Raw genomic sequence first — 56,993 nt, 5'->3', positions numbered from 1 at the left:
GACGCCTACCGCGCGCTGATCGCCGAGCGCTCGGCCGGCACGGTGTGGCTCGACGGCGGCTGCGGCTCCTGGTACCTCGACGAGCACGGCCACAACACCACCCTCTGGCCGGACTTCACCTTCCGGTTCCGCAGGCTCACCAGGACCCTGGACCGCGACAACTACGTGGGGACGACGGCATGACCACCTCGGCACAGCGCACGGTCCTGCGGACCACCCACGCCGTCCCCACCGCGGACGGCGCCCAGCTGCACGCCACCGTCCGCGGCTCGGACGACGCCCCGGTCACGGTCGTGCTGGCCCACGGCTGGACGCTGTCCCAGGGCGCCTGGGACGACGTCGCCGACGCCCTGGCCGACGATGTCGCGGCCGGTGCGGTCCGGCTGGTCCGCTACGACCAGCGCGGGCACGGACGCTCCACCTGGGGCCCGGTCGAGGAGGTCTCCATCGACCTGCTCGGCGAGGACCTGGCGCGGGTGCTGGGCACGCTGGTGCCGACCGGCCCGGTCGTGCTGGGCGGGCACTCGATGGGCGGCATGACGATCATGGCCCTGGCCGCGGCCCACCCCGAGCTGATCGGCGACCGGGTCCGCGGCGTCGCCCTGGTCGACACCTCTGCCGGGGAGCTGAGCAAGCCCCCGCGCACCGCCGCCGAGCGGCTGCAGCAGCGGCTGCTGCCCACCGTCGGTGCCTGGGCGGTGCGGCACGCCCGCCGGGTGGAGGGCTGGCGCCGGCTGGTCCCGCCGTCCTCACCCCGGCACCTGGCCGTCGTCCGGGGGCTGCTCTACGGCTCGGCCGCCACCGACGAGATGGTCCGCCGCGGCGCGGACATCATGTCGGCGTCGTCGGTGCGGTCCTTCGTGGCCTTCTACCCGGCGCTGGGCGCGCACGACAAGGCCGAGGCGCTGGCCGAGCTGGGCACCGTCCCGGTGGAGGTGCTGGTCGGCGACACCGACCAGCTGACCCCCGTGCGGCACTCGGAGAAGCTGGCCGGGGCGATCCCCACGGCCACGCTGCAGGTCGTCCCCGGCTGCGGGCACATGCTGCCCCAGGAGCGACCCGACCTGGTCACCGAGGCGATCCGGCGCCTGGTCGCCGGCGCGCTGTGACCGCCGCCCGGCGGTCGGCCGCCGACCGCCGGGCGCAGCTGGTCGAGATCGGCCTGGAGCTGCTGCCCACCACCCCGGTGCAGGAGCTGACCATCGACGAGGTGGCCCGGCGGGCCGGCATCAGCCGCAGCCTGCTGTTCCACTACTTCGCGACCAAGAAGGACTACTACACCGCGGTGACGACGGCGGCCGCCGAGCTGCTGCTGGACCACGTGCTCGGCGAGGGCGCCCCGGCACCCGGGGCGCACGCCGGGATGCTCGACCGGTTCGTGCAGTGGGTGGAGACCTACCGGGAGTCCTACGTCGCGTTCGTGCGCGGCGCCGGCGGCGGAGACCCCTGGGTGGCCGACGTCTACACCGGCGCCCGGGAGCGGCTGGTCGACGGCACCCTGCGCACCGTCGGCCTGCCCGACGACGCCCGGCACCGTCAGCTGGTCCGGGCCTGGTTCGCCTTCACCGAGGACCTCGTCGTCGGCTGGACCGCCGACCCCTCGACGATGACCCGCGAGGAACTGCTCGCCCTGGCCAGCGACGTCCTGGACCGGTTAACCCGCCAGTGAGCTGGGCAGCCGGTCGGCGCTCTCGTGCGGCGGGGGCTGCAGCCTGCCCACGACCTCCACGGCGGTCGCCCCGGTGGAGTCCATCGACTTCTTCACCTTCGCGCCGTACAGGTCGACGTACTCCTGACCCGACAGCGTCATGATCTCGTACATGATCTCGTCGGTGATCGAACGCTCGACGAACCGGTCGCCGCTCATCCCCTCGTAGCGGGAGAAGTCCAACGGCTCACCGATCCGCACGGTGACCCGCTCGAAGGTCCGCCCGAGGAACCGGAACGACGACGTCGGCACCATCGCCACCGGCACCACCGGGCAACCGGTCTCCAGGGTCATCCGGGCGACCCCGGTCTTGCCGCGGAACAGCCGGCCGTCGGGCGACCGCGTGCCCTCGGGGTAGATGCCCAGCAGCTTGCCCTCGCCCAGGATCCGGATGCCCGTGGACAGCGCGGCCTCGGCGGCGTCGGCGCTGGTCCGGTCGATGGGCACCTGGCCGCTGCCGGCGAAGAACACCCGCTGCAGGAAGCCCTTGACCCCGGGGGCGGTGAAGTACTCGGCCTTGGCCAGGAACGTCACCCGGCGCCGCAGCACCAGCGGCATGAAGACCCAGTCGGAGGCGGAGAGGTGGTTGCTCGCCAGCACCGCCGCCCCGCGCCGCGGCACGTTCGCCGCGCCCGAGACCCGCGGACGGAACACCAGACGCACGATCGGCCCGACGGCCACGAACTTGAGGAACCAGTAGAACAACACGCCTCCCTCAGGGACTGTCAGACTAGGGAGCACGAGGCCCACCCCACAATCGGGGGGACGCCGACCCGCGGGACGCGCGGTCGGCCGGGACGGGCACAGGACAGGGGTGGATGGCGTGAGCGGACGACGGGGCCGGCGCGACAACGGCCTGGACGCCTCGCTGTGGCACCCGCTGCGCGACGTGGACCCGCGGGTCGGTGAGCACCTGCTCGACGTGCTGCGCGAGGAGGGCATCGCCGCCTACCTGGCCCCCTCCACCGACGTCGGCCCCTACACGCGCACCCAGTTCCTGCCCTCCCCGCCCACCGACCGGCTCTTCGTCGACCGGGCCCGCCGGGCCGAGGCCCGCACCGTCGTCGACACCCACGGCGACGACCACCTGCCCACCGAGCCCGAGCCGGCACGCCGCCGTCCCGAGGAGGACAGCGCGGCCACCGACGCCGAGTTCGCCCGCATCGTGGCCGGCTGGGAGGCCGAGTCCGGCCCCGTCCCGCCGGTGACCGACCAGCCCCGCGAGGACCCGCCTCCCCCGCCCGCGGAGCCCGACGTGCTGGACCGGCCCGACGAGCACTTCGAGCCGCCCGCCCCACCCCCGCTGCCGGTGCTGGCCCCGGTGTCGCTCTACGCGCTGCTGCTCATCGCCGCCGGCGCGCTGTGCATCATCGCCCCGGGCGCGGTGCGGCTGAGCTCGGACCTGGGCATCGTGCTGGGCGTGCTGGGCGTCGTCGGCGGGGTCGCGCTGCTGGTCTCCCGGATGCGCGACCGCACCGACGACGACGGGGACGGCGCCGTCGTCTGAAGGAGGACCCCCGTGCCCCCACCGCGCGCTCCGCACGCGGCGGGTCCCTGCACGGGGGCCGTGTCGTGCGTCACCATGGGCCGGTGAGCTCCCAGACGACGACGGTCTCCCTGTCCGGCCACCTCATGGACACCGGCATCCTGGCCCGGGTGCTGGACGACGTCCTGGAGTACGGCGGGGACTACCGGATCCAGAGCCTGGACCTGGGCCGTCAGCACGCCGACGAGTCCCGGGCACTGGTCGAGGTCTCCGCGGACACCGCCGAGCTGCTGGAGCGGATCCTCATGCGGGTGCAGGTGCACGGCGCGAACGCCGTCGACCCGGGCACCGCGACGACCGAGCCCGCGCCCCGCGACGGCGTCTTCCCGCCGGCGTTCTACTCGACCACCAACCTGGAGACCCTGGTCCGGCTGGACGCCACCTGGATGCGGGTCCGCCGTCCGGAGATGGACTGCGGTCTGGTCGTGTCCACCGAGGACGGCCGGACCGTCGTGGACACCGTGCCGGTGAGCGACGTGCGGGCCGGGGACGCCGTGGTCTGCGGCGCGGCCGGGGTCCGGGTGGAGCTGCCGCAGCAGGCCGCCCGGGGCACCGAGGAGGACTTCGGGTTCATGTCCTCCACCGCGTCCTCGGAGAAGCCGCAGGCGGTCCTCGTCCGGCAGATCGCGGCCACGATGCGCGAGGTCAAGGCCGCCGGGCAGAAGGTGCTCTGGGTCGGCGGCCCGGCGGTCGTGCACACCGGGGCCGCCCCGGCGATGGTCCGGCTGGTCGAGGCCGGCTTCGTCGACGTGCTGTTCGCCGGCAACGCGCTGGCCACCCACGACATCGAGTCCTCGCTCTACGGGACGTCGCTGGGCGTCGACCTGGCCAAGGGGTCCGGCGTCCCGCACGGCCACGAGCACCACATCCGGGCGATCAACACCATCCGCGCCGAGGGCTCCATCGCCGCAGCCGTGGCGTCCGGGGTGCTCACCGGCGGCGTCATGCACGCGATGGTGACGGCCGGCAAGCCCTTCGTGCTCGTCGGCTCGGTCCGCGACGACGGCCCGCTGCCCGACGTCGTCACCGACGTCATCGACGGTCAGCGGGCGATGCGCGCCCAGCTGCCCGGGGTGGGCTTCACGATCATGGTGGCCACGATGCTGCACTCGATCGCCACCGGGAACCTGCTGCCGGCCTCGATCCCGCTGGTCTGCGTGGACATCAACCCGGCCACGGTCACCAAGCTCGCGGACCGCGGCTCCGCGCAGGCGATGGGCATCGTCACCGACATCGGCCTGTTCCTGGAACAGCTGGCCCGCGAGCTCTGCTGAGTCCAGCCGTTCAGGCGACGCCCTCGGCGACGGCGCGGCGGACCAGGTCCGCCGCGCCGACCAGGCCGGCCTGGGCGCCCAGCTCGGCGGCGAGCACCTGCGGGCCGGGACGGAAGCCACGGCCGGGCAGCGCCCGCTCCAGCCGGGCCCGGGCCGGGCCCAGCACCATCTCCCCCAGCACGCTCACCCCACCCCCGATGACGACGACGCCCGGGTCGAGCACCGCGGACAGGTCCGCGATGCCCTGCCCCAGCCAGGTGCCGACCTCGGCCAGCAGCTCCAGGGCCAGTGGGTCACCGGCCGCGGCGGCGGTGGCGACGTGCTCCCCGGTCAGCCGGTCGGCCTGCCCCTCGACCCGCTCCAGCAGCGAGGCGGCCGCGGCCGGTGAGCTGTTGGCCACCTCCCGCGCGGTCTGGCCCAGGGCGTTGCCCGAGGCGTACTGCTCCCAGCAGCCGCGGTTGCCGCAGGCGCACAGCCGGCCGTCGGGCACCACGCGCATGTGGCCCCACTCGCCGGCCACGCCGTGTGCGCCGCGCTGCAGCCGGCCGTCGATGACCATGCCGCCGCCGATGCCGGTGCCCAGCGTGATCACCAGCGCCAGGTCGCTCCCCCGGGCCGCGCCGTAGCGGTACTCGGCCCAGGCGGCCGCGTCGGCGTCGTTGCCCACCCACAGCGGGCGCTGCAGCCGGGTCCCGAGGTCCTTGCGCAACGGCTGGTTGCGCCAGGCCAGGTGCGGGCTGAAGAGCACGGTGTCCCCGGTGCGGTCGAACCACCCGGCCGCGCCGACCCCGACGCCGACCAGCGGCCCGCCGTGACGGTCGGCGAGCTCCTCGACGACCGCTGCGATGGCGTCCTCGGTCGCGCTGACCGACTTCCCGGGGGTCGCCCGGCGGGCGGTGTCGGTGATGGTGCCGTCGGGCAGCACGACCCCGCCGGCGACCTTGGTGCCGCCGATGTCGATGCCCAGGGCGGGCAGGTCCAGGGCGGCCGTCTGGTCCACGGACGGGCTCATGCCACCTCGATGCGCTGGACGGGGGCGGGCGGCGGGGTCGGGGACACGTGCTCCTCGGGACTCTGGGGTGCTGGCGCGGTGGTCTCGGTCGGGGTGTGCGCCCGCAGCGCGGCGGCCGCGGTGGCGAGCACGTCGGCGAGGGCCTCGGACAGGTCGGGCCGGCGGCCGCGGAGGACGGCGAGCGCGGTGCACACCGGGCAGCTGCGGCACTCCGCGGAGTGGTCACCCGCAGGGCCCTCGGCCGGTGCGGCGGACACGGTGGCGGTCAGGCCACCGATCAGGCCCGCGGCGGCGTCGGCCAGGCCGCGCAGCTGGGCACCCCAGTCGGGGGTCGGACCGGTCACGCGGGACTCCGTTCGGGGTTCAGCAGCCCGGCCGGCCACTGGGCCGGGTCGGGGGTGGCGCGGACGACGAGGGTGGCTGCCGCGGTGCCCGGGTCCTCGAGCGTGCCGGAGGTGACGGTGCAGCGCCGCAGCAGGGGGTCCAGGGTGGACGACCGGCGCCGCCCGCCGACGTCGAGCACCAGGTCGTCGTCCCATCGGGTGAGCTGCACGGTGCCCCGCTCGGCGAAGGGCAGCGGGACCGCGAGGAGCCACTGCTGCCCCTCCCGCACGGGGGCGGGCCGGGGCAGGGCCGTCCCCCCGGTGGTCGGCACCGCCGCCTCCAGGGCGACCAGGTCGGCGGCGTGCTGCGGGGCGACGGCCGTCTCGGGCACGACGCGGACCGGCAGACCGGTGGCCTCCAGTGCCGTGCGCACCTCCTCCTGCTGCGCGGTCCGGGCGGCTGCCCACTCCCCCGGTCCGGCCGGCTGCACCCGGGACAGCGTCACCGAGGCGACCCGGTGCCCGAGCAGCCCGAGGGCCGTCCCGGCGGTGCGCAGCACGGCGTCGGCACCGGGGACCGGCGGCAGCACCAGGTGGACGGCGGGCTCAGCGGGCACCCGGTCCAGCAGCACCTCCAGGGTGGTGACGGCGGCCAGCGCCGCCTCGGTGGCACCGGGGCGCCCGCGGGAGGCCAGTGCCCTGACCGTGGCCAGCACGCGCAGCCGGGCCGGGGCCAGCTGCCCCAGCCACCAGCGCAGCGCACCCGGCAGGGCCAGCAGCGCCGTCGCCGCGGGCAGCGGGCCGGGGTCCACCACGACCAGGTCGGTCTCCCCCGCCTCGGCCAGCTCACCCAGGGCCAGCAGCAGCGCGACCTCGGTCGTCCCCGGGACCGGCACGACGGAGGTGCCCGGTGGCACGGTCAGCACCGGCACCAGCGCGGCCAGCTCGGTGGCGTGCGCGGACCAGGCGTGCTCCAGCGCGCGCTGGGCGTCGACCACCCGCACCGGGACCCGCCCGACCAGGTCCGCCCTCGGCGGCGCCGTGGTCAGCAGGACGACCCGGTCCCCGCTCGCGACGGCCGCCAGGGCGGTCGCGGCGGCGACCGTCGAGCTGCCGGCTCCACCCGGACCGGTGACGAGGAGGGTGCGCACTGCCGGGTCAGGCCTCGACGCGCTTCTTGAGCTCCTTGAGCGCGGTGTCGAGGATGACCTTCTCGGCCTTGCGCTTGATCATCCCGATCATCGGGATGGAGAGGTCGATGGTGATGGCGTAGGTGACCTCGGTGCGGCCCTCGCGCTCGACGAGGGTGTAGCTGCCGTCCTGCCGCTTCTGCATCTGGCCCTGCACCAGGGTCCAGCTGACCCGGCGGTCGCCCTCCCAGGTGTAGGCGAGCACGTAGTCGTCCTTCACGGCACCGGCGTCGAGCACGAAGTGCACCTGCTCGGCGCGACCACCCGCGCCGGGGGCGACGACGTCGACCTGTTTGGCCGCCGAGACCCACTGCGGGTAGGCCGGGAAGTCGGCGATCACGGCCATGACGTCGGACGCGGGGGCGTCGATGACGATCGACTGGGTGGACTGGTCGGCCATGCGCGGGAGGGTAGTCGCCCGGCGTCGGGGCGGTCCGTCCGAGCCCGGGAGGGGGCCGCACCCACCGGTGGCCGCCGACCACTAGATTGGGTGGTCAGATCCCGCGTCCCACGGGTCGGCAGCGACGGAGCCGCCACACCCCGCGCGGGGAGGAGAGGACCGGCGTGCGCGAGCTGAGCGTTCCCCCCACCCACACCGTGGGCCCCGACGAGGCACTGCCCGACATGGTGGCCCACAACGCCGCCGAGCACGGCGCGGAGGTGGGTCTGCGTCGCCAGGAGGGCGAGCGGTGGGTCGACGTCACGCACGCCGAGTTCGCCGAGCAGGTCCGCGCCGTCGCCAAGGGGCTCGTCGCCGGCGGCGTCCAGGCCGGTGACCGGGTCGGGCTGCTGGCCAAGACCCGCTACGAGTGGACCGTCCTCGACTTCGCCATCTGGACCGCCGGCGCCGTCGTCGTCCCGGTGTACGAGACCTCGTCCTCGGACCAGATCGCCTGGATCCTGGCCGACTCCGGTGCCCGGGCGATCGTCGTGGAGTCCGCCGACCACGCCGCCGCCGTCGACTCGGTGCGCGACCAGGCCCCCGACCTGGGCCCGGTCTGGGTCATCGACGAGGACGCCCTGGGCACGCTGTCCGCCGCCGGCGACGAGGTGCCCGACAGCGAGCTCGCCGCCCGCCGCGCCACCCTGACCCCCGACAGCCTGGCCACGCTGATCTACACCAGCGGCACGACCGGGCGCCCCAAGGGCTGCGAGCTGACGCACGCGAACTTCCTGTTCGAGATCGGCAACGGCATGACCCTGCTGGAGAAGTTCCTCAACCGGGACGGCTCCATGCTGCTGTTCATCCCGCTGGCGCACGTGCTGGCCCGGGTCCTGCAGGTCGGTGCGATCAAGACCCGCACCGTCCTGGGGCACACCCCCGACATCAAGGACCTGGTGGGCGACCTCGGCCGGTTCCAGCCCACCTTCGTCCTGGCCGTCCCCCGGGTGTTCGAGAAGGTCTACAACTCCGCCAAGGCCACCGCCGACGAGGGCGGGAAGGGCAAGGTCTTCGACAAGGCCGCCGCCGTGGCCGTCGCCTGGTCCCGGGCGCAGGACACCGGTGGCCCCTCGCTCGGGCTCAAGCTCCAGCACGCGGTGTTCGACAAGCTCGTCTACGGCAAGCTCCGCGCCGCCCTGGGCGGACGCTGCGTGGCCGCCATCTCCGGCGGAGCCCCGCTCGGCGAGCGGCTGGGCCACTTCTTCCGCGGCATCGGCGTCACCGTCTACGAGGGCTACGGCCTGACCGAGACCACCGCCGCCGCCGCGGTCAACCACGACGCCGCCTTCAAGATGGGCACCGTCGGTCGGCCGCTGCCCGGCACCGACGCCGCCATCGCCGAGGACGGCGAGGTGCTGCTGCGCGGCGGGATCGTCATGCGCGGCTACTGGCAGAACGAGAAGGCCACCGCCGAGGCCATCGACGCCGAGGGCTGGTTCCACACCGGGGACATCGGCGAGCTCGACAGCCAGGGCTTCCTGAAGATCACCGGGCGCAAGAAGGAGATCCTGGTGACCGCCGGCGGCAAGAACGTCGCCCCCGCGGTCCTCGAGGACTCCGTCCGCGCCCACGCCCTGGTCAGCCAGTGCATCGTGGTCGGCGACCAGAAGCCGTTCATCGCCGCCCTCATCACCCTGGACGCCGACGCCCTGCCGGCCTGGCTGAAGTCGCACGGCAAGGACGCCTCGCTCACCGCCGCCCAGCTGCGCGACGACCCCGACGTCCTGGCCGAGCTCGACGCCGCGGTGACCCGGGCCAACAAGGCCGTGTCCCACGCCGAGTCCATCCGCAAGTTCCGGGTGCTCGACGTCGACTTCACCGAGGACAACGGGACGCTGACCCCGAGCCTGAAGCTCAAGCGCAACGTGGTGATGAAGGAGTACGCGGGCGAGGTCGAGGCCCTCTACGCGTCCTCGTCCGCCTCGCGCTGACCCGCCAGCAGGCCCTGGAACCCGGCGGCGATCGTCGTCCAGGACCAGCGCTGCTCGACCCACGCCCGGCCGGCCGCGCCCATCGCGCGCGACCGGACCGGGTCGTCGAGCAGGTCGGCGATCGTGGCGGCCACCTGACCGGGTGAGCGGGGGTCGACCACGTGCCCGGAGACGCCGTCCCGCACGGCCTCGGGCGCTCCCCCGGAGGTGCCGGCGACCACCGGTCGGGCGCAGGCGGCGGCCTCCAGGAACACCATGCCCAGGCCCTCGACGTCCAGGCCGGCCCGGCGGGTGCGGCAGGGCATCGCGAAGACGTCCCCGGCCGCGTAGTGGGCGGGCAGCCGGGACGGGTCCACACCACCGGTGAGCACCACGGACCGCTGCAGGCCGGCGTCGGCGGCGACCCGGCGCCGCAGCTCCCCCTCCAGGGGGCCGCTGCCGACCAGCAGCAGCCGGGCCCCGGGGTGCCGGGCGAGCACCTGCGGCCAGCCGGCCAGCAGGACGTCCTGGCCCTTGCGGGGCACCAGCCGGGACACGCAGACCACCACGGGGGCCTCGCCCAGGCCGTGCTCGGCGCGCACCTCGGAGCCGTCGACGCCGGGGTGGAAGCGGTCGACGTCCACCCCGGGCGACAGCTGGGTCATCGCGGTGCGGGACGCCAGCGCGGGCGCCAGCCGGTCGTGGGTGTAGCGGGAGATGTAGGTGACGACGTCGAGCCCGCTCGCGATCCGCTGCATCAGCTGCCGTCCACCGGGGACGGCGACCCAGCCGGTCTCGTGGCCGTGCGTGATGCCGATGCTGTGCGTGACCCCGGCCCGGCGCAGCCCCGGCGCCAGCAACCCCAGCGGCGCCGCGGCACCGAAGACGACGGTCTGCGCCCCGTGGTCGAGGGCCAGCTCCCGGGCGGCACGGGCTGTACCAGGGGTCGGCAGCAGCATCGAGGTGCGAGCGCGGACCACGCGGTAGGGCAGCGTGGCGTCGTGCTCGGCGGCGCCCGATGACGTGGAGGCCAGCACGGCGAGGTCGGCCGCGGGGACACGGTCCAGCAGGGCCGCCACGAACGTCTGGATCCCGCCCTGCCGGGGCGGGAAGTCGTTGGTGACGACCAGGACCCGGGTCAGCGGTCCCACTCCGCGGCGGCGGCCACCCGCTGGGCGGTGGTGGGGTGCGAGCCGAAGAACCACTGCCAGGCCGCGGGCGGGTCGGGCTGGTTGAGGTTGGCCACGGCCAGCCGGCGCATGACGTCGGCGAAGGCGTCGGGGTCGTCGGTGAGGTCCAGGGCGTGCTGGTCGGCGCGCGCCTCGAGCTGCCGGGACACCCCGTTCTGCACCGGCGTGGACACCAGCGTGCCGACGGCGATGGCGAAGAGCACCAGCGGCACCACCCGGGGGTCGCCGGGGGCGTCGGCCCCGGCACGGCGCAGCAGCGGGGTGGAGCCCAGCACCCAGCCCAGCAGGGCGACCCCGGCGCCCGCGCCGAGCGCGCCCACCAGGGTGCCGGTCAGCACGTCGTCGGTGGCCACGTGGCCGAGCTCGTGGGCGGCGATCGACTCGATCTCGGCGTCGGGCAGCTGGAGCAGGGTGTCGTAGACGACGACCCGGCGGCTGGAGCCGAAGCCGGAGACGTAGGCGTTGAGGGCCGTGGTCCGCCGGCTGGCATCGGCGACCAGCACGTCCTGCACCGGGTCCCCGGACTCCTGCGCCAGTTCCAGCAGGTCGGTGCGCAGCTGTCCCTCGGGGAGGCTGGTGAAGGAGTTGAACGCGGGTTCGATGACCACCGGGTAGAGGAACGACCCGACGACGACCAGCCCGGCGGCGCCGGCCCCGGCCCACGCCCACCAGGTCCGCGGCGCCCGGCGCGCCAGCCAGACCAGCAGCAGCAGGCCCAGCGCGGTCAGCGCGGCCGTGATCGCGGTGTCGACCGCGACGTCCCGGGCCCACAGCGCCCAGCTGCGGGTGGACAGCCCGTACCGGTGCCGGACCACCTCGCCGTACCCGGCCAACGGCAGCGTCACCAGCCGGGCCACGACCGACAGCGCGACCGTGCCCAGCAGCACCTGCCACGCCCAGCCGCCGCCCAGCGGCCGGGCAGCGGCGGTGACCAGCCGGGACCCCGCGCGGGTCAGGCCCAGCACCCCGGCCACCAGCAGTGACAGGGCCGTGTTGGCCAGGGATGCCGGGCGCAGGGCACCGGCGAACGCGTCGGCCCGGGAGACCTGGTCGGCGGTCAACCCGGCCGTGGGGTCCGTGACCGTCGGGGTGGCCTCCCACGGGATGCGCAGCCACAGCACGACGACCAGGGCCGCACCGAGCACGAGCGCCGTTCCCAGCGCGAGGCGACGGGGACTCACGGCCGGGACAGTAGCCGCCGCGGCTGTGCGGCTCAGACGAGCCGGCGCGCGCCCGCGTAGCCGGACATGTCCACGCTGGAGACCTTCACGACGTCACCGGACGTGGGCGCGTGGACCATCATCCCGTTGCCGATGTAGATGCCGATGTGGCTGACCGGGCTGTAGAAGTACACGAGGTCACCGGGCTGCAGGTCCCCGCGGGAGACGGCGTTGCCCATCCGGGCCTGCGACGCACTGGAGTGCGGCAGCGAGACGCCGGCGGCCGCGTAGGCGTATGCGGTGAGCCCGGAGCAGTCGAAGCTGTCCGGCCCGCCGGCTCCCCAGACGTAGGAGTCCCCACGCTGGGCCATCGCGGTGTCCACGATGGCCTGGGCCAGCTCGCTGTCAGCCGCCACCGTGGTGGGGGCGGTGACCTCGGCACCGCTGTGCGCGGTGACGACCTGCTGCTGCTGGCTGGCGGTGAGGGCCTCGTACTGGGCCTGGTAGGTGGCGATCTTCTCCTGGAGCTGGGTCTGCTGCGCGGTGACCGCGTCCAGGCCCTGCTGCGCGGTCGCGGCTGCGGTGTCCGCGGCGGACTGCGCGTCGGCGGCGGTCTGGGCGGCCTGGGCCACCCGGTCGACCAGGTCGTTGGTGTGCCCGGCGATGACGTCCAGGGTGCTGACCTGGGCCAGGAAGTCCTCCGGGGAGGAGCTGGTCATCAGCGCGCTGAAGCTGGAGGGGTTCGTGGTGTACGCGCTGCGGGCGACCTGGTCCATCTGCGCGGACAGGCTCGCCAGCTGCGTGGCGGCGTCGGCGACGGCCTGGTCGGCGGTGGCCGCCGCGGCCTGCTGGTCGGCGAGCTGGACCCGCGCTTCGTTCACCTGCTCGGTCACGACCTCGAGCTGGTGGTTGGCCTCGGTCACCAGCTCGGTGGCCTGCTCCGGCGTGGTGGCCTGGGTGGCCCCGGTCGGGGCCGCATCCGGTGCGGCCGTCGCGGTGCCGGGGAGGGCGGTGAGCACCAGGCTCGCCGCCGCGCCGATCAGCAGCCCGCGGCCGAGGTGGCGGGAGGGGGTGGACCGGTCTCGTCCGAGGGCAGGGCTGGGGGACGCCACGGGCGCGCGAGCTCCTTCTTCCACGTCTGACCGCCTACCGAGTTAGCTGACGGGTTCGGGCGTGGAAGACGACGCCCTATCTCTGCGCTCCGACCGGGATCGGCGCGTGCGGGTCACCGAGGTGGCCCGCGCGAGAACTCACCCCAGGACTGCGGTGGGTCCCCGGTCCGCCCGCCCCGGGGGACGAGCAGTTCGGCGGTGACCGGCCGAGGTCACCCGATGAGGTGACGTGTGCCCGACCGGACGAAGGACACCGTACGGGCGTGACCGGACCGAGACAACGAGTCACATCGGGCCCGATCGGGTCGACCATGTGCCAAGAGGGACACCCGTCGGTCGACAGGTCCTGCCAGATCCGACGCACGCGGCCCCGGCTGGCTCTCAGCCCACCTCGCGGCTCGTCGGGGGTTGGTGCCGCAGCGGCGGGACCAGGCCAACCTCTGCCAACGCCCGGACGGCCCGACGCTCCACGTCGTCCAGCTCGACGACCACCCCGCGAGCCCGGTCACCCTGCACCCCGGGCGTGTCGGGACCGCTCCCGGCGGGACCGGAGACCAGCGCGGCGCCCAGCCCCGCGACCACCTCGTCGGGCGCGGCCCCCACAGCGCCCCGACGGTCGCCCAGGCGGTCTGCCAGCGTGGGCCGCCGCGTCATCGGGACCACGGTCGGGTCGCTCCCCCGCCACCCCGGCGGGGCCCCGAGCAGGACGGTGACGACGCAGTCGTCACACCCCTGGCCGCGGACGGTGCAGGTGTCGCAGTCGATGAGCACGGGAGCCTCCTGGCAACGGTCGCCGGACCGGTCGGTCCGTCGCCGCGGACGCTAGGACGCACCACCGACAATTCCGGTGGCGCGAACGGTCAGGTGGCCGCGTACTCCCAGTGCCACGGCTCCTCGCGCCCGTTGCCCTGGTCTGCCCAGGTCGGGTGCACGAAGCCGAAGCGGCCGGCGTTGGCGGCCATCCACACGTACTGCGTCGTCCCGAAGGACTCCACGCCCCCGCACAGGTCCACCGCCAGGCCCCACCCGTGGTTGCTGGTGCCGGGCACCGCCGCCAGCGCGGGCTTCTGGCCGTAGAGGGTCACCTGGCCGGCGTAGCTGCGGTAGGAGTCGGTGATGCACAGGGGGGCGCCGAACTGCCCGGCGAAGGCTGCCGACAGCGCGCGCCAGGCCGCGGCGGCGTCGCACCGCAGCGTGTGGCCGCCCACCCCGAGCGGGCACATGGCCGAGGGCGGGATCAGCCCGTTGGGGTACCCGCCCCAGGACCGGCTGCCGTCGTAGCTGGCCGGGTACACCGGGTTGCCGCACTCGACCGGGAGCGCACCAGCCGTGGGTCCCGGCACGTCCACGGCGTCCCGGGTGGCCAGGCTGGGCCGCCCGATGCCCAGCACCTGGTCCGCCGGCAGCGTGCGGACGACGACCGCGCCCGCCCGGCCGTCCGCGGCCAGCATCGTCTGGCGGTCCAGGGCCAGGCCCACGTGGCCCAGCCCGGACTCCGGCGTCCCCAGGAAGACCAGGTCACCGGGCAGCACGTCGGCCGGCTCGACCGGGGCAGTGGACGCGAACAGCTCGCCCTGGGTGCCGGGCAGGACCACCCCGGCCGCGCCGTAGGCCGTCTGGACCAGCGATCCGCAGTCGAAGGACTCCGGACCCGCCGTCCCCGGCACGTAGGGCAGCCCCAGGTCGGCCATCGCGGCACTGACCGCGGCCACCGTCTCGGCGGGCAGCACCAGCAGCGAGCTGGGCTGGCGCGGCAACTGGGCCGCCCCGGCCTGGGCGGCCCCGGTGACCCCGCCGACCGGGACCAACCCCGCGGGCAGCCCGGCGACCGGGTCACGCAACGCGGTGGCCGGCGGCAGTGCCACGCCCGCTGCCGCGAGCTGGTCCACGTAGGCGCGCCAGTTCGCGGCGGTGGCGGCGTTGACGTCCAGCTGCTCGGCCTGCAGCTGCGCGAGCTGGCGGTCCACGACCCCCAGCGCCCGGTCCAGCTCCGTGGTCACCGCCGCGGCGGCGGCCTCCAGCCGACCGCTCTCCGCCGCCACCAGGTCCGCCTGTGCCCGACTGCCGGCCAACGCCTGGTCGGCAGCGGCCTGACGGGCCAGCGCCCCCTGCCGCCGGCTCTCGGCACCGGCGAGCACCTCGGCGGTACGGGCGTCCACCACGTCCAGGTAGCCCATCGCGGACACCACGTCGCCCGGGTCGGCCCCGCCGAGGAGCAGCCCGAGCGGCGTGGGGGCACCCCCGTCGCGGTAGACGGCCGAGGCGTACTCCCCCACCGCCAGCCGCTCCCGGCCCAGCGCGTCCGCGGCATCGGCCACCGCCTGCGTGGCGGCGTCCGCCTCGGCCTGCGCGGCGTCGAGCTGCTGCTGTGCGGCGGTGACGGCGGCCTGCCGGTCCTGGAGGTCGGTCTGCACCTGCGCGGCCTGCTCCTGCAGGGCACTCAGCTCAGCGCTGTCCAGCACCCCCGTGGTGCCGCCCGGCTGCGAGCTGGGGGCCGCGACCGCCGGAACGGTCCCTGCGGACAGCGTGCCCACCAGCACGGCGGGGACGACGAGGGCGGCCAGCACCGGGCCCAGCGAGCGCCGTCGCACCGGGTCCACCTCCCGTCCAGCGCCCGACGTCGGTGTCGGGCGCACTGCACAACGAGCAGAGGGTGCCCCGGTGATGCAGCCCACGCCAGCCGGCCCGGGGAGCCCTCACCCGCACGTGTGTTCGAGTGCGCGCGGCGCGTCCTCCGCAGGACTGTCGGACCCCCTGCCTACCTTCCGCGACGTGCCCGCCACCCCTGCGCCCCGCCTCTCGCTGGACCTGCGTGTGCCGCCCACCGCGGGCCGCTACGAGCAGGTCACCATCGACGACCTGGGCACCCCGCTGGCCGACGTCACGTTCGTCGTGGTCGACCTGGAGACCACCGGCGGCTCCCCGACCGACTGCGCGATCACCGAGATCGGCGCGGTCAAGGTGCGGGCCGGCCAGGTCGTCGGGGAGTTCCAGACGCTGGTCGACCCGGGCGTGGAGATCCCGCCCTACATCAGCGTGCTCACCGGGATCACCTCGATGATGGTCGCCGCCGCACCGCGCATCGACTCGGTGCTGCCGCACTTCCTGGAGTTCACCCGCGGCACCGTCCTGGTCGCGCACAACGCGCCCTTCGACCTGGGCTTCCTGACGGCCGCGTGCGCGTCGACCGGGCTGTCCTGGCCCGCCTTCGCCTCGGTGGACACCGCGGTGCTGGCCCGGCGGCTGCTCACCCGCGACGAGGTGCCCAACTGCAAGCTGGGCACGCTGGCGCCCTTCTTCTCCGCCCGGACGACCCCGACCCACCGCGCCCTGGACGACGCCCGGGCCACCGTCGACGTCCTGCACGGCCTCTTCGAACGCCTCGGCCCCCTCGGCGTGACCTCGCTGGAGGAGCTCACCGGGCTGACCCGGCAGGTCGACCCGGCCCGACGCAAGAAGCGGCACCTGGCGGCACACGTGCCGCACGGCCCCGGCGTCTACGTCTTCCGCGGGCCCCGCGACGAGCCCCTCTACGTGGGGACGTCGACGGACCTGCGGTCCCGGGTGCGCAGCTACTTCTCCGCCGGTGAGCAGCGCAGCCGGATGACCGAGATGGTGACGCTTGCCCAGCGGGTGGAGGCGCTGCCCTGCGCGCACGACCTGGAGGCCGCCGTCCGCGAGCTGCGGCTGATCGCCGAGCACAAGCCCCGGTACAACAAGCGCAGCCGGTTCCCCGAGCGGGCGCTGTGGGTGCGGTTGACCCAGGAGCCGTTCCCGCGCCTCTCGGTGGTCCGTCGCGTGCGGCCCGGCGCCGGGGTCTTCCTGGGCCCCTTCCCCGACCGGCGGGCGGCCGACGCCGCGGTGGCCGCGGTGCACGAGTCCCTCCCGCTGCGCCAGTGCAGCGGCCGACTGTCCCCCAGCGGGACCGGCACCGCGTGCGCCCTGGCCGACATGGGCCGGTGCGGGGCCCCGTGCACCGGCGCCCAGTCCCGGGAGGAGTACGCCTCCGTCGCCGCCGTCTTCGCCGCGGCCGTCTCCACCGACCCCCGGGAGCTGTGCGCACCGCTGCTGGCCCGCGTCAACCGGCTGGCCACCGAGGGCCGGTTCGAGGACGCGGCCGTGCTCCGCGACCGGGTCGCGGTCCTGGTCCGCGCCGTCCGCCGCCGGCAGCGGCTGGAGCTGCTGGCCGCGGTGTCCGAGCTGACCCTGGCCCGACCCGACGGGGCCGGCGGCTGGGCCCTGTCGGTGGTCCGCCGGGGCCGCCTCGTCGCCGCCGGGGTCGCGGAGCGGGGCACCTCCGTGCGGGCCCACCTGGAGGGGCTGCGGGCCACCGCGGAGACGCCGACAGGGCCCGAGGACGAGCTGGCCGCCACCGTGGACGAGACGGAGCTGGTGCTGCGCTGGATGGAGAAGCCCGGCACCCGGCTCGTCGACGTCACCGGCACCCTGGCCAGCCCGGTCCCCGGCACGGGGGCGTTCAGCGGCTTCCTGGACCTCGTGGAGGCCGGCCGGGACGCCCGGGACCCCTTCGGGGACTCGCGGTCCCTGCGCACCAGCTCCCAGCCCGACCGCGTCCGCCCGACCCGCGGACGCGCGGACGGCCGACGGACGCGGGCGGCGCTAGCCTCCCGGGTGTGATCACCGCCATCGTCATGATCGACGCCGCGACCGACTCGATCGGCGAGGTCGCCCAGGCCATCGCCGACCTCGACGGGGTCAGCGAGGTCTACTCCGTCGCCGGCGACGTCGACCTGGTCGCCCTGGTCCGGGTCCGCGAGTTTGACCAGATCGCCGACGTCGTCGCCGGGCGGATCAACAAGGTCCCCGGCGTCGTCGACACCGCGACCCACATCGCCTTCCGCGCCTACTCCCAGCACGACCTGGAGTCGGCGTTCTCCCTCGGCCTGGACTGAGGCGCCGCCGGGGGCAGCGCCTCAGGAGCCTGCGCGTACCTGCTGGCTGACCCGGGACCACCGCTCGAGCACCGCCGCGGCCCGCCCGTCGTCCACGGCGGCGGCGGCCCGTCCCAGCCCCTCGGCCAGCTGGTCGTGCAGGCGGCCACCCCGCTCGTCGAAGGCGGTCAACGCCGCCGCTGCGTTGAGCAGGACCGCGTCCCGCACCGGGCCGGTCTCCCCGCCGACCAACCGGCGCACGACGTCGGCGTTGTAGGCCGGGTCGCCACCGCGCAGGGCATTGGGTCCGGGGTCGGCGATGCCCAGGGCGAGCGGGTCGACCCGGTCGGGCACGACCTCGCCGTCCCGGACGACCCAGACCGCCGACGTGGTGGCGGTGGTGAGCTCGTCGAGGCCGTCGTCCCCGCGGAAGACGAGCGCACGGTTGCCCCGACCCGCCAGCACCGCGGCCAGGACCGGGGCCATCCGGGCGTCGGCGCAACCGATCGCCGCGGCCACCGGCCGGGCCGGGTTGGTGAGCGGACCCAGGAAGTTGAAGACGGTGCCGATGCCCAGCTCGCGGCGCGGAGCGGCGGCATGGCGCATCCCCTGGTGGAAGACCGAGGCGAAGAAGAACCCGATGCCGGCCTCGGTGACGCAGCGCGCGACCCCGGCCGCCGGCAGGTCGATCGCGACACCGAGCGCCTCGAGCACGTCGGCCGACCCCGAGGACGACGACGCCGCCCGGTTGCCGTGCTTGGCGACCGGCACGCCCACCGCGGCTGTCACGAGCGCGGCCATCGTCGAGATGTTCACCGTGTGCATGCCGTCGCCACCGGTGCCGACGATGTCGACGCACGCCAGGGGGAGGTCCACCGCCACGGCCTGGTCGAGCATCGTGGCGGCCATCCCGGCGACCTCGTCGGGCGCCTCGCCCTTGGCGCGCAGGGCCACCACGAAGCCGGCCACCTGCGCCGGTGTCGCGGCGCCGGCCATGATCTCGCCCATCGCCCAGGCGGTGTCGGCCTGGGCCAGGTCCTCGCGCCGCAACAGGCGCGTCAGCAGCCCCGACCAGGTCGGGGTGGGTGTGGTCACCGGTTCAGCCGTGGACGGCCGGGCGACGGGCACGCAACAGCCCGGCGACGACGTCGGGAGCCACGAGCGGGTCGACCGGGTGGGCCAACGTGGCCTCGGCCATCGACCAGTGGGCGAGCCACCGGTCGGCCTGACGTGCGATGAGGACGACCACCGGTGGGCACTCGGCGACCTCGTCCTTCAGCTGGCGCGCGATGCCCATGCCACCGGTGGGCTGTGCCTCACCGTCGAGGACGCAGAGGTCCACCCGTCCCGAGTCGACCGCGGCGACGACCTCGGCGCCGGTGGTGCACTCCAGGTACTCGACGGGCCCGACGTCGACGGCCGGGAACCGGCCCACGGCAGTGCGGACGGCGTCACGCACGTCGGCGCGCTGGCTGAAGACCAGCACGGTGGCCGGTGCGGCGGCAGGACTCACGACCGCGACCCTAGTGCCCTCGGCCACACCCACTCCTCACCCGCGCCCCCGTGCGCGTGAGGACCGGTTCCCGGGGCCCCTCGCGCACCACCCGTCCCGACCGGCACCGGCCTGGTCAGCGGCTTCGTCGGCAGCGGACCCACAGGCACCTCCCGGGTTCGCCACGCGGGTGCACCCCCGGTCGTCCACCGGCTGCACCGATGCCATGATGAGCCTGTGACAACGGCCCCCGTGGCGAGCAGCACCTTCGACACCTCGCGGGTGCACTCCCTGACCCGACCGAACATGGTCAGCGTCGGCACGATCATCTGGCTCGCCAGCGAGCTGATGTTCTTCGCCGGACTGTTCGCCATGTACTTCACCGCGCGCGCCCGGGCAGGTGACCCCTGGCCACCGGCGCCGACCGAGCTCGACGTGCCCTACGCGCTGGTCTTCACGCTGATCCTGGTCGCCTCCTCGGTGACCTGCCAGCTGGGCGTCTTCGCCGCGGAGAACGGCAACGTCTACGGGCTCCGCCGCTGGTTCACGGTCACCTTCGTGATGGGCCTGGTCTTCGTCCTGGGCCAGGCCAACGAGTACCGCGTGCTCGTGACCGAGCACGGCACGACGATCTCCTCGTCGACCTACGGCTCGGTCTTCTTCCTGACCACCGGCTTCCACGCCCTGCACGTCATCGGCGGCCTCGTGGCCTTCGTGTTCGTGCTCATCCGGTCCACCATGGGCCGATTCACGCCAGCACAGGCGACCTCGGCGATCGTGGTCTCCTACTACTGGCACTTCGTCGACGTCGTGTGGGTCGGGCTCTTCGCCACGATCTACCTGATCCGCTAGGGAACCGGTGTCCACCACGAACCCCACCCCCGACGTGCCCACCGAGTCGGCTCCCGCCGGCGGGCTGCTGTCCCGCCTGCGCCGCTCCACCGGTGCCCCCGCCGATGCCGCCCGCGCCCGCAAGCGCTCCAAGCAGCGTCGGCGGATGACCAACGTCGCCGGCCTCATGGCCGCTCTGGTGCTGACCGGCGTGGGCTACTCCGCTGTCGCGCCGGCCAACGCCGCCGACGACGCGGTCGCCAGCCAGTCCTCCGCCGAAGAGGCCGGTCAGGCCCTGTACGAGCGTTCCTGCATCACCTGCCACGGCAGCAACCTGCAGGGCGTCGACGACCGCGGCCCCTCCCTGATCGGGGTGGGCGAGGCCTCCGTCTACTTCCAGGTGCACACCGGCCGCATGCCGCTCGTCCGTCAAGAAGCCGACGCGGCCCGCAAGCCCGCTGTCTTCTCCGACGCGGAGATCGACCAGCTGATGGCCTACGTGCAGGCCAACGGCGGCGGTCCCACGCTGCCCTCGGGCGACCTGCGTGAGGGCGACGTCGCCGAGGGCGGCGAGCTGTTCCGGCTCAACTGCGCCTCCTGCCACAACTTCGTCGGCGAGGGCGGGGCGCTGTCCTCGGGCAAGGCCGCCCCCAGCCTCGAGGACGCGAACGACCTCGAGATCTACTCGGCGATGCTGTCCGGGCCGGAGAACATGCCGGTCTTCGGGGACAACCAGCTCACACCCGAGGAGAAGCGCTCGATCATCGACTACGTGCAGACGCTCAAGGAGCAGGCCGACCCGGGTGGCCTGGGCATCGGCCGCGCCGGCCCGGTCGCCGAGGGCCTGGTCATCTGGCTCGTCGGCATCGGCGCCCTGCTGTTCGGGATCTTCTGGATGGGGACCAAGGCGTGAGCACCACCGACCACCGCAGCCCCGGCTCGCACGGCGGCGACGACACCCCCGGCCCACTGCACGGCGGCCCGGACGACGACTACACCCCCCAGCAGCTCGCGGGGATGGACGCGGAAGAGCTCAACCGGCTCGGGGCGCGCTACGACGGCGTGGAGATCCTCCACGTCGACCCGCCGCCGGCCCCGGGCTCCGGCCTGGAGAAGCAGGCCGAGCGCCAGGTCTCCCTGGCCTTCGGCGCTGCCGGCCTGTTCGCGGTCCTCTTCGCGGTCGTGTACTTCGGCTCCGACTGGTTCCTGCCGAACTGGCAGTGGGCGTCCACCGACAACGGCTGGAGCGCGCTCTACACGCCGCTGCTGGGCCTGACGATGGGCGGCGCGCTGGTCTTCATCGGCGTGGGCCTGGTGCTCTTCGTCAAGAAGCTCCTCCCCCACGAGACGGCCGTGCAGGACAAGCACGACGGCTCGCAGTTCGACCGTTCGACCACGGCGGCGACTCTGATGGGCGGGCTGGACAAGACCGGCTTCCCCCGCCGCAAGATGATCGGGCGCAGCCTGGGCTTCGCCGGCGGCGCCATGGGCCTCATGCTCATCGCCCCGCTGGGCGGTCTGATCAAGAACCCGAACAAGGGCAACCCGCTGGGCACCACCCCGTGGGCCGAGGGCATCCGCCTGGTCCGCGACGACGGCACCCCGATCCGGCCCGGCGACCAGGAGCCCGGCTCCCTGGAGACGGTCTTCCCGGCCGTCGAGGGGGGCAACTTCGCCGCCGACGCCGCCACCATGCTGATCCGCCTGCGCCCCGAGCAGATGGCCGACCTGCAGCCCCGCGAGGGCCAGGCCGACTTCGGCTACGGCGACTACGTCGCCTACTCCAAGATCTGCACGCACGCCGGTTGCCCGGTGTCGCTGTACGAACAGGAGACCAGCCGCATCCTCTGCCCGTGCCACCAGTCGCAGTTCGACGTCACGCAGGGCGCCAAGCCGGTCTTCGGTCCCGCGTCCCGCTCTCTGCCGGAACTGCCGATTACGCTGGATGACGAGGGGTACTTCGTCGCGCGGAGCGACTACATTGAAGCGGTCGGCCCCACCTACTGGAACCGAGAGCGGATCTGATGGCAACAACCGCGGTCGCGCCGGGACAACCCACCACGAAGATCGGCAAGGCAGCCAGCGAGATCGACGAGCGACTCATCGTCGCCGGTCCACTGCGCCGCACCCTCAACAAGGTCTTCCCCGACCACTGGTCCTTCCTGCTCGGGGAGATCGCCCTCTACTCCTTCGTCATCCTGCTGCTCTCGGGCACGTACCTGACGTTCTTCTTCGACGCCTCGATGGCGGAGACCGTCTACGAGGGCGCTTACGCCCCGCTGCGCGGCGTCGAGATGTCCCAGGCGTACGAGTCGACCCTGGCGCTGAGCTTCGACGTCCGGGGCGGTCTGCTGATCCGGCAGATCCACCACTGGGCGGCCCTGCTGTTCGTGGCCTCGATCGTCGTCCACCTGCTGCGCATCTTCTTCACCGGCGCGTTCCGCAAGCCGCGTGAGACGAACTGGATCATCGGTGTCGTCCTGCTGGTGCTGGCGCTGCTCATGGGCGTCACGGGCTACTCGATGCCCGACGACCTGCTGTCGGGCACCGGCCTGCGTATCATCTCGGCGATCCTGCTGTCCATCCCGGTCATCGGCACCTGGGCGCACTGGGCGGTCTTCGACGGTGACTACGTCGGCGACGCGATCATCGGACGCTTCTACATCGTCCACGTGCTGATCCTGCCGGCGATCATCCTGGCGCTGATCGCCGTCCACCTGCTCCTGCTGATCAAGCAGAAGCACACCCAGTTCCCCGGCCCGGGCCGGACCGAGCACAACGTGGTCGGCAACCGTCTCTTCCCGGCCTTCGCGGGCAAGGCGACGGCGCTGTTCTTCATCGTCTTCGGCCTGACCGCCGCCCTCGGTGGCCTCGTCCAGATCAACCCGATCTGGCTGTGGGGTCCGTACAACCCGGCGCAGGTGTCGGCCGGTTCGCAGCCGGACTGGTACATCGGCTTCCTGGACGGCTCGACGCGTCTGTTCCCGGCCTGGGACATCAACCTCCCCGGCGACTACACGATCCCGGCGCTGTTCTGGCCCACGGTCGTCGTCGCCGGTGCGATGTTCACCGTGCTGGCGCTCTACCCGAACATCGAGCGCAAGCTCACCAAGGACACCGCGTCGCACCACCTGCTGCAGCGTCCCCGCGACGTCCCGGTGCGCACCTCGGTCGGCGTCATGGCACTCACCTTCTACGGCGTGCTCATGATGTCCGGTGGCAACGACCTGATCGCCGACAAGTTCGACATCAGCCTCAACGCCATGACCTGGGTCGGGCGGATCGGGATGATCGTCCTGCCCCCGATCGCCTACATGGCGACCTACCGGATCTGCCTGGGTCTGCAGCGCCACGACCGTGAGGTCCTGGAGCACGGCATCGAGACCGGTGTCATCCGCCGGCTGCCCAGCGGTGAGTTCATCGAGGTGCACCAGCCCCTCGGCCCGGTCGACGAGCACGGCCACGGCCAGCTGACCTACGGCGGAGCTCCGGTGCCGAAGCGGATGAACCAGGTCGGCGGTGCGCGGCGGGCGGTCAAGGGCTTCTTCAAGCCCGTCGAGCGGATCTCCGACGTGCACATCGGCAGTCGCCAGGAGCAGCGTGGCCTGGAGGCCGCCGAGGCCGAGCGGCAGCAGCTCACCGGCTCGGGTCGTCCCTCCGAGGGCGGCCGCCCGTCCGACGGCGGTCGACCGCAGGACCCGCGCGACTGATCGAGCACGACCCGCACCACCAGCAGGGCCCCGACGGTCTGACCGTCGGGGCCCTGCTCGCGTCGGGGCCCAGCTCGCGTCCGGCCAGGCTCGCATCGAGGCCCAGCTCGCGTCCGGCCCTGCTCGGGTTGGACCTTGCTCGCGCTGAGCCCCCTTGCTCGCGCTGAGCCCCCTTGCTCGCACTGAGACCCCTGCTCGCAACGGGCTGGCTCGCGTCGGGTCCTGCTCGCGTGAGGCTCGCACGCGTCGGGCCATGCCCACATCGGGCCTGGCTCGCGTCGCGCCCTGCTCACGTCGGGGGTCCCGGTCGCCTCGGGGTCCAGATCGCGTCATCGCCCTGGCCCATGCCGCGCCTCTGCTCACGCCCGTGCGAGCTCACGCTCCAGCCTCTCGCCCGTGACCGGACTCCGCTCACACCACAGCCTCTGCGCGAGCCGCAGCTCCGCCTCACGCCTGCTCTGCTCACGCCGCTGCCGTTGCTCGCGCCCTCCCTCTGCCAGCACCGAGCCTGACCAGGCACGGCTGCCCTGTCCGCGGGGGCGCCGGCCCACCCCACGTCAGATCCCCCCACCGCCGTGGCCCTGTGGGCACGCAGCTGTGTTCCCGCCGTGGTCCTGCTCGCGCTGGCCGACTCACTCCCCCGCGATTCGACGCCACGTCGCGTCGTTCCGTGTCAGTCGAGCCGCCACAGCCACCAGCGGCCGTCTCCGGTGACCGACTGACCGTCCCCCCGGGCGATGCGGGCATCGACGTGCAAGGCGGGCAGGCGCACCACCGCGCCGTGCGCCCCTCGCGAGGTACCGGCCTGTCAGCCCTCAGGGAGCTGGTCGGCGCCACCAGAGGTGCACTGGCCAGGACTCGTGGCGTGCCTGGGACGCATTCCGCAGGCTGACTGCGTCCTCAGCACTCCCTGAGGACGCCCCGTCCAGACGACGAGGGCGACGTCGACGGTCGCGGTCGGAGCCGCGAGGTCCAGGCCCGTCCAGTCGCTGGGGGAGTCCGTCTGGGCATGGGGCTCCGCACGTGGCGGTCCTCCATGGCCCGAGCGGCCCACCCCGTCCGTCTGCGGGCGCCCGTCCGGCCACCCGGCCCCGCCGCTCGCTGCTGTCACCCGACCGAGCGGCCGAGGACGGGGCGAGGTCAGTCCGGGAACCGCTGACGTCCATCGCGTCGGGGCAGTGGGCCGAGCTCGGTGCAGCGTCCACCCGACGAGCGGCGCCGAGCAGCGCGAAGCGAGAGCCTGACGCAACACGTCCGGCGATCAGGCGCGATCAGCCTCGCCCACCCCGACGCGCGGAGGGGCCCACAGATGCTGGCGACGCGTCCACGACCACCAACTGGCCCAGGAACGCACGAAGGCCCCTCCCACAGCGGGAGGGGCCTTCGGTAGAGCGCGGAGCTCGAGCTCAGCTGTGCGCGTTCTGCCCGGTGTAGTACTCGAAGAGCAGGCCACCGATGGTGATCAACAGGAAGACACCCGCCGTGACGATCAACCAGGGGTAGAAGAACGCCAGGGCCAGACCCATCAGCGCGGCCGAGAGGGCCAGGCCGAACGGCCAGTAGCTGCCCGGGGAGAAGAAGCCCAGCTCGCCGGCGCCGTCGGCGATCTCGGCGTCCTTGCGGTCCTCGGGGCGGGCGTCGATGCGCCGCGCCACGAACCAGAAGAAACCGCCGATGAGGCCCATGAGGCCGGCGGACAGGGCCAGCGCCGTGGTGCCGATCGGCTCACGCGACCACACGCCGTAGACGACGGCGGCCACGACGCAGAACGCGGCGATGACGTTGAAGATGAGCGCTTCGACCTTCACGGCCGGTCCTCCTGCTGGTGGGTCGTCACGTCAGTTGCCGGCAGCGTCGAGCTGCTGCTGCTCGCTGATGTTGAAGGGACGCGTCGTGGTGGCCGAGCCGGGCTGGCCGATGCTCTCCAGCGCGTCGAAGGTCGACAGACCGTCTTCCCGCGCGGCGAGGTAGGCGTCGTAGTCCTCGCCGGAGACGGCGCGGACCTCGAAGTTCATGTTCGCGTGGTAGGTCCCGCACAGCTCGGCGCAGCGGCCCACGAAGGCACCCTCCTCGCGGACGGTCACCTCGAAGACGTTGTCGCGCCCGTTCTCGTTGCCCGGGATGACGTCGAGCTTGAAGAGGAACTCCGGCACCCAGAACGAGTGGATGACGTCGGCGGAGGCGACCTCGAAGCGGACGGTCTGGTCGGTCGGGACCACCAGGATCGGGATCTCGGTGCTCGACCCGACGGTGCTCACCGGCGTCCCGCCGTTGGAGTCGGTCGTCTCGGGGTAGACGAACTGCCAGTTCCACTTGAACGCGTTGACCGCGATCGTCACGTCCGGGTTGTCACTGCGCTCCTGGACCCGGTTCTGCACGACCACGGTGTAGAAGAAGAGCACCGCGATGATGACGAACGGGATGATCGTGTAGACGATCTCCAGCGGCAGGTTGTAGGCGGTCTGCTTGGGCAGTTCCTCGCCACGCTTCTTGTGCCGCACGACCGACCAGAAGATCAGCGCCCACACGGCGATGCCGACGACCAGGGCCGCGATGACCGACCCGGTCCACAACTGCCGCATGTCCTGCGCCTGGTCCGTGATGCCCTCAGGCCACCCGAACCGCCAGAACTCGTTGTTCAGGTCGCACCCCGTGAGGGTGAGCACGGCCAGGACGCCGAGCGCGGCGACCCGCGCGAGCTTGCTCCGTCGAGCCACTGCCCGCTGCCTCCTTGTTCCTCCGCGCGACGTGTGTCGCGCGGTCTGGCTCGTGGGTGCCCTCTCGGTGTCCCGACAGGTCCTGCCCACTCCGACCACAGTCTGGTTGGAGCGTAGCCGAGTGCACCGACGCGGCGACCCCTGGCCGGGTGGCCGGGGCACCGGGTGTCGGGACCACCCGCGGCCCGGCCGAGGAGACCCCGACGGGGTGCGACGGGGCTCACCACCGCGACACCGGGGACGGGGCAGCCCACCGCGGTCGGGCAACCGCGCACACGACACGGCCGCTCCCCCACCGGCCCGTCCCGCGGGTGTGACGTCGGTCGGCCCTGCCGCCGCGCCCCACCCGGCGGTTACAGTCGAGGGGTGCTCCCCCGGCTGCTGACCCCCAGGTGGGTGCTGCTCCACCTGCTGGTGGCGGCCCTCTTCGTGGCCACGTTCTTCCTCGGTTACTGGCAGTTGACCAAGGCCGAGGACGGCGGCGGCGCCGTCAACTGGAGCTACGCGCTGCAGTGGCCGCTCTACGGCTTCATGGGCCTGTGGTTCTACTCCAAGATGGTCCGGGACGAGCTGGCCCGGGACCCCGACGCCGACGAGCCCGGCCACGAGGTCGTGCTGTACCAGCGTCCGCGGATCGACACCACGGGCGACCCGGAGATGGCTGCCTACAACGCCTACCTGGCCGAGCTCAACGAGAAGGCACTGCGAGGCCGAGATGTCCGCTGAGACCACCGCCCCCCGCGCGCCCCGCCGGGACGAGGCGAAGATCCCCGGCAGCCTGCGGCGCTACTCGGTCATGGCCTACGTGGTCGGCGTGATGCTGGCGGTCCTGGTCTTCGTGGGCGTGCCGCTGAACTACGGGTTCGGCGTCCCGGAGGTCTCCGCTGTGGTCTCCCCGATCCACGGCTTCCTCTTCATCGTCTACCTCGTCGCCGCCTTCGACCTCGCCCTCAAGGCCAGGTTCACCGGCAAGGGCACCGCTCTGGTCCTGCTGGCCGGCGTCGTCCCCCTGCTGTCCTTCTGGGTCGAGCGCCGGGTCAGCCGCCGCGTGCGCGCGGGCCTGCCCGTCTGATCCCGCACCACCCGCTCGTCCCGTCCGGGGCCGAGCCGCCGACACCCCCGGAGACCTGCGCCTGATGTGTGGCCTGCTGGCCTACCTGTCCACCGACGCCGAGCGGGTCGACGACCCCCGGGTGAGCGGGGTGCAGCACGCGCTGCACTGCCTGCACCACCGCGGCCCCGACGACACCGCGGTGTGGTCGGACGGCAACGTCGTCCTCGGGTTCAACCGGCTGTCGATCATCGACGTCGACGGGAGTCCCCAGCCGCTGCCCTACGCCGGTGGCCGCTACCGGATCCTGTTCAACGGCGAGATCTACAACTACCTGGAGCTTCGGGCCGAGCTCGCGGGGCTGGGGGCGGAGTTCGCCACCGAGGGCGACACCGAGGCGATCGTGGCCGGCTTCCACCACTGGGGTCCCGACGTCGTCACCCGGTTGCGCGGGATGTTCGCCTTCGTCATCTGGGACACCGAGACCCGGACGGCGTTCGGCGCCCGGGACCACTTCGGCATCAAGCCGCTGTTCACCGCGCGTCTCGCCGACGGCGGACTGGTCTTCAGCAGCGAGAAGAAGGCCGTGCTCGAGCTGCTGGGCGGGTCCGAGGCCGCCGGCGGCGTGGACCCGGCGTCGCTGCAGCAGTACCTGACGCTGCAGTACGTGCCCGAGCCCGCGACCCTGCACCGCGGCATCCGCCGGATCGAGAGCGGGACCCGGTTCACCGTCGCCGGCGGCGAGCTCACCACCGAGCGCTGGTTCCACCCCACGTTCACCCCGCAGCCGGTGCCCGCCGGCCGGGAGCAACAGCTCTACGACCGGATCGCCGCAGCACTGGACGAGTCCGTCGCCAAGCACATGCGCGCCGACGTCACCGTCGGGTCCTTCCTGTCCAGCGGCATCGACTCCACGGCGATCGCCGCCCTGGCGCACCGGTACAACCCGGACCTGATGACCTTCACCGTCGGCTTCGAGCGGGAGTCGACCTCCGAGGTGGACATCGCGGCGCAGTCGGCCGCGGAGCTGGGTGTCGCCCACGTCCCCGTCGTCATCACCGCCGAGCAGTTCGCCGCCGCCATCCCCGAGGTCGTCTGGTACCTCGACGACCCGGTCGCCGACCCGGCGCTCGTGCCGCTGTACTTCGTGGCCCGCGAGGCCCGCGAGCACGTCAAGGTGGTGCTCTCCGGGGAGGGCGCCGACGAGCTCTTCGGCGGCTACACGATCTACCGCGAACCGATCAGCCTGGCCTGGGCCCAGCGCGTGCCCGCCGTCGGCAAGAGGGTGATGGCCGCACTGTCGAGCCGCCTGCCCGACGGCGTACGCGGCAAGGACCTGCTCCGCCGGGCCTCGATCCCGTTGGAGGAGCGCTACTACGGCAACGCGCGCAACTTCTCCGGCGCCGAGCTCGCGGCCCTGCTGCGCGGGCACGACGCCGACGTCTCGCACGTCCAGGTCACCGAGGACCTCTACCGACAGGCCCGCACCGCCGGCTACGACGACGTGACCGCGATGCAGTACGTCGACCTGTTCACCTGGCTGCGCGGGGACATCCTGGTCAAGGCCGACAAGATGACGATGGCCAACTCCCTGGAGCTGCGGGTCCCGTTCCTGGACGCCGAGGTGTTCGAGGTGGCCCGCACCATCCCGCTGGACCAGCGGGTCCCCCGCGGCGGCGACGCGACCAAGTACGCGCTGCGCCGGGCGATGGAGCAGATCGTGCCGCCGGCCATCCTGCACCGCCGCAAGCTGGGCTTCCCGGTGCCGACGGCCGAGTTCCTCGCCGGCCCGCTGCACGAGTGGGCCCACCAGGTGATCGCGGACAGCCAGACCGACGAGTGGCTGGACCGCGCTAGGGTCGCGGCCATGCTCACCTCGCTGAGGACGGCGGAGGTCCCGAGCAAGCGGATCGCCCGTCAGTTGTGGGAGGTGCTCGTCTTCATGGTCTGGCACGGCATCTTCGTCGAGGAGCGGATCGTGGTCGACGTCCCGGAGACGGTGTACCCGGTCCGCCTGTAGGCAGCCCGGACAGACGACGAGGCCCGGTCCCCCCACGTGGGGAGACCGGGCCTCGTCGGTCGTTCAGGCGATCAGGAGAACGAGTCCCCGCAGGCGCAGGAGCTGCCCGCGTTCGGGTTGTCGATCGTGAAGCCCTGCTTCTCGATGGTGTCGACGAAGTCGATCGTCGCGCCGCCGAGGTACGGGCCGCTCATCCTGTCCACGATGACCTCGACGCCACCGAACTCGTGGGTCTGGTCGCCGTCGAGGTAGCGCTCGTCGAAGAAGAGCTGGTACCGCAGGCCCGAGCAGCCACCGGGCTGGACGGCGATGCGCAGGCGCAGGTCGTCCCGACCCTCCTGGTCCAGCAGCGTCTTGACCTTGAGGGCGGCGGTGTCGCTGAGGAGCACGCCGGTGGCGGCGGGGGCCGCGGGGGCCGTCGTGTCGACAGTGGTGTCCTGCACGGTCATGGTCTGTCCTCCCACATTCGAGGGTGTCCGGTACGCGGGTGTCGCAGCCGTTGCCACGACCAACACCGCCGTGGCGGAGCTGCTTCCCACTGTACGGCGCGGAACGGGCCGGACCGTGTCAGCCGCGTCTCCTCGTGCACGGGGACACCCCCTGGGGGCACGTAGACTCCCCCACGTGAAGCTCCGCCTGCCCGGCCGCCGCCGCGACGACGAGACGACGTCGGACACCGCCACCGACCTGACCGCCCAGCAGCTGGCCGCGGTCGGCAAGGGCCGCCCCACGCCGCGCCGCGCCGAGGCACAGGGTCGGCGTCCGGGCCCGCCCCCGCCGCCGCCGACCACGCGCAAGGAGGCCTACAAGCGGCAGCGCGAGCAGCAGGCCGCCAACCGCGGGTCGGCCCGCGAGGCCGCCGCCCGAGGTGACGACAGCGCCCTCCCGGCCCGCGACCGGGGCCCGGAGAAGCGCCTGGTGCGCGACCTCGTCGACGCCCGCCGCAACGCCGGCAGCCTCTTCCTGATCGTCGCCGCCCTGGTGCTGGTGGGCTACTTCATCCCCAACGCCGCCGTGCAGCAGTACACGGTCTTCATCTGGTTCGCCTTCTTCCTGCTGATCATCGCCGACTCCGTCGTCCTGGGTCGCAAGATCAAGAAGAAGATCGCGGAGCGCTTCCCCGCCGTCACCAAGACGCGTGGGCTCATCTGGTACGGCGTCAGCCGAGCGACGATGATCCGCAAGTGGCGGTTCCCCAAGCCGCAGGTGGAGCTCGGCGCCGACGTGTAGACCGGCCGCGACCGGCCTAGGTTCGTGGCGTGGACACACGTCGCCTGGGCCGCTCCGGCCTGAACATCACCCAGCTCGCGTACGGCAACTGGCTCACCCACGGCAGCCAGGTCGAGGAGGACGCGGCGCACGCCTGCGTGCACGCCGCCCTCGACGCCGGCATCACCACCTTCGACACCGCCGACGTCTACGCCGGCACCAAGGCCGAGTCCGTGCTCGGCCGCGCACTCAAGGGCCAACGCCGTGAGGGCCTCGAGGTCTTCACCAAGGTGTACTGGCCCACCGGGCCCGGTGCCAACGACCGCGGCCTCTCCCGCAAGCACATCATCGAGAGCTGCCACGCCTCCCTCGACCGGCTGCAGACCGACCACATCGACCTCTACCAGGCGCACCGGTACGACTCCACGGTGCCGCTGGAGGAGACGATGACCGCCTTCGCCGACCTGGTGCGTGCGGGCAAGGTCCTCTACATCGGTGTCAGCGAGTGGCGCGCGGAGGAGATCGCCGCCGGTGCGGCGCTGGCCCGCGAGCTGGGCATCCAGCTGATCAGCAACCAGCCGCAGTACTCGATGCTGTGGCGGGTCATCGAGAGCGAGGTCGTCCCGACGTCGGAGCAGGAGGGCCTCTCCCAGATCGTCTGGTCCCCGCTGGCCCAGGGGGTGCTGACCGGCAAGTACCTGCCCGGTCAGGCCCCGCCGGCAGACAGCCGCGGCGGCCACGAGCAGGCCGGGGCGTCGATGAAGGGCTACCTCACCGACGACATCCTGACCCGCGTGCAGCAGCTGCGGCCCATCGCCGACGAGCTCGGTCTGTCCATGGCCCAGTTCTCGTTGGCCTGGGTGCTGCAGAACCAGAACGTCGCGGCCGCGATCATCGGCGCGACACGTCCCGAGCAGGTGCACGACAACGTCAAGGCCGCCGGCGTCGAGCTGCCGGCCGAGGTCATGACCCGGATCGACGAGGTGCTCGGCGACGTCGTCGAGCGCGACCCGGCGAAGACCAGCCGCGGCTGACCGGGAGGCCTGGCCGCCGGCGGTCCGTCCCCGGACGGGTCAGCCGGCGGCCAGGCCCATCGGGCCGTAGACCACGGCGTCGCCGCGGAGCAGGCTCACCGTGGCGACGCCGCGCTCGAGCAGGTCGCGCCAGTGCTCGCCCAACCAGGACTCCGCCTCGGCCTGGGCGTCCTCCACGGGGACGACGACCCCCACCGCCGCAGGGTCCAGGGTCTCCCCCGCCGGGTCGTGCAGCCGCCAGGTCCAGGACGAGGGCGAGGTCATGCCGGGGAGCGTAGTGACTGCCCGACCGCCCGGCCCGCCGCGCACGGGCGCGCAGGCGGCGCGCCCGACCGGGGGTTGCACCTGGCCTGCAACGGGCATGGGACGGACTCGTCTGCATCCCACGCCCCGAACCACCGTGCCCCACCACCGTGCCCCGGAGGAACCATGAGCCAGCCCCCCGCGGCTGACGGCGCACACCGCGCCTCCACCCCGCCCCTCGACCCCGCCAAGGCCTCCACCGGCCAGTTGATCGGCGAGCTCCCCGAGCTGGTCACCCGCCTCGTCCGCGACGAGGTCCGCCTCGCGCAGGCGGAGGTCAAGGGCAAGGCCAAGAAGCTCGGCGTCGGTGCCGGGCTCTTCGGCGGCGCCGGACTGGTCGCCCTGCTGGCCCTCAACGCGCTGATCACAGCCGCCGTCCTCGGCCTGGCGAACGTGCTGCCCGGCTACCTGGCCGCGATCATCATCGCCGTGGTCCTGCTGCTGATCGCCGGCGTGCTCGCGCTGATCGGCAAGAAGGACGTCGAGAAGGCGAAGCCGCCGCTGCCCACCGACACCCTCGAGAGCGTCAAGGCCGACGTCGCCGCCGTCAAGGAAGGTGCCGCCCGATGAGCGAGCCCACGTACCGCCCGCACGACGCCGACGGCCCCGGCGCGCCCGACGTCTCCGGCCCCACCGAGCCCGACGAGATCAAGGCCGACATCGAGGCGACCCGTGAGCAGCTCGCCGCGACCGTCGACGAGCTCAGCCACCGCCTGGACGTGCCCACCCGGGCGAAGGAGGGTGCCGCCCAGGCCAAGGACACCGCTGTGGAGACCTACCGGGAGAACCCGCCGGTGGTCATCGGTGTCGGGATCGCCCTGGTCGCCGGCATCGTCGCCCTCGTCGTCTGGCGGCGGAAGCGGTGAGCGCCGGTGCGAAGATGGCCTACCGGCCCATCGGGCTGCTGGGCAGCCTCGCCGCCGGTGCCGTGTCCAGCGCCGTCTTCGGGCAGGTGTGGAAGCGGGTCGCGAAGGAGGACGACGCCCCCAGCGCCATGCAGAGCGAGTACCCGATGAAGCAGGTGCTGCTCGCCGCGGCGATCCAGGGCGCGATCTTCGCCGTCACCAAGGCCGCGATCAACCGGGCGGGGGCGCGTGGCTTCACCAAGCTGACCGGCTCCTGGCCCGGCGACTGACCCGCTCCCGCACACACCACCCACTTGAGCAGCACCTCGAGGAGCCACACATGGTCGACACCGGACGGCCGGACAGCGCCGTGGACCGCATCCGTGAACGGGTGGCTGAGAAGGCCGCCCGTCGTGCCGCGGCCCGGGAGGCCGAGGACCGGGCCGGGACGCACGGCTCCACCCCCGCCGCGACGGAGCCGCCCGAGGCGCGCGGTCAGGCGGCCCGGCTCCCGGGGGTGGACGCCGAGAAGCCCACCGAGATCCCGGCGCGTGGGTGGGTGCAGATCCTCAAGCGGGCGTGGGCGGAGAACAAGGCCGACAACATGCCGATCATCGGCGGCGGGGTCGCGTTCTTCGGCTTCCTGGCGATCTTCCCGACGCTGATCGCCGCCATCTCCCTCTACGGCCTGGTCGCGTCACCGGCCACGGTCCAGGAGCAGGTCGACGGCCTGACGGGCACAGTGCCCGACGAGGTGCTGTCGATCATCCAGGAGCAGTTGACCAGCGTCGCCGACGCCGGGAGCGGGGCGCTGTCGGTCAGCCTGGTGATCTCGATCCTGGCCGCCCTCTTCTCCGCCTCGGGCGGGGTGAACAACCTCATCACCGCGGTCAACCTGGCCTACGACGAGGTGGAGACACGCGGCGCGATCAAGCTGCGCGCCCTGGCGCTGCTGCTCACCTTCGGTGCGATCGTCTTCGTGCTGCTGACGCTGACCCTGGTCGCCGTCACCCCGATCGTCCTCGACGCGCTCCCGTTGGGCATCGTCGGCACGATCCTGGCCCAGGTGCTCCGCTGGGTCCTGCTGCTCGGGCTGATGGCCGGCGCGCTGTCGGTCCTCTACCGCCTCGCCCCCGATCGCGACGCCCCGAAGTTCCGTTGGGTCAGCCTCGGGTCCGGCGTCGTGACGGTGGCCTGGGTGCTCGTCTCGGTGGTCTTCAGCTTCTACGTGAGCAACTTCGGCAACTACTCGGCCACCTACGGGGCCATCGCCGGCGTCGTCGTGCTGATGCTGTGGTTGCAGCTGACCTGCTTCCTGGTGCTGCTGGGCGCCGAGATCAACAGCGAGGCCGAGCACCAGACCGCGCAGGACACCACCGAGGGGCCGCCGGTCCCGATGGGCCAGCGCGACGCCACGATGGCCGACGAGCTCCCCGACCCGCCGACCCCGAGCAAGGCGCAGAAGACCAGCGCCTGACCCCGCGACGCGGACGGCCCGACCACCCCCGGTGGTCGGGCCGTCGTCGTCTCAGCGGACGTGGGACTCCACGAACGGCGGCTTCACGACCTCCACGGCCTGCGGGCGCCCCCGGACGTCGACCGCCAGCTCCTGGCCCGGCTCGGGCTGCGCCGCGGTGTCCAGCAGGGCCAGCGCGATCCCGGTGCGCAGGGACGGCGAGAAGGTCCCGCTGGTGACCTCCCCGACCCGGTCGCCGGCGGCGTCCAGCACGGCCATGCCCGGCCGCGGGATGCCGCGGCCGGGTGCGCGCAGGCCCCACAGCTGCCGGTCCGGGCCAGCAGCACGCTCCGCGGTGAGCGCCTCACGACCCCAGAAGGCCTCCTTGCGCCAACCCACCGCCCAGCCGGACCGGGCCTGCACCGGGGTGATCTCCACCGACAGCTCGTGGCCGTGCAGCGGGTAGCCCATCTCGGTGCGCAGCGTGTCCCGGGAACCCAGACCGCAGGGCCTGATCTGCTCCAGCTCACCGGCGGCCAGCAGCGCGTCCCAGAGGTCCCCGGCGCGCTCGGCGGCCACCAGCAGCTCGTACCCGTGCTCACCGGTGTAACCGGTGCGGCAGACGGTCACCTCGGCCCCGTCGTGCCCCGGCGTCTCGGCGAAGGCCATGTAGTCCAGCGCGCCGGGGAGCCCGACCGCGGCCAGCACCTCCGCCGAGCGGGGGCCCTGCAGGGCGAGCACCGCGACCTCGGTGTGCCGGTCGGTGACGGTCACCCCCGCGGGGGCTGCGTCGGCGAGCCGGGCCAGCACCTCGGCGGCGTTGGCGGCGTTCGGGACCAGCAGCACGTCGTCGGGGCCGTGCAGGTAGACGATGAGGTCGTCGACCACCCCGCCGGCGTGCTCCTCGCCGTCAGGGCGGCAGCACAGCGTGTACTGCGCCTGCCCCGGCCCGATGCGCGACAGGTCGTTGGTGAGGCAGCTGTCGACGAAGGCCACCGCGCCCGGTCCGCGGACCGTGCCGGTGCCCAGGTGGGAGACGTCGAAGAGACCCACGCCCTCCCGGACGGCGGTGTGCTCGGCGATGACCCCGCCACCGGCGTACTCGATGGGCATCGACCACCCACCGAAGTCGGCGAGCTTGGCGCCGGCAGCCAGGTGGCGGTCGTGCAGGGGCGAGGTCAGCGGGGTCGGCAGGCTCACGGTCTGCAGACGCTAGCGCCCGCGGCCCGGCCGTCTCCTGTGCCGCCCTCACGACCTGCTCCTAGGATCGCCTGGTGCCGCCGACGATCTCCGCCACCGACCGCCCCCTCGAGAAGCTCTCCGCCGACGCCGTCGTCGTGGGGGTCGGCAGGGGCCCCGACGGGCTGCTGACCACCCCCGGTGCCGACGCGGTCGACCGGCTGCTGGGCGGGCGCCTGCTCGCCGCGCTGGCCGACCTGGGTGCCCGCGGTGGCGAGGACGAGGTCACCCGCCTGGCCACGTTCGGCCAGGGCCCGTTCCCGGTCGTCGCCGTGGCCGGTCTGGGCAGCCCGCTGCCAGAGGGCGGCTACCCCGCCGAGGCCGTGCGCCGGGCCTCCGGTGCCGCCAGCCGGGCGCTGACCGGGCGGGCCTCGGTCGTGACGCTGCTGGCCGCCGTGGGCGGGGCGCCGGACGCCGAGCGCCTGCACGCCGTGGGCGAGGGTGCCCTGCTGGGCGCCTACGAGTTCACCGCCTACAAGTCCTCCCTGCCCGCCGACCGACCGGCCCCGCCGACGTCGGTCGAGCTCGTCGTCCCCGACGCGGGCGAGGCCAGGGCGGCCCTGGCCCGGGTCCGCGCGGTCGCCGACGCCGTGGCGCTGACCCGCGACCTGGTCAACACCCCGCCCAACGACCTGTACCCGGCCGAGCTCGCCGCCCGCGGCGCTGCCGCCGGCAAGAAGGCCGGTCTGTCGGTGGAGGTGCTCGACGAGGCCGGGCTGACCGCCGGCGGTTACGGCGGCATCCTGGCCGTCGGCGGCGGGTCCACCCGTGGCCCGCGGCTGCTGCGTCTCACCTACCGCGGCAAGAAGGCCAGCCGCTCCATCGCCCTGGTCGGCAAGGGCATCACCTTCGACTCCGGCGGCATCTCGATCAAGCCGGCCGCGAAGATGGAGGACATGAAGAGCGACATGGCCGGCGCCGCCGCCGTGATCGCCACCGTGTGCCTGGTCGCCGAGCTCGGCCTGCCCGTGGACGTGACCGCGACCGTCCCGATCGCGGAGAACATGCCCTCGGGCTCGGCCTACCGACCCGCCGACGTGGTGACCTTCCGCAACGGCAAGAAGGCCGAGATCACCAACACCGACGCCGAGGGCCGGGTCGTGCTCGCCGACGCCATCGCCCGGGCCGCCGAGGACTCCCCCGACTTCCTCCTGGAGACCTCGACGCTGACCGGCGCGCAGACCGTCGCCCTGGGTGACCGGACCGCCGGGGTCATGGGCTCCGACGAGCTGCGTGACCTCGTCGTCGCCGCCAGTCTGCGCAGCGGGGAGCCCATGTGGGCCATGCCGCTGCCGCCCGAGCTGCGCCGCGGCCTGGACTCCCCGGTCGCCGACATGGTGAACGCCAACGCCGACCGCCTGGGCGGGATGCTCGTGGGCGGCCACTTTCTCGCCGAGTTCGTGCCCGCGGGCCTGCCGTGGGCGCACATCGACGTCGCCGGACCGGCCTACAACACCCGCGCCCCCTGGGGCTACACGCCCAGGGGCGGGACCGGGGTCCCGGTCCGCACGCTGCTGGCCACCATCGAGGAGCTCATGCGCTCGTGAGCAGACGTCCCGCCCCGGCGACCGGGGCGGGACGGCTCACTGCAGCTTGCGCTTCTGCGCCGCACTCCAGTCCCGCATCCGCTGCGGGTAGCCGGTGATCTGCGCGTCGTACACCGGGACGGCGAGCTCCTTGGACAGCCGCCGGGCCACGTCGGGCCCGTCGATGCGACGACGCGTCCACTCCCCGTCGGCGGCGACCAGCAGGATGGTGGTCTCGGTGACCGCGGTCCTGGGCTCCACGTAGCCCTCGACCCCGCGCCGGGTGGCCACGAACTCCTCCAGGTGCGCCAGGTCGCCCTTGCCCGACGCCCGGTCCAGCGTGCCCGGGCGACCGCCGCGCGCACCGGCCGCGCCACCGCGGCCCCGACCCCGGAACCTGTCCAGCAGACCCATGTCCGGCTCCCTCCCTCCACCGCCGGCACGGCGTCCGCAGTGCTGGCGGGGGTGACCGACACGGCACCCAGCGAGCCAACGGAGCAGCCCGGTCGCCCGTTCCCCGCTAGTGGCAGGATGGGGAGGCACAGGCCCCAGACCGGTCGCGGCGAGCACGACCTGCCCGCCGACCGGGACGTCAGCACCGAGGAGATCCCGTGAGCGCACCGACCCAGCCCGCCGACCTGGTCATCCTCGGTGGTGGATCGGGTGGCTACGCCGCCGCTCTGCGCGGCGCCGAGCTCGGCCTGTCCGTCGTCCTGATCGAGAAGGACAAGGTCGGCGGCACCTGCCTGCACCGCGGCTGCATCCCCACCAAGGCGCTGCTGCACGCCGCCGAGGTCGCCGACTCCGCCCGCGAGGGCGAGCAGTTCGGCGTCAAGACCTCGCTGGCCGGCATCGACATGGCCGGGGTCAACGACTACAAGGGCGGCGTCACCGCCAAGCTGTACAAGGGCCTGCAGGGCCTGATCAAGAGCCGCAAGATCACCTACGTGGAGGGCGAGGGCAAGCTCGTCTCCCCCACCGCCGTGGCCGTCGGTGACACCACCTACGAGGGCAAGCACGTCCTGCTCGCCACCGGCTCCTACGCCCGCAGCCTGCCCGGCATCGAGATCAACGGGACCTCGGTCATCACCAGCGACCAGGCCCTCGAGCTCGAGCGGGTGCCCAGCTCGGTGATCATCCTGGGTGGCGGCGTCATCGGCTGCGAGTTCGCCAGCGTCTGGAAGTCCTTCGGCGCCGACGTGACCATCATCGAGGGTCTGCCGCACCTGGTGCCGCTGGAGGACGAGTCCTCGTCCAAGCTGCTCGAGCGCGCCTACCGCCGTCGCAAGATCGACTTCTCCCTCGGCAGCCGGGTCTCCAAGGTCACGACGACCGAGGACGGGGTCTCCGTCGAGCTGGAGAACGGCAAGTCCTTCGAGGCCGAGATCGTGCTCGTCGCGGTCGGCCGCGGGCCGGTCAGCCAGGGCCTGGGCTACGAGGAGGCCGGTCTCACGATGGAGCGTGGCTTCGTCATGGTCGACGAGTACATGCAGACCAACGTCCCGACGATCAGCGCGGTCGGGGACCTGGTGCCCACCCTGCAGCTGGCCCACGTGGGCTTCGGCGAGGGCATCCTGGTGGCCGAGCGGCTGGCGGGTCTCCCGGTCGTCCCGATCGACTACGCCGGCGTCCCCCGGGTCACCTACTCCGAGCCCGAGGTGGCCTCGGTCGGCCTCACCGAGGCCCAGGCCAAGGAGAAGCACGGTGAGGTCGAGGTGCTGACCTACGACCTGGGCGGCAACGGCAAGAGCCAGATCCTCAAGACCCAGGGTGCGGTGAAGCTGGTCCGCGCCAAGGACGGCCCGGTCGTCGGCGTGCACATGGTCGGCTCCCGCGTCGGTGAGCTCGTGGCCGAGGCCCAGCTCATCTACAACTGGGAGGCCCTGCCCGACGAGGTCGCCTCCCTCATCCACCCGCACCCGACGCAGAGCGAGGCTCTCGGCGAGGCGCACATGGCCTTGGCCGGCAAGCCGCTGCACTCGCACAGCTGACCCGCTCGACCACCCACCGCACGCCACCCAGCACCCCCCAGACCTGAGGAGAACTGCACTCGATGCCGACGTCCGTCACCATGCCCGCCCTGGGCGAGAGCGTCACCGAGGGCACCGTCACCCGCTGGCTCAAGCAGGAGGGTGACACCGTCGAGGTCGACGAGCCCCTCCTCGAGGTCTCGACCGACAAGGTCGACACCGAGATCCCCTCGCCGGCAGCCGGTGTGCTGACCAAGATCATCGTCGCCGAGGACGAGACGGTGGACGTCGGTGCCGAGCTCGCCGTCATCGGCGGCGAGGGCGAGGGCGGTGGCGAGTCCGCCCCGGCCGAGGCGCCCGCGCAGGCCGAGGCCCCCGCCCAGGAGCCGACCCCCGAGCCCGAGCCGACCCCGGAGCCGGAGGCTGCCCCCGCGCCCTCCGCGGGCTCCTCCGACGACGGCGGCGAGGGCACCCCGGTGACCATGCCGGCGCTCGGCGAGTCCGTCACCGAGGGCACCGTCACCCGCTGGCTCAAGGCCGAGGGCGACACCGTCGAGGTCGACGAGCCGCTGCTGGAGGTCTCGACCGACAAGGTCGACACCGAGATCCCCTCCCCGGTCGCGGGGACGCTCACCAAGATCCTCGTGGGCGAGGACGAGACCGTCGACGTCGGCGCCCAGCTGGCCGTCATCGGCGGCGGCTCCGGTGGCCAGTCGGCACCGGCCGAGTCGGCCCCGGCCGCTCCGGCCCAGGAGCAGACCCCCGACGAGGCCCCCGAGCCCGAGCAGGCCTCCGGCGCCCAGGCCCAGCCGACCCCGGTCGAGGCCGAGCCCGCCAGCTCGACCCCGGGCGCCGACTACGGCTCCAGCGGCTCGCTGCCGGCCGGGTCCCCGACGTCCCAGCCGGCCCCGCAGGTCGCCCCCACCGCCAAGCCCGCGGCGGCCCCGGCTGCGCCCAGCGGTGACGGCGGGGGTGCCTACGTGACGCCCCTGGTGCGCCGCCTGGCTGCCGAGCACGGTGTCGACCTGTCGACGCTGTCGGGCACCGGTGTCGGTGGCCGCATCCGCAAGCAGGACGTGCTCGCGGCCGCCGAGTCCGCCTCCCCCGCCGCGGAGGCCCCGGCCGCCGCTGCTGCGGCCACTCCGGCAGCCGCCGCGCCGGCCAAGGCCGCTCCTGCGCCGAAGCCGGACTCGGCCCTGCGCGGGCGCACCGAGAAGATGTCGCGGCTGCGCAGCGTGATCGCCAAGCGGATGGTCGAGTCGCTGCAGGTCAGCGCCCAGCTGACCACCGTGGTCGAGGTCGACGTCACCCGGATCGCGAACCTCCGCACCCAGGTGAAGAACGACTTCGCCGCCCGCGAGGGCGTCAAGCTGTCGTTCCTGCCCTTCTTCGCCAAGGCCGCGGTCGAGGCACTGAAGGCGCACCCGACGGTGAACTCCTCGCTGGACATGGAGGCCGGCACGGTCACCTACCACGACGCCGAGAACCTGGGCATCGCAGTGGACACCGAGCGCGGCCTGCTGGTGCCGGTCATCCAGGGTGCCGGCGACCTGAGCATCGCCGGGATCGCCCGCAAGATCGCCGACCTGGCCGAGCGCACCCGGACCAACAAGGTCACCCCGGACGAGCTGGGCGGCGGCACCTTCACGCTGACCAACACCGGCAGCCGCGGTGCCCTGTTCGACACACCGATCATCAACCAGCCCCAGGTCGCCATCCTGGGCACCGGTTCGGTCGTGAAGCGTCCGGTCGTCGTGCAGGACGCCGAGCTGGGCGAGGTCGTGGCGGTCCGCTCGATGGTCTACCTGGCCCTGTCCTACGACCACCGGATCGTCGACGGCGCCGACGCCGCCCGCTTCCTCACCACGGTGAAGGAGCGGCTGGAGGCCGGCCAGTTCCACGGAGAGCTCGGCCTCAGCTGAGCTGACACACCGCTCCACCACCTCGGGCCCCGGCGATCGCCGGGGCCCGAGGTGTCGGTGGGGCCGGACCCGGGCACCGCACGGCTGACCGCCCGGACCGACCCGCCCTCTCCTGTCCGTACGACCCGCACGCACGACCGACCCGGAGGTCATCGAGACCATGAAGATCGCGGTGACCGGCTCGTCCGGTCTGGTGGGCACCGAACTGCTGCGGACCCTGCGCGCCGAAGGGCACGAGGTGCTCCGGCTGGTCCGCCGCACCCCCCGCACGGCCGACGAGCACCGCTGGGACCCCTCCCACGGCGAGCTCGCCCCGGGGGTGCTGGCCGACGTCGACGCCGTGGTGAACCTGGCCGGTGTGGGCATCGGCGACAAGCGCTGGACCGACTCCTACAAGCGGGAGGTCGTGCAGAGCCGGGTCGACAGCACCCGCACGGTGGCCCAGGCCCTGGCCGACGCCGCCGCGGCCGACCCCTCCCGCCCGCGGGTGCTGCTGTCCGCCTCGGCCGTCGGGTACTACGGCGACGGCGGGGACACCGTGCTGGACGAGCAGAGCCCTCGCGGCACGGACTTCCTGGCCGACGTGTGCGTGCAGTGGGAGGCGGCCACCGCACCCGCCGAGCGGGACGGCATCCGGGTCGCGCACCTGCGGACCGGGCTGGTCCTCGGCAAGGGCGGCATGATGGCCAAGCTCAAGCCGTTGTTCGCCCTGGGTGTGGGCGGCAAGCTCGGGTCCGGGGACCAGTGGTGGCCCTGGATCAGCCTGCGCGACGAGGTGGACGCGATCCGCTTCCTGCTCACCGCAGACGTCGCCGGACCGGTCGATCTGACCGGTCCCGAGCCGGTCACCAACGCGGCCTTCACCGAGGCGCTGGGCCGGGTGCTGCACCGGCCCACCCTGGTCCCGGTCCCCGGCTTCGCGCTCTCCCTGGTGCTCGGTGAGTTCGCGGGCGCCGGGGTGCTGGCCGGCCAGCGGGCCCTCCCCCGCGTCCTCATGGAGTCCGGGTACCGCTTCACCCACGGCGACGTGGAGTCCGCGCTGCGCTGGGCCGTCGCCCAGGACTGACGGACCGACCCCGGTCGCCCCGGGCAACGGGCGCACCCGGCCCGGTCCTCACGGGCCGCGACGGGCGTCCAGCACCCGCCAGCCCGCCGGCGTCCGGACCAGGGTCATCGTGACCTCGGCGGGCTCCCGGCCGGCCAGCTCGGTGCGTCTGCCCTCCCGGTCCTCGACCGCGTAGGCCGGCACCCGGTCGACCAGGGTGAGGACCACCTGGTCGGAGTCGCCCTGCGGTGCTGGCGCGGTGGTCGCGGTGACCTCCTCGACCACCGGGGCGAACCCGGACCAGCGTCCGCCGGCTGCGGTCACCGCGGTCAGCCCGGCCGTGTCCGCGGCCAGCAGCGGGCTGTCAGCTGCGTAGACCCCGCTCAGCTGACCGGCGGCCCCCGCTGCGTAGGCGTCGGCGCGGGCCTCGTACAGGCTGCTGACCAGGGCCTGCCAGCCGGCGGCGTCGGCGGGGGCCGTCGGCGCCCCCGGGGCGGCGGTCGGCACGGGGCCGGGCCCGGGCGCCGTGTTCGATCCCGGCGTCGTCCTGGGTCCTGCCGTCGTGCTGGGTCCCGCTGTCGTGCTGGGTCCCGCGGTCGTGCTGGGTCCAGGCGACGACGTGCCTGGGGACGTCGTCGCCGGGGACGTGGACTCCGGCGGCCTCGGCTCTCCCGCGTCCGGCCCGGTCGCCAGCTCCGCCGACCCGGCAGCGGGGACGGCGGCGTCGGGGACCGCACCGGTCCCGCCCCACTGCACCCCCACCCACACCGCCGCGGCCAGGGCGGCGAGGACGGCAACGGCAGCCGCCGTCCGGCGGGCGGCGGCGACCACTCCCCTGGACCCGAGTGGCACCCGTGACCGCAGCGTGGCCCACCGGCCCCGGTCCTCCGGAGCGGAGTGCGCCCCCGGCGGGCGGCGCACCTGGTGGGTCAGCTCGGTGCGGGACACCTGACCGGTGCGGGCCAGCAGCGCGTCCTCCACCCCGGAGCGGGGCATCGCGATCCGCTCGGGGCGGCAGGCGTGCCGCAGGTCCAGGGCGAAGGCCGCGGCGGTGCCGCGCAGGTGCGGGTGCGGGGACAACCCGCGCTCGACCACGGCCACCAGCTCCTCGGGGGCCTCGGGGGCGAGCAGCCCGAGGTCGGGCACCTGCCCCTCGGCGGCGACCCGCAGCGTGGCGGCCGCACCGGCGGCGTTCCACGGCGGGACGCCGGTGAGGGCGTGGAACGCCGCCGCCGCCACGCCGAAGACGTCGGAGGCCGGCCCCGGCGCACCGCCCCGCGCCACCACCGGGTCGACGTAGGCCGGGGTGACCTCGACGTCGGAGGTCTGCCCGAGCACCCGGCCCACGCCCAGGTCGGTGAGCACCGGACGGCCCTCGGCGGTGAAGACCACGTTGCCCGGGGAGAGGTCGCCGTGCACGATGCCGCGCTCGTGCGCGTGGGCCAGCGCGGCAGCGACCGGCGCGATCGCGGTGACCACCTCGCCCGGGCGCAGTCGCCCCCGGCGGGCGAGCAGCCGGGCCAGGCTGCCGCCGGGCAGCAGGTCCAGCACCAGGGCCACCTGGGTGCCCCCGCCGCGCAGCCCCCGGTGCACGACCTCGACGAGCCGGACCAGGTGCGGGTGGTCGAGCTCCGCCAGCAGCGCGGCCTCCCGGTCCTGACGGGCGGGGTCGCCGACGTGCAGCACCTTCACCGCGACCCCGACACCGCCTCCGCGAGGACGCGCCCGCCACACCTCACCGGAGCCACCGCGTCCCAGCAGCTCCTCCAGCACGTACCCCGGGACGACGGGTGGGGCCGCGGGGGTGGACGGCGGGGGCTCGGACATGGCCGGGGACGGTAGGCGGGTGCGGCGCCGCACGCGCGGCGCTGTCCACAGGCGGGGCCGCGTCCACAGCCCGTGGCACCCGAGGGGTCGGCCGGCGTGCACCCGCCTAGGTTCAGGGCATGTCGCTGCCGGACCGGGTCGAGGTCGTCGTCGTGGGTGCCGGGCTGGCGGGGCTGTCGGTGGCCACCCGGTTGGCCGCGGCCGGCCGCGACGTCCACCTCGTCGACGCCGCCGACCACGTCGGCGGCCGGTTGACCACCGAGCGGCTCGACGGCTTCACCGTCGACCGGGGCTTCCAGGTGCTGAACACCGGCTACCCACGGGCGGCGGCCGACCTCGACCTCGAGGCCCTGGACCTGGGCTGGTTCTGGACCGGCGCCGTCCTCTGGGTGGACGGGCGGGCACACCGGGTGGTCGACCCCCGGGAGCACCCCACGGCCCTGCTGGACACCGTCCGGGCGCCCATCGGGAACCTGCTGCGGGAGGCGGCGATCGGCCTGTTCTCCGCCCGCGCCGGCTACCTGCCCGTCGACCGGCTGCTCGCCGCCCCCGAGCGCACGGCAGAGCAGGCCCTGCGGGCCGCACGGGTCGGCGACGTGGCCCTGGAGCGGTTCTTCCGCCCCTTCCTGTCCGGCGTGCTGCTGGAGTCCGAGCTCGCCACCTCCAGCCGCTACCTGGACCTGCTGTGGCGCAGCTTCGTCCGCGGCCGGATCGGCCTGCCCGCGCGGGGCATGCAGTCAGTCGGCGAGCAGCTGGCCGACCGGCTGCCCGCGGCCTCCCGGCACCTGGGCACCGAGGTCACCGCCGTCGAGGGCACCGGCGTGCGGACGGCGGAGGGCACCACCCGCGCCGATGCGGTCGTCGTCGCCACCGACCCCGGGACGGCGTCCCGGCTGCTGCCCACCGTCCAGGCCGCTGCCCCGCGGCAGGTCACCACCCACCTGCACGTGCTGCCCACCTCGCCCTGGGACGCACCGCTCATCGTGCTGGGCAGCCCGGGCGGCCGGCTGGTCAACTCCGTCGTCGTCAGCGACGCCCAGCCGGCCTACAGCCCCGACGGCCGGGCCCTGGTGGCCAGCTCGACCCTGCAGCCGACCACGGAGGCCGGGGTACGGGAGGAGGTCGCGCGGGCGCAGGGCGTGGCCACCACCGACCTGGAGCACCTGACCAGCGTCACGGTCACCGGCGCCCAGCCGGCCGCCACCGTCCCGCTGCAGCACCGTCGGCCCGTGGACCTGGGCGGCGGGCTCTTCGTGTGCGGCGACCACCGGGACACCCCCTCGATCCAGGGCGCGATGGCCAGCGGGGCCCGGACGGCGCGGGCCGTGCTGGCCCGGCTGCAGGTCGCCCGGTGACCGCTTCCGCCCCGACCGTCCTGGCCACCAGCATCGGGTTCGACTCCCGCGCCCGGGGCCCGTACGACTGGTCCCCGGGTCCGGTGTTCGACCTGGCCTTCGACCTGGCCGGGGCGCCGGGGCGGCCCCGCATCTGCCACCTCGCCACGGCCACGGGAGACGACCCAGCCCGGGTCGGGGCCTTCTACGCCGCCTTCGCCGGCCGCCCGGTGGACGTCTCGCACCTGAGCCTGTTCACGATGCCGACGGTGGCCGACGTGCGGGCGCACCTGCTGGCCCAGGACGTCGTCTGGGTGGGCGGCGGCAGCGTCGCCAACCTGCTCGCCGTCTGGCGGGTGCACGGCCTGGACGAGGTCCTCGCCGAGGCCTGGCGCGCCGGGGTGGTGCTGGGGGGTGTCTCGGCCGGGTCGCTGTGCTGGCACGTCGGCGGCACCACCGACAGCTTCGGCCCGCACCTGCGGCCGGTGACGAACGGGCTGGCGCTGCTGCCGCACTCGAACTCGGTGCACCACGACTCCGAGCCCGGACGCCGGCCGCTGTACCGCCGGCTGGTCGGGGACGGCACGCTCCCCGCCGGCTACGCCTCCGAGGACGGCGTCGGCCTGGTCTACCGGGGCACCGAGCTGGTCGAGGCCGTCGCGGACCGGCCGGGCACCTCCGCCTGGCACGTCCGTCGACTGCCCGGGCAGGCCCCGGACGGGACCGAGGCCGAGGAGACCCGCATCGCCCCCCGGCGGCTGCGGTGACGGCCGGCACCGGTCGGCCGGCGGGGCCTAGGCTGGGCCGGTGACCGATCTGGTGGTGGTGCGGGCGGGGACCGTCGACTACGAGGAGGCCTGGGCGCGCCAGCGCGAGCTGCACGCGGCCCGCGTCGCCGGGACGGGTCGCGACACGATGTTGCTGCTGGAGCACCCGTCGGTCTACACCGCCGGCCGCCGCACCCTGGACCACGAGAAGCCGCAGGACGGCACGCCCGTGGTCGACGTCGACCGTGGCGGCAAGATCACCTGGCACGGTCCCGGCCAGCTCGTCGGCTACCCGATCGTGGCGCTGCCCGACCCGGTCGACGTCGTGGCGCACGTCCGCCGGCTCGAGGTCGCGCTGATGGCCGTCTGCGGTGACCTCGGCGTCGTCACCGAGCAGGTGGAGGGCCGCAGCGGCGTCTGGGTCCGGGCCGACGACCGAGGGCCCGACCGCAAGATCGCCGCGATCGGCGTGCGGGTGGCCAAGGGCGTCACCATGCACGGCTTCGCCCTCAACGGCGACCCCGACCTCTCCGCGGGCTTCGCCGGCATCATCCCGTGCGGGATCGTCGACGCCGGGGTCACCTCGCTGACCGCCGAGCTGGGTCGCGACGTCACCGTGGCCGAGCTGCTGGACCCGGTCGAGTCCGCGATGCGGTCGGTGCTGACTCCCACCCTGGTCGGATGAGCGGTCTGCCGGCGGGCCGCTACGTCGCGCTGACCACCTACCGGCGCAACGGCACCCCGGTCACCACACCCGTCTGGTGCGCCCCGGACGGCGACGTCCGGCTGGTGTGGACCAACCCCGACGCCGGCAAGGTCAAGCGCCTGCGGCACACCTCGGACGTGCTGCTGGCCGACTGCGACGCCCGAGGCCGGGTCCGCGGACCGCACGTCGCGGGCACCGCGACCCTGCTGCCCGGGGACTCCTGGCCACGCCTGGACGCGGCGCTCTCGGCCCGGTACGGCTGGCAGTACCGGCTGTCCCGGCTCGGGTCGTCACTGGCCGCCCGCCGGGCGGGACGGCAGGGCCCACTCGGCATCGGCATCGAGATCGCCCCGCGCCGGCCGGACCCCACCCCGGCCGACCGACCCGGTCCCCACTGACCGCAGCGGGGACGGGGTCGGTCAGCTGGCGACGACGTTGACCAGTCGCCCGGGGACCGCGATGACCTTGCGGACCGTCTTGCCCGCCAGCAGCTCGGTGATCCGCGGGTCGGCCAGGGCCACCGCCTCCAGGGCCGCGGCGTCGGCGTCGGCCGGCACGTCGAGCTGGGCCCGCACCTTGCCGTTGACCTGGACCACGATCTGCACGACGTCGTCGACCAGCAGCGCCGGGTCCGCGACCGGGAACGGCGCCCACGCCGAGGACCCGGTGTGCCCCAGCCGGGACCACAGCTCCTCGGCCAGGTGCGGGGCCAGGGGTGCGACCAGCAGGGTCAGCCACTCACACACCTGACGGGGCACCGGACCGGACTGGCCGTAGGCCTGGGTCAGGTGGTTGGTCAGCTCGGCGACCCGGGCGATGGCCACGTTGAACCGCAGCGTGCCCATGCCGTCGCGGACGCCGTCGACCGCGCGGTGCAGGGCCTTGGCGGTGTCCCCGGTGACCTCGTCGTCGCCGGCCCGGACGTCACCGGTCGTCTCGTCGACGACGACCCGCCAGACCCGCTGCAGCAGCCGCTGCGACCCGACGACGGCCTTGGTGTCCCAGGGGCGGGACTGCTCCAGCGGCCCGGTGGACATCTCGTACACCCGGAAGGTGTCGGCGCCGTAGGCCCCGATCATGTCGTCGGGGGTGACCATGTTCTTCAGGCTCTTGCCGATCTTCCCGTACTCGCGGTCGACCGGCTCCCCCTCGTAGAAGAAGCCGCCGTCCCGCTCGACGACGTCGGCCGCCGGCACGTAGAAGCCGCGCGCGTCGGTGTATGCGTACGCGGAGATGTAGCCCTGGTTGACCAGCCGCCGGAAGGGCTCCTCGGAGCTGACGTGCCCCAGGTCGAAGAGCACCTTGTGCCAGAAGCGGGCGTACAGCAGGTGCAGCACGGCGTGCTCGACACCGCCGACGTAGAGGTCCACTCCCCCGACGTCGCCCTCGGAGCGCGGACCCATCCAGTAGGCCTCCAGCGACGGGTCGACGAAGCGCTCGTCGTCGGAGGGGTCCAGGTAGCGCAGGTAGTACCAGCACGACCCGGCCCAGTTGGGCATCGTGTTGGTCTCCCGGCGGTACTGCCGCGGACCGTCGCCCAGGTCCAGGGTCGCCGTCGTCCACTCGGTGGCCCGGGACAGCGGCGGCTCGGGCGCGGAGGTGGCGTCGTCGTCGGCGAAGGTCTTCGGGGAGTAGTCGTCGACGTCGGGGAGCAGCACCGGCAGCTGGTCGGCGGGCACGGCGACCGGCAGGCCGGCGTCCGGACCGTCGACGGCGTAGACGATCGGGAACGGCTCGCCCCAGTAGCGCTGCCGGCTGAACAGCCAGTCGCGCAGCTTGTAGGTCGTCGTCGCCTCGCCGTGCCCGTGCGCGACCAGCCAGTCGGTCACGGTGGCGATCGCGGTGGCCTTGTCCAGGCCGTCCAGCGACAGCTGGTCGTTGGAGCTGTTGATCATCGGGCCGGCGCCGGTGTACGCGCCGCCCTCGAAGCCCTCCGGGGGCTGCACGGTGCGCACCACGGGCAGGCCGAACACCTGCGCGAACTCGAAGTCGCGGGTGTCCTCACCGGGGACGGCCATGATCGCGCCGGTGCCGTAGCCGGTGAGCACGTAGTCGGCGATGAACACGGGCAGGTCGGCCCCGGTCAGCGGGTTGACTGCCGTCGTCCCCAGCCAGACGCCGGTCTTCTCCCGGCCCTCGGCCTGCCGGTCCAGCTCGGAGCGGCGGGAGGCCTGCAGCTGGTAGGCCGCGACCGCCTCGGCCGGCGTCGGCGCACCGGCGGTCCAGCGCGTGTCGGCGCCCTCGGGCCAGGTGTCGGCGGTGAGCGAGGAGACCAGTGGGTGCTCGGGGGCCAGCACCAGGTAGGTGGCGCCGAAGAGGGTGTCCGGGCGGGTGGTGAAGACCTCGACGTCGCCGAAGCGGACCCGGGCGCCGGTGGAGCGGCCGATCCAGTTGCGCTGCATCTGCTTGAGCGAGTCCGACCAGTCCAACCGGTCCAGGTCTGCCAGCAGTCGCTCGGAGTAGGCGGTGATCCGCATCATCCACTGGGTCAGCGGACGCCGGAAGACCGGGAAGTTGCCCCGCTCGGAGCGGCCGTCGGCGGTGACCTCCTCGTTGGACAGCACCGTGCCCAGCCCCGGGCACCAGTTCACCGGCGCCTGGTTCAGGTAGGCCAGCCGGTGCAGGTCGACGACCTGGCGGCGCTGGACCTCGTCCAGCTCGGCCCACGGACGGTCGAAGGGGTTGGTGTCGGGCTGCCGGGTCCCGGCGTCCAGCTCGGCGACCAGCTCGGCGATCGGCCGGGCCTTGTCGGCGGTCGTGTCGAACCAGGCCCCGAAGACCTGGGTGAAGATCCACTGGGTCCACTTGTAGTAGCCCGGGTCGATCGTGGCGAAGGTGCGGCGGGTGTCGTGGTCGACGCCCAGGCGGCGCAGCTGCGCGGAGATCGCGGCGATGTTGGCCTCGGTGGTGACCCGGGGGTGCTGCCCGGTCTGGACGGCGAACTGCTCCGCCGGCAGGCCGAAGGCGTCGTAGCCCATCGGGTGCAGCACGTTGTGCCCGTCCATGCGCAGGAAGCGGCTGGTGACGTCGGTGCCCAGGTAGCCCAGCGGGTGCCCGACGTGCAGCCCGGCACCGGAGGGGTACGGGAACATGTCCATCAGGAAGGCCTTGGGCCGGTCGGCGACGCGCTCGAACCCCTCGGCCAGCCGGCCGGTCGGGTTGGGCGTGTGGAAGGTGCCCTCGGCCTCCCAGCGGTCCTGCCAGGACAGCTCGATCTGCTGCGCCAGCGCCGGGGTGTAGCGGTGCGGCGGGACGGCGTCGGTGCTGGGCTGGCTCATCGCGGGCTCCTGGGGAGGTCGTGCCGGTGGGTGGGCAGAAAAAAACCCCTCACGCAGGAGGGGCAGCCGTGGTGACCTGGGGTGGTGCGGTCAGCACGGCCTGAGGAGGAGCGGTCCACCGGACACGACCGCGAGGTTACCCCGCCCCCCGGGGCCGCCGTACGACGTGGCCGGTCGCCGTGGGTGCCCGGGTGGGCCACTCACCCGGGAGGGGCACGCCGGCGTCCGCCCGCTGAACGCGCGCCCCGGCGAGACCGATGGGGTCCGTATGGCGGCGAGTGGATGGACGGACACTCGGGGACGCACCCGGCTGGCCCTGGTGCTCGGCGCCGGGTACGCCTTGGGTCGCTGCGCGGTGCCCGCCGACACCTGGGCCCCGGTCGGCCTGGCGCTCGTCGCCGCGTTGCACCTGCTGGCCATCGGCTCGTGCCTGGTGGCCGCCCGGCGGGAACCCGGCGAGCGACTGGTCTGGTGGGCGGTCGCCGCGACCTTCGCCGTCAACGTGGTCGGTTCGGGCTGGTCGGCCGCCCTCTCGCTGCAGACGGGCAGGGACCCCTTCCCCTCGGTCGCCGACGCCTGGTGGCTGGCCGCCTACCCCTTCCTGGTCGTCGGCATCCTGGGTCTCTACCGCTCCCGGGTGGCGGCCGGTGAGCTGACCACCTGGCTGGACGCGGCGACCGCCGGTCTGGGGGTCACCGCGGTGGGGGTGGCCCTCTACTCCCTGGCCCCCCAGCACGGCGACCGGCTCTCCGACGCCGCGACCGCGGTGGCGCTCGCCTACCCGATCGCCGACGTCGTCGTCCTGGGCCTGGCGGTCGGGCTGGTCGCGGTCGCCGGCCGACGGGCCGACCACGTCGTGGTGCTGATGACGTCGGTGCTGCTGACCAAGTCCGCCGGCGACCTGGCCCTGGCCACCTCGCAGTCCGGGGGCCCGGCCGGGGCCGGGGTGCTGGCCGAGCTGTGCTTCGTCCTCGCCACGGTGCTGGGCGTGGTCACCGCGGAGCACGCCGGCTCCCGCCCCACCCCGGTCGGCGTCGTCCCGTCCACCCGGGCGGCGCTCACGCCGCTGCTGGGCACCGCGGCCGGGCTGGGGGTGCTGGGCACCCTGTGGGGCGACGGACGGGCCAGCGTCGCCGAGGCCCTGGCCCTGGGGTGCCTGCTCGCCGCCCTGGGCCGCTCGGCCCTGGGCGTGCGGGAGGTCGACCGGCTGCGCGAGGTGCACCGGCAGGCGCACACCGACGAGCTCACCGGCCTGGCCAACCGGCGCGTCCTGGTCTCCCGGCTCCAGGCACTGCTCGACCGGGGCCGTCCCCTGGGACTGCTGCTGCTGGACCTGGACGGGTTCAAGGCGGTCAACGACGAGCTCGGCCACGCCGCCGGGGACGACGTGCTCCGGCACGTCGCCCGGGTGCTCGCCGAGCGGACCGGGACGGGCTCCACGGCGGCCCGGCTCGGCGGTGACGAGTTCGCCGTCCTGGTGCCCGGCGGCACCGCCGCGGGACTGGTCGACCTGGTGGCCGACCTCGAGCAGCAGGTGTCGGCGCCGGTCGCCACGGCGGGCCGGGTGGTCCACGTGGGGGTGTCCATCGGCGTGGCCGAGGCGGGTCCGGACGACACCGGTCGGCTCCCCGCCGCCGTCGACGTGCTGCGACGGGCCGACGAGGCGATGTACGGCCGCAAGCGCCGACGGCACGGGGACGTCGTCCGCGCCCCGCTCGCGCCGCCGGGCTGAGCGGGGACCGGGCGAGCGCCGCAGGTCACACCTGGTGCTCCGGGGTGTGGGAGGGCCCCGGTCCGGGCAGGATGACCCCCGAGACGATCAACTCGGAGGTGCGTCAGTGTTCCGCAAGAAGAGCCATGCCCAGGTCATCGGGGCCGAACTGCAGGAGGGCCTCGCCCACATCGGTTCGGCGGTCACCGAGGCCGGACGGGCCACGGCGGAACAGCTCGGCCCGCGCGTGGAGGCCGCTGCCAAGTCCGCGCAGAAGACCCTGGAGAAGGACGTCGCCCCGCGCTTCGAGGCCGCCGTCGCCGCCGTGGGCCCGCAGCTCGACGCTGCGCGCGAGGTCATCGTGCCCCGCCTGGAGGCCGCTCAGAAGACGCTGGCCCCCCAGCTGGCGAACGCGCAGAAGGTCTACGAGAAGGACGTCGTCCCGCGCCTGGAGGCCGCCCGCACCCAGGCTGCCGCCGGCATCGCGACCGCCGTCGCCGCGGCCGGCCCCAAGCTGATCGAGGCGCGCGAGGCAGCCGCCCCCAAGCTCGAGCAGGCCGCCAAGTCCGCGCAGAAGACGCTGGAGAAGGACGTCACCCCGCGCGTCCAGGCCGCCGTCGCCGCGGCCCAGCCCCGGCTCGAGGCCGCCCGGGAGACCGCGGTCGGCTACGCGGCCCCCCGCGCCGCCGCCGTCCGGGACGCAGCCGCTCCGGCGCTGCACAACGCCCGCGGCACGTTGAGCGCCGGCCTGGAGACCGCCCGCGGCGAGCTCGAGGCCCGTCGCGCCGAGCTCACCGCCGCCGCCAGCTCCGCCGGTGGTGCCGTGGCCGCCGCCACGCACGACACCGGCAAGAAGGCGACCAAGGCCCGCAAGCAGGCCGCGAAGGACGCTGCGTCGCTGAAGAAGACCGCGGGCAAGCGGGCGTCCTCGGCCCGCTCGGACGCCGCTGCGGCCGCTGAGGCCGCCCGCGACCAGGCCGCGGCCCGGGTCGCCGAGCTGCGCTCGGCAGCCGAGGCCAACCGCAAGGCCGTGGGCAAGAAGGCCGACAAGCTGTCCAAGAAGGCCGAGAAGCGCCGCAAGGAGCTGGCCAAGGCCGCGAAGAAGGCCGGCAAGGACGTCTCCGCGCAGACGACCGAGCTGAAGTACCGCGTCGGCATCGAGCGCAGGCCGCGCCGCTGGCCGTGGGTGCTGGTGGCCCTCGCCGTCGGCGGGGTCGTGTTCTCCCTGGTGCGCCGGCAGAAGGCCGACGACCCGTGGACCCCCGCCCCCACCGGCGACGGTCCCGTCCCCACCTACCGGGAGGACCCCGTGCCCAGCAGCCCCAGCACCCCCGCCGACGACCCGGCCGACACCTCGACCGAGCCCACCGACGGCGGCACGGCGGTCTCGACCGCCGAGGACGCCCCCGGCGACGCCACCCCGGCCGACACCGACCTGGGCTGGCGGGACGGCGTGCACCACGAGGCCGCCACCGACAAGCAGAACGACCCGAACACCGCGGTGAACACGGTCCCCTCGGCGGAGACCCTGGACAAGCCGGCGCTCGGCCGCGAGGCCGACGACACCGAGGGCGGCAAGCACCAGGCCTGAGCGACGCCCGAGCAGGGCCTGAGCACGACCCTGTCAGGGGGCGCACCGGAGCACGGTGCGCCCCCTGACGCGTCTGCGGGCCACGACCGCCCGCCCCGCCCCGGGAGTACCGTGACGGGCATGAGCGACGCGCCGACGACAGCCACCCCGGCGAGCACGGCGAGCATCGACCCGGCCGGACGCAAGCTGCTGCGCCTCGAGGTCCGCAACGCCCAGACCCCGATCGAGCGCAAGCCCGACTGGATCAAGACCAAGCTGCGCACCGGCCCCGAGTACACCGAGCTCAAGTCCCTGGTGAAGCGCGAGGGTCTGCACACGGTGTGCGAGGAGGCCGGCTGCCCGAACATCTACGAGTGCTGGGAAGACCGCGAGGCCACCTTCCTCATCGGCGGTGACCAGTGCACCCGGCGCTGCGACTTCTGCCAGATCGACACCGGCAAGCCCGCGGACTACGACCGGGACGAGCCCCGCCGGGTCGCCGAGAGCGTCGCCACGATGAACCTGAAGTACGCCACCATCACCGGTGTCGCGCGCGACGACCTGCCCGACGGTGGTGCATGGCTGTACGCCGAGACCGTCCGGCAGATCCACGCCTCCATCGAGGGCTGCGGTGTCGAGCTGCTGATCCCCGACTTCAACGCCGACCCCGACCAGCTGGCCGAGGTCTTCTCCTCCCGCCCCGAGGTGCTCGCGCACAACGTCGAGACGGTGCCGCGCATCTTCAAGCGGATCCGACCCGGCTTCCGCTTCGAGCGATCGCTCGCCGTCATCACGGCCGCCCGCGAGGCCGGCCTGGTCACCAAGTCCAACCTGATCCTGGGCATGGGCGAGGAGCCGCACGAGGTCACCGAGACCATGCAGGCCCTGCACGACGCCGGCTGCGACCTGCTGACCATCACCCAGTACCTGCGCCCCAGCCCCCGGCACCACCCCGTGGTCCGTTGGGTCAAGCCGCAGGAGTTCGTCGACTTCGCGGCCCAGGCCGAGGAGATCGGCTTCCCCGGCGTGCTGGCCGGGCCGCTGGTCCGCAGCTCTTACCGGGCGGGCCGGCTGTACCAGCAGGCCGTCGAGGCACGCGGGCTCACCCCCGCCGTCTGAGGCAGGTGCCCCCGGGGTCCGACCCCGGGGGCCTATCCTCAGCCCATGGCACGCAGCAAGCCCACAGACGCCCCCGCCCCGCCGACGAAGGCCGGGAAGGGCGCCTCGGGGTCCACCAAGGTCGACGCCAAGGGCGTCAAGGCCGGCAAGGGCGCCCAGGGCGCCAAGGCCTCCAAGGCCCCCAAGCTCGGCAAGGACGGCAAGCCCAAGGTCGGCCGCTGGTCGAAGATGAAGACCCAGGGCGGCCAGATCAAGCAGGCCTACAAGCTCACGTACAAGAACGACCCCAAGCTCCCCTGGATCATGCTGATCGCCTTCGTGGTGGTCGCCGCCGTGGTCGAGCTGATCGCGGTCCTCTTCGGCGCCCCGCTGCTCTTCATCCCGATCGCCGTGCTGCTGGGCCTGCTCGCCGCGCTCGTCGTCTTCGGGCGCCGCGCCCAGGGTTCGGCCTACCGGCAGGTCGAGGGCCAGCCCGGCGCCGCCGCGTGGGTGCTGGAGGGCATGCGCGGTGACTGGCGGGTCAGCTCCGGTGTCGCCGGCACCCCGCAGCTGGACGCCGTGCACCGCGTCCTGGGTCGCCCCGGGATCATCCTGGTGGCCGAGGGCGTGCCCCAGCGGGTCCGCCCGCTCATCGCCCAGGAGAAGCGCCGGATCGCCAAGGTCGTCGGTGACACCCCGATCTACGACATCGTCGTCGGTGACGCCGAGGGCCAGGTCCCGCTGAAGAAGCTCAGCTCGCACGTGATGAAGCTGCCGCGCAACCTGGACGGCGCGGAGGTCAACAGCCTGGGCAAGCGGATGAACGCCCTCGGTGGTGCCCGGATGCCGATCCCCGGTGGGCCGATGCCGGGCGGCAAGCAGATGTCGGTCAGCCAGCGACAGATGCGCCGCCGCTGACCCGGCTCCTCCCCCGCACCGTCGACGGGCCCCGCTCCTGCTGGAGCGGGGCCCGTCGTCGTCCGTGCCGGTGTCAGCGGGTGCGGATCACCGCGGTCGAGGTCAGCCGGTCGTGCAGCCCGCGCGCGTCACCGTCGACGACGAGGGCGGGCACCAGCAGCATCAGCAGCGCCGTCCGGACGACGGCCCGCCACACGGCGACCCGTTCCCCCTGCCGGGGGTGGGCCAGCTGCAGGCCCAGCGCCGCCATGCCCGGCGTCCGGCCGACCAGCACCAGCGAGACCACGGTGATCAGACCGAAGGCCAGCAGGCTCCAGTTCTCCGGGATGCCCTGTACGACCAGGGCCGCCACCAGGGCGGCCACGACAGCGTCGACGACGAAGGCGACGGCGCGGGTGCTGAAGGAGGCGACGGACCCCGGGCCCTGTGCGGGCAGCCCCAGCGAGGCTCCCCGGATGCGCCCCTGAGAGGGTGGTGTCTCGTCCCTGACCATGCGGCCAGCGTAGGCACCGGACCCCCTGCCCCCCGCCACGAGCACCTCCGCGGCGGGACCCTGCAGGAGTCCGGCGACACGCCGGGGCGCTTGTAACGGCTCGGAAACACGCGAGACACCGGGGGGCAACCCCCCGCTCGTAGCTTCCGGGTCGGCCGTCCGCCCACTCTCGGAGGATCGATGTTCAACAGTCCCGACGAGGTCACCAAGTACATCCAGGACAACGACGTGAAGTTCGTCGACGTCCGGTTCTGTGACCTCCCCGGCGTCATGCAGCACTTCACCATCCCCGCGGAGACCTTCGGCGAGGACACCTTCACCGACGGGCTGGGCTTTGACGGCTCGTCCATCCGTGGTTTCCAGACCATCAACGAGTCGGACATGCTGCTGCTGCCCGACCCGAACAGCGCCTTCGTGGACCCGTTCCGCACGTACAAGACGCTGAACGTCAACTTCTTCATCCACGACCCGATCACGCGTGAGGCCTACTCCCGTGACCCGCGGAACGTGGCCAAGAAGGCCGAGGCCTACCTCGCCAGCTCGGGCATCGCCGACACCGCCTACTTCGGCCCCGAGGCCGAGTTCTACGTCTTCGACTCGGTGCGGCACGACACCTCGATCAACGAGTCGTACTACCACATCGACGCCGTCGAGGGCGTCTGGAACTCCGGCTCGCGCAACGGCGAGAACGGCATGGGCCCGAACTTGGGGTACAAGACCCGCCAGAAGGGCGGCTACTTCCCCGTCGAGCCGACCGACCACCAGAGCGACCTGCGCTCGGCGATGATGGTCAACCTCGCGAACGCCGGCCTCGAGCTCGAGCGCGGCCACCACGAGGTGGGCACCGGCGGGCAGGCCGAGATCAACTACAAGTTCGACACCCTGCTGCGCTCGGCCGACAGCCTGATGCTGTTCAAGTACATCATCAAGAACACCGCCTGGGCCGCCGGCAAGACCGCCACGTTCATGCCCAAGCCGCTCTTCGGGGACAACGGCTCGGGCATGCACTGCCACCAGTCGCTGTGGAAGGACGGCGTCCCGCTGTTCGCCGCCGAGACCGGCTACGCGGGGCTGTCGGACATGGCCCGCCACTACATCGGCGGTCTGCTCAAGCACGCCCCGTCGCTGCTGGCCTTCACCAACCCCACGGTGAACAGCTACC

55 protein-coding genes and 1 riboswitch (2 of these 56 only partly in view) are annotated in these 56,993 nt (G+C 73.7%); of the genes, 34 read left to right on the top strand and 21 right to left on the bottom strand.

The annotated features are described in order from the left end of the window. The 3 genes in view from ASG41_RS17870 to ASG41_RS17860 are tightly spaced (each overlapping or abutting the next) and all read left to right on the top strand, a layout consistent with a single transcriptional unit that may run on beyond the window. On the top strand, positions 1-183 hold the end of the coding sequence (locus ASG41_RS17870; RefSeq protein WP_056298045.1) for an NAD(P)/FAD-dependent oxidoreductase. The gene continues 1,317 nt to the left of window position 1, outside the view; 183 of the gene's 1,500 nt are visible here — the last part of the coding sequence; its start codon lies off the left edge, out of view; the stop codon is at positions 181-183. Next, positions 180-1,109 carry an alpha/beta fold hydrolase gene (locus tag ASG41_RS17865; protein ID WP_056298043.1) on the top strand — a complete coding sequence of 310 codons (930 nt, stop codon included), beginning with the start codon at positions 180-182 and terminating at the stop codon, positions 1,107-1,109. The genes ASG41_RS17870 and ASG41_RS17865 overlap by 4 nt, the downstream gene beginning before the upstream one ends. After that, on the top strand, positions 1,106-1,669 hold the full coding sequence (locus tag ASG41_RS17860) for a TetR/AcrR family transcriptional regulator (RefSeq protein WP_056298040.1): 564 nt from the start codon (positions 1,106-1,108) through the stop codon (positions 1,667-1,669). The genes ASG41_RS17865 and ASG41_RS17860 overlap by 4 nt, the downstream gene beginning before the upstream one ends. Here ASG41_RS17860 and ASG41_RS17855 read toward each other — a convergent pair. Continuing rightward, positions 1,655-2,416 (bottom strand): 1-acyl-sn-glycerol-3-phosphate acyltransferase, encoded by a 762-nt coding sequence (locus ASG41_RS17855; protein WP_235564884.1) that lies wholly within the window; start codon positions 2,414-2,416, stop codon positions 1,655-1,657. The genes ASG41_RS17860 and ASG41_RS17855 overlap by 15 nt on opposite strands. 115 nt (positions 2,417-2,531) lie before the next feature. Between ASG41_RS17855 and ASG41_RS17850 the strand changes: the two genes are divergently transcribed. After that, positions 2,532-3,215 (top strand): hypothetical protein, encoded by a 684-nt coding sequence (locus ASG41_RS17850; protein ID WP_056298037.1) that lies wholly within the window; start codon positions 2,532-2,534, stop codon positions 3,213-3,215. A gap of 83 nt (positions 3,216-3,298) precedes the next feature. Further along, complete coding sequence (locus ASG41_RS17845) at positions 3,299-4,528, top strand: TIGR00300 family protein (protein WP_082557056.1); 1,230 nt, start codon at positions 3,299-3,301, stop codon at positions 4,526-4,528. Positions 4,529-4,538: 10 nt separating this feature from the next. Here ASG41_RS17845 and ASG41_RS17840 read toward each other — a convergent pair whose 3' ends face one another. From ASG41_RS17840 to ASG41_RS17825, 4 genes are read right to left on the bottom strand one after another with little or no spacing between them, the layout of a single operon-like run. Next, on the bottom strand, positions 4,539-5,540 hold the full coding sequence (locus ASG41_RS17840; RefSeq protein ID WP_056298034.1) for an ROK family glucokinase: 1,002 nt from the start codon (positions 5,538-5,540) through the stop codon (positions 4,539-4,541). Then, positions 5,537-5,884 carry a hypothetical protein gene (locus ASG41_RS17835; protein ID WP_056298031.1) on the bottom strand — a complete coding sequence of 116 codons (348 nt, stop codon included), beginning with the start codon at positions 5,882-5,884 and terminating at the stop codon, positions 5,537-5,539. The genes ASG41_RS17840 and ASG41_RS17835 overlap by 4 nt, the downstream gene beginning before the upstream one ends. Next, positions 5,881-7,014, bottom strand: a complete 1,134-nt coding sequence (locus ASG41_RS17830) for a hypothetical protein (protein WP_056298029.1) — start codon at positions 7,012-7,014, stop codon at positions 5,881-5,883. The genes ASG41_RS17835 and ASG41_RS17830 overlap by 4 nt, the downstream gene beginning before the upstream one ends. A gap of 7 nt (positions 7,015-7,021) precedes the next feature. Further along, positions 7,022-7,453 (bottom strand): SRPBCC family protein, encoded by a 432-nt coding sequence (locus ASG41_RS17825; RefSeq protein ID WP_056298026.1) that lies wholly within the window; start codon positions 7,451-7,453, stop codon positions 7,022-7,024. A gap of 164 nt (positions 7,454-7,617) precedes the next feature. On the opposite strand from ASG41_RS17825, the gene ASG41_RS17820 reads away from it, so the two are divergent. Further along, on the top strand, positions 7,618-9,426 hold the full coding sequence (locus ASG41_RS17820) for a long-chain fatty acid--CoA ligase (protein WP_056298023.1): 1,809 nt from the start codon (positions 7,618-7,620) through the stop codon (positions 9,424-9,426). Here the strand turns inward: ASG41_RS17820 and ASG41_RS17815 are convergent. The 5 genes from ASG41_RS17815 to ASG41_RS17795 form a co-directional block, all read right to left on the bottom strand. Beyond that, positions 9,399-10,556, bottom strand: coding sequence for a glycosyltransferase family 4 protein (locus tag ASG41_RS17815; RefSeq protein WP_304438033.1), 1,158 nt, complete (start codon positions 10,554-10,556; stop codon positions 9,399-9,401). The genes ASG41_RS17820 and ASG41_RS17815 overlap by 28 nt on opposite strands. After that, positions 10,544-11,776, bottom strand: a complete 1,233-nt coding sequence (locus ASG41_RS17810) for a M48 family metallopeptidase (protein ID WP_056298020.1) — start codon at positions 11,774-11,776, stop codon at positions 10,544-10,546. Before ASG41_RS17810 ends, ASG41_RS17815 begins: the two co-directional genes overlap by 13 nt. Before the next feature lie 32 nt (positions 11,777-11,808). Further along, complete coding sequence (locus tag ASG41_RS17805) at positions 11,809-12,867, bottom strand: C40 family peptidase (RefSeq protein ID WP_235564883.1); 1,059 nt, start codon at positions 12,865-12,867, stop codon at positions 11,809-11,811. A gap of 16 nt (positions 12,868-12,883) precedes the next feature. Beyond that, a riboswitch (cyclic di-AMP (ydaO/yuaA leader) is annotated at positions 12,884-13,075 on the bottom strand. Between the two features lie 173 nt (positions 13,076-13,248). Continuing rightward, complete coding sequence (locus ASG41_RS17800; RefSeq protein WP_056298017.1) at positions 13,249-13,638, bottom strand: hypothetical protein; 390 nt, start codon at positions 13,636-13,638, stop codon at positions 13,249-13,251. Positions 13,639-13,727: 89 nt separating this feature from the next. Then, positions 13,728-15,458 carry a D-alanyl-D-alanine carboxypeptidase family protein gene (locus tag ASG41_RS17795; protein ID WP_157519498.1) on the bottom strand — a complete coding sequence of 577 codons (1,731 nt, stop codon included), beginning with the start codon at positions 15,456-15,458 and terminating at the stop codon, positions 13,728-13,730. A gap of 181 nt (positions 15,459-15,639) precedes the next feature. Between ASG41_RS17795 and ASG41_RS17790 the strand changes: the two genes are divergently transcribed. Continuing rightward, complete coding sequence (locus ASG41_RS17790) at positions 15,640-17,505, top strand: DEDD exonuclease domain-containing protein (protein WP_056298011.1); 1,866 nt, start codon at positions 15,640-15,642, stop codon at positions 17,503-17,505. Next, positions 17,502-17,780, top strand: coding sequence for an Lrp/AsnC family transcriptional regulator (locus ASG41_RS17785; protein ID WP_056298006.1), 279 nt, complete (start codon positions 17,502-17,504; stop codon positions 17,778-17,780). Before ASG41_RS17790 ends, ASG41_RS17785 begins: the two co-directional genes overlap by 4 nt. Positions 17,781-17,801: 21 nt before the next feature. On the opposite strand, the gene trpD is transcribed toward ASG41_RS17785, so the two are convergent. Further along, positions 17,802-18,854, bottom strand: a complete 1,053-nt coding sequence (gene trpD, locus ASG41_RS17780) for an anthranilate phosphoribosyltransferase (protein ID WP_056298314.1) — start codon at positions 18,852-18,854, stop codon at positions 17,802-17,804. Between the two features lie 4 nt (positions 18,855-18,858). Next, entirely contained in the window at positions 18,859-19,272 is a 414-nt protein-coding gene (locus ASG41_RS17775) for a hypothetical protein (RefSeq protein ID WP_082557054.1), read from the bottom strand. 231 nt (positions 19,273-19,503) lie between these two features. Between ASG41_RS17775 and ASG41_RS17770 the strand changes: the two genes are divergently transcribed. From ASG41_RS17770 to ASG41_RS17755, 4 genes are read left to right on the top strand one after another with little or no spacing between them, the layout of a single operon-like run. Then, a complete protein-coding gene (locus tag ASG41_RS17770; protein ID WP_369800055.1) occupies positions 19,504-20,103 on the top strand; it encodes a heme-copper oxidase subunit III in 600 nt (199 codons plus the stop codon). Positions 20,104-20,110: 7 nt separating this feature from the next. Further along, positions 20,111-20,995 (top strand): cytochrome c, encoded by an 885-nt coding sequence (locus ASG41_RS17765; RefSeq protein WP_235564882.1) that lies wholly within the window; start codon positions 20,111-20,113, stop codon positions 20,993-20,995. After that, positions 20,992-22,107, top strand: a complete 1,116-nt coding sequence (locus ASG41_RS17760) for a ubiquinol-cytochrome c reductase iron-sulfur subunit (protein WP_056298000.1) — start codon at positions 20,992-20,994, stop codon at positions 22,105-22,107. The genes ASG41_RS17765 and ASG41_RS17760 overlap by 4 nt, the downstream gene beginning before the upstream one ends. Beyond that, entirely contained in the window at positions 22,107-23,792 is a 1,686-nt protein-coding gene (locus ASG41_RS17755) for a cytochrome bc complex cytochrome b subunit (RefSeq protein WP_056297997.1), read from the top strand. The genes ASG41_RS17760 and ASG41_RS17755 overlap by 1 nt, the downstream gene beginning before the upstream one ends. A gap of 1,406 nt (positions 23,793-25,198) precedes the next feature. On the opposite strand, the gene ASG41_RS17750 is transcribed toward ASG41_RS17755, so the two are convergent. Both ASG41_RS17750 and coxB read right to left on the bottom strand, forming a co-directional pair. Continuing rightward, entirely contained in the window at positions 25,199-25,600 is a 402-nt protein-coding gene (locus ASG41_RS17750) for a cytochrome c oxidase subunit 4 (RefSeq protein ID WP_056297994.1), read from the bottom strand. Between the two features lie 30 nt (positions 25,601-25,630). Then, positions 25,631-26,509 (bottom strand): cytochrome c oxidase subunit II, encoded by an 879-nt coding sequence (coxB, locus tag ASG41_RS17745; protein WP_082557053.1) that lies wholly within the window; start codon positions 26,507-26,509, stop codon positions 25,631-25,633. Positions 26,510-26,875: 366 nt separating this feature from the next. Here coxB and ASG41_RS17740 point away from each other — a divergent pair, with 366 nt between their 5' ends. The 3 genes from ASG41_RS17740 (at position 26,876) to asnB (ending at position 29,580) form a co-directional block, all read left to right on the top strand. After that, positions 26,876-27,235 carry a hypothetical protein gene (locus ASG41_RS17740; RefSeq protein ID WP_056297990.1) on the top strand — a complete coding sequence of 120 codons (360 nt, stop codon included), beginning with the start codon at positions 26,876-26,878 and terminating at the stop codon, positions 27,233-27,235. Next, positions 27,225-27,581 (top strand): DUF3817 domain-containing protein, encoded by a 357-nt coding sequence (locus ASG41_RS17735; protein ID WP_056297987.1) that lies wholly within the window; start codon positions 27,225-27,227, stop codon positions 27,579-27,581. The genes ASG41_RS17740 and ASG41_RS17735 overlap by 11 nt, the downstream gene beginning before the upstream one ends. Before the next feature lie 64 nt (positions 27,582-27,645). Next, positions 27,646-29,580 carry an asparagine synthase (glutamine-hydrolyzing) gene (asnB, locus tag ASG41_RS17730; protein ID WP_056297984.1) on the top strand — a complete coding sequence of 645 codons (1,935 nt, stop codon included), beginning with the start codon at positions 27,646-27,648 and terminating at the stop codon, positions 29,578-29,580. Positions 29,581-29,651: 71 nt separating this feature from the next. Here the strand turns inward: asnB and ASG41_RS17725 are convergent, their stop codons facing one another. Then, on the bottom strand, positions 29,652-30,029 hold the full coding sequence (locus ASG41_RS17725) for an iron-sulfur cluster assembly accessory protein (protein ID WP_056297980.1): 378 nt from the start codon (positions 30,027-30,029) through the stop codon (positions 29,652-29,654). A gap of 175 nt (positions 30,030-30,204) precedes the next feature. On the opposite strand from ASG41_RS17725, the gene ASG41_RS17720 reads away from it, so the two are divergent. Together ASG41_RS17720 and ASG41_RS17715 are read left to right on the top strand one after the other, a co-directional pair. Beyond that, a complete protein-coding gene (locus tag ASG41_RS17720) occupies positions 30,205-30,810 on the top strand; it encodes a DUF3043 domain-containing protein (RefSeq protein WP_056297978.1) in 606 nt (201 codons plus the stop codon). 29 nt (positions 30,811-30,839) lie between these two features. Then, complete coding sequence (locus ASG41_RS17715) at positions 30,840-31,823, top strand: aldo/keto reductase family protein (protein WP_056297975.1); 984 nt, start codon at positions 30,840-30,842, stop codon at positions 31,821-31,823. Positions 31,824-31,862: 39 nt separating this feature from the next. On the opposite strand, the gene ASG41_RS17710 is transcribed toward ASG41_RS17715, so the two are convergent. After that, positions 31,863-32,087 carry a hypothetical protein gene (locus ASG41_RS17710; RefSeq protein WP_056297971.1) on the bottom strand — a complete coding sequence of 75 codons (225 nt, stop codon included), beginning with the start codon at positions 32,085-32,087 and terminating at the stop codon, positions 31,863-31,865. Positions 32,088-32,252: 165 nt separating this feature from the next. On the opposite strand from ASG41_RS17710, the gene ASG41_RS17705 reads away from it, so the two are divergent. The 4 genes from ASG41_RS17705 to ASG41_RS17690 are packed head-to-tail and all read left to right on the top strand — an operon-like array spanning position 32,253 to position 34,448. Then, complete coding sequence (locus ASG41_RS17705) at positions 32,253-32,696, top strand: phage holin family protein (protein WP_056297968.1); 444 nt, start codon at positions 32,253-32,255, stop codon at positions 32,694-32,696. Further along, complete coding sequence (locus ASG41_RS17700) at positions 32,693-32,992, top strand: DUF3618 domain-containing protein (protein ID WP_056297966.1); 300 nt, start codon at positions 32,693-32,695, stop codon at positions 32,990-32,992. Before ASG41_RS17705 ends, ASG41_RS17700 begins: the two co-directional genes overlap by 4 nt. Beyond that, positions 32,989-33,261 (top strand): DUF4235 domain-containing protein, encoded by a 273-nt coding sequence (locus tag ASG41_RS17695; protein ID WP_200939041.1) that lies wholly within the window; start codon positions 32,989-32,991, stop codon positions 33,259-33,261. Before ASG41_RS17700 ends, ASG41_RS17695 begins: the two co-directional genes overlap by 4 nt. Positions 33,262-33,311: 50 nt before the next feature. Further along, positions 33,312-34,448 (top strand): YihY/virulence factor BrkB family protein, encoded by a 1,137-nt coding sequence (locus ASG41_RS17690; RefSeq protein ID WP_056297963.1) that lies wholly within the window; start codon positions 33,312-33,314, stop codon positions 34,446-34,448. A gap of 51 nt (positions 34,449-34,499) precedes the next feature. On the opposite strand, the gene gcvT is transcribed toward ASG41_RS17690, so the two are convergent. Next, complete coding sequence (gene gcvT, locus ASG41_RS17685; RefSeq protein ID WP_235564876.1) at positions 34,500-35,627, bottom strand: glycine cleavage system aminomethyltransferase GcvT; 1,128 nt, start codon at positions 35,625-35,627, stop codon at positions 34,500-34,502. A 74-nt stretch (positions 35,628-35,701) separates the two neighbouring features. On the opposite strand from gcvT, the gene ASG41_RS17680 reads away from it, so the two are divergent. After that, positions 35,702-37,213, top strand: coding sequence for a leucyl aminopeptidase (locus ASG41_RS17680; RefSeq protein ID WP_056297960.1), 1,512 nt, complete (start codon positions 35,702-35,704; stop codon positions 37,211-37,213). Between the two features lie 36 nt (positions 37,214-37,249). On the opposite strand, the gene ASG41_RS17675 is transcribed toward ASG41_RS17680, so the two are convergent. After that, on the bottom strand, positions 37,250-37,606 hold the full coding sequence (locus ASG41_RS17675; RefSeq protein ID WP_082557051.1) for an oxidoreductase: 357 nt from the start codon (positions 37,604-37,606) through the stop codon (positions 37,250-37,252). Between the two features lie 197 nt (positions 37,607-37,803). Between ASG41_RS17675 and lpdA the strand changes: the two genes are divergently transcribed. From lpdA to ASG41_RS17660, 3 genes are all read left to right on the top strand, one after another. Continuing rightward, positions 37,804-39,183: a dihydrolipoyl dehydrogenase gene (lpdA, locus tag ASG41_RS17670; protein ID WP_056297958.1), complete on the top strand. Its 1,380-nt coding sequence runs from the start codon at positions 37,804-37,806 to the stop codon at positions 39,181-39,183. Positions 39,184-39,245: 62 nt separating this feature from the next. Continuing rightward, a complete protein-coding gene (gene sucB, locus ASG41_RS17665) occupies positions 39,246-41,084 on the top strand; it encodes a 2-oxoglutarate dehydrogenase, E2 component, dihydrolipoamide succinyltransferase (RefSeq protein WP_056297955.1) in 1,839 nt (612 codons plus the stop codon). Between the two features lie 160 nt (positions 41,085-41,244). Continuing rightward, entirely contained in the window at positions 41,245-42,150 is a 906-nt protein-coding gene (locus tag ASG41_RS17660) for a TIGR01777 family oxidoreductase (RefSeq protein WP_056297952.1), read from the top strand. A 48-nt stretch (positions 42,151-42,198) separates the two neighbouring features. Here the strand turns inward: ASG41_RS17660 and ASG41_RS17655 are convergent, their stop codons facing one another. Then, positions 42,199-43,956, bottom strand: coding sequence for a serine/threonine-protein kinase (locus tag ASG41_RS17655; RefSeq protein WP_056298298.1), 1,758 nt, complete (start codon positions 43,954-43,956; stop codon positions 42,199-42,201). A gap of 119 nt (positions 43,957-44,075) precedes the next feature. Here ASG41_RS17655 and ASG41_RS17650 point away from each other — a divergent pair, with 119 nt between their 5' ends. From ASG41_RS17650 to ASG41_RS17635, 4 genes are read left to right on the top strand one after another with little or no spacing between them, the layout of a single operon-like run. Next, complete coding sequence (locus ASG41_RS17650; RefSeq protein ID WP_056297948.1) at positions 44,076-45,311, top strand: NAD(P)/FAD-dependent oxidoreductase; 1,236 nt, start codon at positions 44,076-44,078, stop codon at positions 45,309-45,311. Further along, entirely contained in the window at positions 45,308-46,057 is a 750-nt protein-coding gene (locus tag ASG41_RS17645) for a peptidase E (RefSeq protein ID WP_056297945.1), read from the top strand. Before ASG41_RS17650 ends, ASG41_RS17645 begins: the two co-directional genes overlap by 4 nt. Positions 46,058-46,097: 40 nt before the next feature. After that, positions 46,098-46,742, top strand: a complete 645-nt coding sequence (gene lipB / locus ASG41_RS17640; protein WP_056297943.1) for a lipoyl(octanoyl) transferase LipB — start codon at positions 46,098-46,100, stop codon at positions 46,740-46,742. Further along, the gene (locus ASG41_RS17635) at positions 46,739-47,161 is read left to right on the top strand and encodes a PPOX class F420-dependent oxidoreductase (protein ID WP_056297939.1); all 423 of its coding nucleotides are present in this window, start codon (positions 46,739-46,741) and stop codon (positions 47,159-47,161) included. The genes lipB and ASG41_RS17635 overlap by 4 nt, the downstream gene beginning before the upstream one ends. Positions 47,162-47,182: 21 nt before the next feature. Here the strand turns inward: ASG41_RS17635 and leuS are convergent, their stop codons facing one another. Continuing rightward, positions 47,183-50,041, bottom strand: coding sequence for a leucine--tRNA ligase (gene leuS, locus ASG41_RS17630; RefSeq protein ID WP_056297936.1), 2,859 nt, complete (start codon positions 50,039-50,041; stop codon positions 47,183-47,185). A 355-nt stretch (positions 50,042-50,396) separates the two neighbouring features. On the opposite strand from leuS, the gene ASG41_RS17625 reads away from it, so the two are divergent. The 4 genes from ASG41_RS17625 (at position 50,397) to ASG41_RS17610 (ending at position 55,338) form a co-directional block, all read left to right on the top strand. After that, complete coding sequence (locus ASG41_RS17625) at positions 50,397-51,773, top strand: diguanylate cyclase (protein ID WP_162245575.1); 1,377 nt, start codon at positions 50,397-50,399, stop codon at positions 51,771-51,773. Positions 51,774-51,879: 106 nt separating this feature from the next. Beyond that, positions 51,880-53,343 carry a hypothetical protein gene (locus ASG41_RS17620; RefSeq protein ID WP_056297929.1) on the top strand — a complete coding sequence of 488 codons (1,464 nt, stop codon included), beginning with the start codon at positions 51,880-51,882 and terminating at the stop codon, positions 53,341-53,343. A gap of 120 nt (positions 53,344-53,463) precedes the next feature. Continuing rightward, positions 53,464-54,441, top strand: a complete 978-nt coding sequence (lipA, locus tag ASG41_RS17615; RefSeq protein WP_056297926.1) for a lipoyl synthase — start codon at positions 53,464-53,466, stop codon at positions 54,439-54,441. A gap of 45 nt (positions 54,442-54,486) precedes the next feature. Beyond that, positions 54,487-55,338: a DUF4191 domain-containing protein gene (locus tag ASG41_RS17610; protein ID WP_056297924.1), complete on the top strand. Its 852-nt coding sequence runs from the start codon at positions 54,487-54,489 to the stop codon at positions 55,336-55,338. A 73-nt stretch (positions 55,339-55,411) separates the two neighbouring features. On the opposite strand, the gene ASG41_RS17605 is transcribed toward ASG41_RS17610, so the two are convergent. After that, the gene (locus tag ASG41_RS17605) at positions 55,412-55,831 is read right to left on the bottom strand and encodes an RDD family protein (protein WP_056297921.1); all 420 of its coding nucleotides are present in this window, start codon (positions 55,829-55,831) and stop codon (positions 55,412-55,414) included. 180 nt (positions 55,832-56,011) lie between these two features. On the opposite strand from ASG41_RS17605, the gene glnA reads away from it, so the two are divergent. Continuing rightward, positions 56,012-56,993 carry the 5' portion of a type I glutamate--ammonia ligase gene (gene glnA / locus ASG41_RS17600; protein WP_056297918.1) on the top strand. The gene runs 455 nt beyond the window's last position, so the window shows 982 of its 1,437 coding nt (coding positions 1-982); the start codon lies at positions 56,012-56,014; its stop codon lies off the right edge, out of view.

The sequence above is a fragment of the Modestobacter sp. Leaf380 genome (assembly GCF_001424485.1).
Taxonomy (GTDB): Bacteria; Actinomycetota; Actinomycetes; order Mycobacteriales; family Geodermatophilaceae; genus Klenkia.
Note: the sequence above shows the minus strand (reverse complement) of the source record. Positions and strands in the feature narration are given on the sequence as shown.

Coding starts and splice junctions, on each gene's coding strand:
- ASG41_RS17865 (WP_056298043.1), top strand. CDS start 180: ATGACCACCTCGGCACAGCGCACGGTCCTGCGGACCACCCACGCCGTC.
- ASG41_RS17840 (WP_056298034.1), bottom strand. CDS start 5,540: ATGAGCCCGTCCGTGGACCAGACGGCCGCCCTGGACCTGCCCGCCCTG.
- ASG41_RS17825 (WP_056298026.1), bottom strand. CDS start 7,453: ATGGCCGACCAGTCCACCCAGTCGATCGTCATCGACGCCCCCGCGTCC.
- ASG41_RS17755 (WP_056297997.1), top strand. CDS start 22,107: ATGGCAACAACCGCGGTCGCGCCGGGACAACCCACCACGAAGATCGGC.
- ASG41_RS17735 (WP_056297987.1), top strand. CDS start 27,225: ATGTCCGCTGAGACCACCGCCCCCCGCGCGCCCCGCCGGGACGAGGCG.
- asnB (WP_056297984.1), top strand. CDS start 27,646: ATGTGTGGCCTGCTGGCCTACCTGTCCACCGACGCCGAGCGGGTCGAC.
- ASG41_RS17725 (WP_056297980.1), bottom strand. CDS start 30,029: ATGACCGTGCAGGACACCACTGTCGACACGACGGCCCCCGCGGCCCCC.
- ASG41_RS17710 (WP_056297971.1), bottom strand. CDS start 32,087: ATGACCTCGCCCTCGTCCTGGACCTGGCGGCTGCACGACCCGGCGGGG.
- ASG41_RS17705 (WP_056297968.1), top strand. CDS start 32,253: ATGAGCCAGCCCCCCGCGGCTGACGGCGCACACCGCGCCTCCACCCCG.
- ASG41_RS17700 (WP_056297966.1), top strand. CDS start 32,693: ATGAGCGAGCCCACGTACCGCCCGCACGACGCCGACGGCCCCGGCGCG.
- ASG41_RS17690 (WP_056297963.1), top strand. CDS start 33,312: ATGGTCGACACCGGACGGCCGGACAGCGCCGTGGACCGCATCCGTGAA.
- ASG41_RS17675 (WP_082557051.1), bottom strand. CDS start 37,606: ATGGGTCTGCTGGACAGGTTCCGGGGTCGGGGCCGCGGTGGCGCGGCC.
- sucB (WP_056297955.1), top strand. CDS start 39,246: ATGCCGACGTCCGTCACCATGCCCGCCCTGGGCGAGAGCGTCACCGAG.
- ASG41_RS17660 (WP_056297952.1), top strand. CDS start 41,245: ATGAAGATCGCGGTGACCGGCTCGTCCGGTCTGGTGGGCACCGAACTG.
- ASG41_RS17655 (WP_056298298.1), bottom strand. CDS start 43,956: ATGTCCGAGCCCCCGCCGTCCACCCCCGCGGCCCCACCCGTCGTCCCG.
- ASG41_RS17650 (WP_056297948.1), top strand. CDS start 44,076: ATGTCGCTGCCGGACCGGGTCGAGGTCGTCGTCGTGGGTGCCGGGCTG.
- ASG41_RS17635 (WP_056297939.1), top strand. CDS start 46,739: ATGAGCGGTCTGCCGGCGGGCCGCTACGTCGCGCTGACCACCTACCGG.
- leuS (WP_056297936.1), bottom strand. CDS start 50,041: ATGAGCCAGCCCAGCACCGACGCCGTCCCGCCGCACCGCTACACCCCG.
- lipA (WP_056297926.1), top strand. CDS start 53,464: ATGAGCGACGCGCCGACGACAGCCACCCCGGCGAGCACGGCGAGCATC.
- ASG41_RS17610 (WP_056297924.1), top strand. CDS start 54,487: ATGGCACGCAGCAAGCCCACAGACGCCCCCGCCCCGCCGACGAAGGCC.
- ASG41_RS17605 (WP_056297921.1), bottom strand. CDS start 55,831: ATGGTCAGGGACGAGACACCACCCTCTCAGGGGCGCATCCGGGGAGCC.